The organism is Bacillus sp. BB081, assembly GCF_008368895.1.
GTDB classification, from domain to species: Bacteria; Bacillota; Bacilli; order Bacillales; family Bacillaceae_G; genus Bacillus_A; species Bacillus_A wiedmannii.
On record NZ_QOZX01000029.1, the window covers coordinates 1 to 57,671 of the forward strand.

Genomic DNA, 57,671 nt, shown 5'->3' on the forward strand with positions numbered 1-57,671 from the left:
ACCATCAGCAAGTATTGAGATTGACATTCCAGGCACACCTGACGTACGACAGGCATCATCTAGCAATGCTTGTATTGCCACAGATTTCGAATCTGACAACGCATAACCTTGTGTTACGAATCCTGAGAATAATATAAATATCGTTAATACAAAAACAATAGTTTTTTTCATATACTCTCCTTTTTGAAGAATTATAAGGGGAAAAATAACTTATTTTTATAACTATAAACTAAACTCTAATTTATCTTTCTATTTACCTATATAATATCAAATGATTGTGAAGAGTTACACTTAAACTAACGGGGGCGTTAGTTCAATAAGAAGTAAACAACTTTATTATTCATTTTTTAAGCATTACATAAGCAGATGGATATAATTTGAAACAACTTTAAAGAGCCTTGCTGCATATAGAATGTAGTAAGGCTCTTATCTTTTTTAATCAAAATTCAATAACTTTATTATCACTATACACCTGTCTAAAATGGGCGTTCTAGCGTGGACATTATGAATCTCGTACAAAATTGGATGAATAAGATATTCATGTAAGGTTAACATAACGTCCTATTATCGGTAGCAAAGAAAACACACAAACCTTTGATACAATTGGGTTTCTGCGTTTTCTTTTTGTATTATTCTATACATTCCTATCCTGGCGTGAGTTTCAGGGTTCTTGTTTGTTACTGGATTAGCCGAAAAACTGTATAAAATCTTGCATACTCTTAGCATGGGGGTTTTCAAAAATACTGGCATCCCCCAATATGTGCTTTCTTATGGGTATTTCTTGAACCCTCATTCCCCCCTCCCATCCTTTGTCTATCTTTAAGAGTAACTCAGCTTGTTTATTTACAGTTCTTGCAACGAGGCATTGTACTCCTCCTATAGCCAAACAAATGATTCAAATTACACATCCATATTTTATTGATCAAACTACAAATGCAATCTTTTTTCATTTCATTCATTATGTAAATAAAACAGGATAATCCGCCATCATAATGGACTAATTATCCTATAAATCTTTATCTAAGTTTATTGAACTACTCACCACTTAACGTCCTTACGGACTGTTTGAAGTGGGAGATTCCTAAGTACAGAAGCCTAATGGCTTCTAATTCATTAGGCTATCCCCGTAGTTCCTACGGTTAGAAGCCTTAAAGCTTCATTTTTAAGATTGATACTTGCGTTAATATCTCTGTCGTGATGACTATTGCACTCAGGACAATCCCATTCACGAAGATTTAGATTCTTAACGTCTTTATTTTGATACCCACAACAAGAACATAATTGGCTTGAAGCAAATGTTTTGGATACCAGAATGACTTGTTTTCCATACCATTTTGCCTTGTATTCTAGCAACGTTCTAAATTGTGACCAAGATACTTCACTAATCGCTTTTGCTAACTTATGATTTTTTAACATATTCGATACTTGCAAATCTTCTATACTGATAACATCGTGGTTTTTGATGATTTCAGTTGAGATTTTGTCCAAGTAATCTTTTCTAGCATTAGCTATGTATTCATGAATTCTAGCTACCCTTACTCGTTGTTTATTCCAGCGAGAAGATCCTTTCATTCTTCTAGAAAGAACACGCTGTGCTTTTGCCAACTTCTCTTCCAATGAGCGAAAAAATTTAGGGTTTTTATAGGTTGTTCCATCTGACAAAATGGTGAAATCTTTTAATCCTACATCCATTCCAATATAAGAATGTGTTTTCGGAAGTTCTTGCACTTCTGTTTCAACTAACAATGACACAAAGTATCTGCCAGAAGGGTTCCGTCTAACCGTAGCATTTAAAATACGTCCCTTTACTTCACGACTTTTGGCAAATCGAACAAGACCTAGTTTCGGCAATTTCATTTTGTTTCCCACAACAGCAATGTTTTCATTTGTTTGTTTTGTGGTATAAGATTGTACGTTGTTCTTTTTAGATTTGAAACGCGGGGCACTGTTTTGTTTTTTAAAAAAGCGTGTATAAGCATCCGCAAGGTTGCGAACAGACGATTGAATAGCAATACTATCCACTTCTTTTAGCCAAACAAACTCTTTCTTCATGGCAGGAAGTTTGGCAGAGCATGTACCATATGTCAAACCTTTTCCTGTTTCTTTGTATGCATTATCCCATAGAGATAGGAAGTGATTGAATACAAAACGAGAACAACCAATCGTTTTATTGATCAGGATCGCTTGTGCTTTATTTGGATAGATACGAAATTTATACGCTTTATTGATCATCCTTCGTTTCACCTCCATTTCGATATATTTCTATTATATAACAAACATACATTCGATTGATAGTGAAGTGATTATGACAAATTATCCGGTAACACTTTACATATGTCGAACAATTAAGATGACTTCCTGCCATCTCTTGTTCGAAGCCAATTCATCTCCCACCTACTCGCTGGGATACGCCCTTCACGCTCCTTGAGGAAGGAGTCTTCTTGGCTAAATTGATAAAACTAGAACTTCTTTCCCTATGTATATTTACTTCGTTATCTCACCAAACTGTGCTCTCGTCACTTTCGCCAAGTCATCCACTTTCAGCTCAATTTGGATACCAATTTTCCCGCCGCTTACTATGATCGTTTCAAGTGATTGAGCACTCTCATCAATACATGTAGATAATAACTTCTTCATTCCAACTGGTGAACAACCGCCGCGAATATATCCTGATACTTTTGTAATATCTTTTACAGGAATCATTTCAATCTTCTTTTCACTTACCGCTTTTGCGGCAGCTTTTAAATTTAGTTCCTCATCTACTGGGATGATAAACACATGATAATTTTTACTATTTCCTTGAGCGATTAACGTTTTATATACTTCTCTCACTTCTCGTCCAATTTTCTCAGCTACTGATACGCCATCAATTTTCCCATCGTCTGGATCATATGACATCATCGAATATTCAATTTTCTCTTTATCTAATATTCGCATTACATTTGTTTTATCTTTTTTCATGGGTTTCTCCTTAAAAAGTTATTTCATAACATTAATTTTGCTTTTATTATACACCCTTTTCCATTTCTCCTACATAACTTCACGTATATTTCAAAACTAAAAATATTGATAATTCAAAAATCATCTGATATAATTTGGAAAAACTTATGTTAAGGAGAGATTTCTAATGCAAAATTTTAATACGTCTTTCCAACTTCATCATCATACGTAACGCCGTGTATCCGAAGAAAAATTTTTCTTCGTGGGTACAGGGCTTTTCCTGTTGACCCACGAAGCGTTCATAAAGCTATGTGGGTATTTTTATACCCGCATAGCTTTTTTTAATTTAAAAAGGAGTGATTACTATGGAAATGAAAAATGTAAAAGGAACGAAAGACTATTTACCAGAGGAACAAGTGCTGCGAAATAAAATTAAAAGAGCTTGTGAAGACACATTTGAACGATACGGATGTAAACCGTTAGAAACACCAACGTTAAATATGTATGAACTTATGTCTTACAAATACGGCGGTGGCGATGAAATATTAAAGGAAATATATACGCTTCAAGATCAAGGAAAACGTGACCTTTCCTTACGCTACGATTTAACAATTCCATTCGCAAAAGTCGTGGCAATGAATCCGAACATCCGCCTCCCTTTTAAACGGTATGAAATTGGAAAAGTATTTCGAGATGGGCCAATTAAACAAGGAAGATTTCGTGAGTTCATACAATGCGACGTTGATATAGTCGGTGTAGAATCTGTCATGGCAGAAGCGGAACTTATGAGTATGGCGTTTGAACTGTTCCGAACGTTAAACTTAGAAGTAACGATCCAATATAATAACCGAAAATTATTAAACGGTATACTCGAGTCCATTAACATCCCTACTGAACGAACGAGTGACGTCATTTTATCATTAGATAAAATCGAAAAGATTGGGATTGATGGTGTACGAAAAGATGTATTAGAGCGCGGAATTTCTGAAGAAATGGCTGATACGATATGTAATACCGTTTTATCTTGTCTAGAGCTTACAATTGCTGACTTTAAAGAAGCTTTCAATACTCCACTCGTTGCCGATGGAGTAAACGAATTACAACAATTACAACAATATTTAATCGCCCTTGGAATAAATGAGAATGCTATATTCAATCCATTTTTAGCACGAGGACTTACAATGTACACAGGCACCGTATATGAAATCTTTCTAAAAGACGGCTCAATTACATCCAGCATCGGTAGCGGCGGTCGATACGATAATATTATTGGGGCATTCCGTGGTGATAATATGAGCTATCCAACAGTCGGTATTTCATTCGGTTTAGACGTTATTTATACAGCACTCTCACAGAAAGAAACGATATCATCTACAGCGGATGTATTTATCATCCCACTCGGGACAGAATTACAATGCTTACAAATTGCCCAGCAATTACGTTCTACCACTTCCTTAAAAGTTGAACTTGAACTAGCAGGCCGCAAATTAAAACGTGCCCTTAATTATGCCAATAAAGTGAATATCCCTTATGTGCTTATTATTGGAGAAGAAGAACTTAATACAGAAACCGTTATGCTGCGGAATATGAAGGAAGGTAGTGAGGTGAAAGTCTCCCTTTCTTCTTTAAGTAGTTATTTATAATACGAACCACCCTCGTTTGGGTGGTTTTTCTATCTTATAGATAACGAAACAATTAGTTTACATAAAATAATTACATTCTACTAAAAATCACAAGTATTCAATATCTAATTATCTGTTATTTTTGGTAATATGTAGATATGAATGATTTTAGGAGGATTTACTTTGAAAACTTACATACAAGCACTAAAGTGGGCCACAGGGATCTATCATCTTTTATTGATTCCTTTTTGTTATTTATTTCTAAATCATGCTAACCTATATGGTATACCTTTACTAGTGATTGCTTTACATATCACTACTATTTTATTATCTAAAAAAGCAGCCATGAATACGTACCCTCATTATATCGGTATTATCGTTACTCTAGTTGCCTTCTTTCCTTATATAGAAATCGTTCTACATATTATAGCAGCCGTTTTCCTTTTATTAGATGCAATTTCCACTACTAAAAAGAAAGTTTTTGATTCATAGCAAAATCAATAGCACATCCCAAGAATAGATTCACATGCATTTTAATGACAACCAAAATTTTAGAAAGTAAAAAATAAAAGGTGTCTTCACCTATGGAAAACACCTTTTATTTCTCCAACTCTTAACTATTATTTTTCGTATTCCTACTCTCCAAAACTTTCTCCATATTATGAGTGGCCCACTCCATCATTAATAGAATCATTGGACGTAGTGATTCACCGAGCTCAGTTAATGAATATTCTACTTTTGGCGGCACTTCACGGTATACTTCACGATGTATGATGCCATCTGCTTCAAGTTCTCTAAGCTGAAGCGTTAACATTCTTTGTGTGATATTAGGTTTTAATCTTTTTAATTCATTAAACCGCTTCGTACCATCTAATAAATGATACAAAATAACCCCTTTCCATTTCCCTCCAATGACCTCAACCATCGCTTCCACTGGACAAGAATATTTATTTAGAAATGGGTAATTTATATTATTTTCTTTTGAACAATCCATAATAAATCCCTTCCCTTAACATTAGTATCTTTTTTGATACTATACCACATAAATGTGCGTACTTGTTTCTATGTTACTTTAAAAATATAATTTACTTACAAAATAAATAAATGAAAAGAGGAACTTTTATGACAAATACAAATCAAATTACAAAAGAAAAAATTATGGAGGCTTTTCATTTCAGACATGCATGTAAAGCGTTCGATCCTATGCAAAAAATTTCAGAAGAAGATTTTAATTTCATTTTAGAAACAGGCAGATTATCCCCTTCTTCTTTCGGATATGAACCTTGGAAATTTGTTGTCGTACAAAATAAAGAAGTAAGAGAAAAACTACAACCGTATTCATGGGGCGCTGGTGGGCAACTTGCAACAGCAAGTCACTTTGTCATAGTTCTTTCAAGAAACATTAAAGATATGCATTATGATGCAGAGTATATTAAATATATGATGAACGATATTATTGGATTACCTGAAGACACTCAAAAAATTAGATATGAATTCTTCAAAAAGTTCCAAGAATCCGATTTTAACTTGTTACAATCGGATCGTGCTGTATTTGATTGGGCATCTAAGCAATCTTATATTGCTTTAGGTAATATGATGACGAGCGCAGCTCAAATCGGGATTGATTCTTGTCCAATAGAAGGATTTGATAAAGAGAAAGTAGATTCTTTACTTCGTCAAGAAGGTATTATAAAAGACGATAATCTTGAAATATCAGTTATGGTTGCCTTTGGTTACCGTAAAGAAGAGCCAAAGCGTGATAAAACAAGACAGACTATGGATACAATTGTCGAATGGATTTAGTAATATAGCACTCGCTCCTTATCGCTGGATACTCATACTAAAGAAGTAGAATTTGATTTTTCTTATGTATGAAATTGATTTTTCATGGAAAGATATGTTAGTATGTATAAAGTTTGAGCGCTCTATTTTTTAGAGTCGAACAGGAGGAGAATGGATATGTCTGATATTGAAGTTGGCGAAGTGTTTACTCTCAGTGATGAGAATAATGAGGATCAGGAAGTAGAAGTACTCGGAGCGATGGATGTCGAAGGCGCAGAATATATTGCAGTTGCCTTCGTAGAAGACATTCAAACAGAATCTGAGGAAGACATTGATATTTTCTTTTTAAAAGTAGAAGAAGATAATGAGTTTTCATACATTGAAAATGATGAAGAGTTTGATAAAGTATCTGCTGCTTTTGATAAAATTTTGGATGAGCAAGAGCAAGAATAATATGAATGAAAAACACGAGGGTGGATGCATATCCGCCCTCTTTTTATTTATCACTCATCCAAAGACTTATGCAACAATTCCAATACATCTTTCATCACAAAAGGCCCGTCTTTTTTCACATGTTCAGCGAATTCAGAAACGAGACGTAATGTTTTTACACTTTCAATCGGATGCTCGCCGGATGCACTTTCAGCAGAAAGCATAACTGCATTCGTTCCGTCCAGTACAGCTTGAAACACATCAGTTACCTCAGCCCTTGTTGGAATAGAATGATCTACCATAGATTGCAGCATTTGTGTCGCTGTAATAACATATGTATTCGTTCGATTACATTCCTGAATCATCATTTTCTGCAAGAGCGGAATAAATTGATACGGCAACTCTACTCCTAAATCACCCCTTGCAATCATAATTCCGTCTGCTTCTTTACATATATCTTGAAAATTCTCGATTGCTTCCAGCGTTTCTATTTTTGCAATTAAATTAGGTGATGTTTCTTTATACTGTTGTATATAATCACGTATTTCTTTTATATGACTAGGTTTCCGTACGAAAGAACATGCGATAAAATCAACATTTTCTTCTAAAAGAAACTGAATGTCATTTTTATCTTTCTCTGTAATAGCTGGTAAACTAACGATTGCCCCTGGTAAGTTCACCCCTTTATGAGATGAGATATTACCACCTGTTTTGACCTTTGTTTCTATTTTATCCGCACTTACCTTTTCAACGATTAACTCAACTTCGCCATCATTAATTAAAATTCTACTTCCAACTTTCACATCATTTGCGATTCCTTCATAATCAACACTTGCTTCCCTATTACTCCCTGTAACTGGTTGCGTATGTAAAATAAAAGAATCTTCCGCCTGAAGTTTAATTTGTTCTCCTTTTATTTCACCTAACCTTATTTTAGGACCTTGTACATCGCCTAAGATTTTAATAGAATCGTCTAACGATTTGACTAAACGAATGATGTCTTTATGACTTTCATGTGTGCCATGTGATAAATTCAACCGTACTATTTTCATACCATTGTTTATTAACTGCGCTAACGTTTCTTTATTATTACTTGCTGGCCCAATTGTACAAACACGATCGATTGTCATTTTTATCACCCTCCTTTTTCGTTAGGATTCCCATAAACTTTACTTACACTCTCAACACAAAAAAGCCTACTCACACAAGTAGGCTTTTCAAACTACGAAAGTTTCGTTAATAACTGATTTAAATCTTTTTTCGTTTTTGTCGTTAATGACTTCATTTTATTAATATCGATCTTTTCTTTCTCCGCTCCTACAATTAACGGATACATACTTTGCCCGATTGTTTTATATTCAGCTGGATGTGATGCTTCTAACTCTTTCTCGATTACATCCCACTTTTCATTAATTTGTTTTCCAAGTTTATTTACTGTATCTAATTTCGGATTAGCAGCTAATTGCTTGTCTAAGCTATCAACTAATGCAGCAACTTCTTTAACACTCGTTTTCACAGCTACGCTTTTCTTCGGATCTTTCGTTGTTTTTCCGTTTGAGTTTGTACTTGTACTTTGATCTGTTGTTTTTCCGCTAGCCGTTTCGTCATTCGTTTTTCCTGTCGTCTCTTTTTCTTTTGTTTTCACATCCTCATTTTGAGATGATGTTTTACCGTTACTTTCTGTTCCTGATGATTCTTTCGTATTTTTTGCATCTTTATCTGTTTTTTCATTTGAAGAAGTATTTGTATCTTTTTCAGTATCTTTCGTTGTTTTTGACGTCTCATCTGCACTTGTCGTTTTTGCTTCTCCTTCATTTTGCGCTGTTACTTGTTCTTTCTTTTCTGTCTCTTTCTCTGCTGAAGGACTACAAGCTGCCATAGTAAGCATTGTACCAATTGTTATCGATGCGATAGCGACCTTTTTCATTTTCATATAAATCCCCCTATGTTTACTTTATTTATCCTCCCCTTTACGATTCGATTTCCCCTTAAAAAATCCCTTTTCACATGAATTACCATCTTTCCGACAGTAATCTTCATAATAATACGTACAAAAACTGATAAACCCATTTGAATATTCGAGTTTCTTCTACTTCATTTTTCTTCTCTGTAGTAAAAGAAAAAGAGTATATTGTCACATGGGGAATCACTATCTTTATATGACGATATACTCTCCTATCAAATTTTTATCTTTCTTGACATTTTATTTATACAAAAAAATAAAATTTTCTTTTATTTTTTTGTTTCTCAACATTTGTTAACATAATATATTTATGAGTAACCACCGTTCGAATGAATGACTTGCCCCGTAATCCATTTTGCTTCTTCACTTACTAAGAAAGAAATTAAGCGCGCTGCATCCGCTGGTTCTCCTACTTTACCTTGTGGGAACTTCCATACTAAATGATGCTTCAGCTCCTCTGTTATCCACCCTGTATTCGTCGGCCCTGGATCAACAGCATTTACTGTAATCCCCTTCTCCATCGCAACTGGTGCTACTGATTTTGTAAATGCTTCAATTGCTCCTTTTGTCGCTACGTACGCTAATTCATCTGGCATCGGACCTAATGACTGTCCTGAAGTAAGATTAATAATACTGCCACTCGTTTTCAGTGCATAGTGTTCTATAAATAATGAACTTAATAACATAGTAGCCCGAACATTTACCGTATAATGTTTATCTAACTGTTCTACATTTAATTCTTCAATTCTCGTATGAGTAGCATACGCTGCATTATTAATTAAAATAGATGGATCACCTAAACGTTCTGAGACCATATAAAACAAACGATTTGGTGAATACGACTGCGATAAATTGATTTCTGCCATTTCACATCGAACACCTAAACTTTCAATCTCCTCTTTCAACAAAAAGGGCTCTTTGTCATGCATTCCCCACGGCATCGCTTTATCATACTGAGACCAGTACGTGAAAAAAATGTCTATCCCTTTTTGAGCAAGCACCTTGCATACAGCTGCACCAATTCCATTCAGACGAGTGGCCCCTGTTACAATTGCTATTTTCTTCACCTTTTCTCCTCCATCTATGGATAAATCCCCTGCACGAATACAGAGGATCTATCTTTTTATTCAATATTTGACAATATACGTTCTGCACCTAATTTCAAAATTTTAATGAAGATATAATTTACGATCGTAAACATTACAAATAAAACAATAAACATAACCCACAGTCCTACTTGAAGGAAGAAGTATAATAGACTTACTCCCGCTACAATAACTAAAGCTATAAAAATATTAGCTAAAAAATTCCACAATGTTGTATAGCGGCTCTTAAATAATTTCTGTTCTGTATCCCAATGTATATCTGCAGTTTGTGCATCCCAACGTGTACCGATTAAATTAATTAACAATAACCCGTTCGCACTTAGTAAAAACCACAGTAACATAAACACAGGAGAAATCCCTGCTACAACTGCCATCGTAATACCGAATACCGCTAAAATAATTACATTAATTAACCAAGCAGTTATCGCTTTCGCAAAAAAGATATCTGAAGCTTTTACTGGTAAATAACGATTCACAAACCATGAACTTCCATCTCGTGAAAATGATGTTGTTGCGATGACGTTACTTCCCATTAAAAATAGCGATGCACAAAGCCCTACACCAATCGCCAATCCTGCTGATTTTGGGTTATCAATATACCCTGTGATCCACTTTAAATTTCCATCTTGCACGAATAAAACAAAGAATAACATAATCGGCATAACGAAAGTTTGTACGATACAATTTAAGAAAAATTGTGGTGTACGGAATAACGTTTTAAATTCTTTTTTCACATACGCTTTCAAATGTGAACTTTGTACCGTTGATTTCTGTAAGCCTTCTGCTGAAATGACTTCTTTTTTTGCTGTACTCGTTGAAAGTCCAATTACCCCTTTTAAATATGTACGCTCTGCAATGTAATAAAACAACACAAAGAATACAAATGAAATAAGTGCAAAGATGATTACGTATAAAGGACCCTTCCAATTTGCATTTTCTACTAATGCCACTGCTCCAAAATATGTAGTTGGAAAATAATTTGTCATTTGTACTAGAAGAGAAGATTCGTTGTTCGCAAGATAATTCGTAAGTGCATCTTCAGAAAACGAACTTTTATTTTTCCACTGTAAAAATACATTAATTCCTACAATAAATAGTATACTTACGATTCCAATAAATATATTGCCTCGATCTTTATTTTTCGCTATATTCGTATACCTCATAATAACTGTCATCAGTAACGAAGCTAACACTAACGGCACAATCGGGAAAAGTAAGTAAATAAAAATCATGTATATGTAATATGTAATAAATGCGCCACTTTTTAACCCGTACGTAATAAAGATTGGTAGTAAAATAAATGAACTCATTACGTATTGTGTAATTAATACCGTTAAAAATTTTGCCGAAATAATCTGCGCTGGTTTCAATGGTAACGGCAATAACATTTCAATGTCATTACTGTAGTAAAATACAGTTAAAATGTTCGTTATACTCATTAAAAATACCCATATACTCGCAATCGCAAGTCCCATTGCGATAATCATTCCTGGATCTTGCCCTAAATGTTTCATACCTTCATACATTCCGTGCGTCATCGAACCAAATATTAAAAAGCCGACAAATAAAATGGCTGCAAATGAAAATACATACGCCCATCGCTTCTTCTTATCTGTTATGAAATCTGCATAATTTAATTTCAATAATACCTTCGTTAACGTCCAAATTTTACTCATTGCCCGTCATCTCCAAGAACATTTTTTCAAGTGATTCATTGGATTTAAAATGATCTCTCATTTCACCTAAATTCCCTTTAAACTGCAAATTCCCCTTATTAATAATCGCAACACGGTCACATATTTTTTCCGCCACTTCTAATACGTGTGTCGAGAAAAATACAATCTTTCCTTTATCCGCATGTTCTCTCATCATTTCTTTTAAAATATATGCGGATTTCGGATCAAGCCCCGTTAACGGTTCATCTAAAATCCATACATCTGGCTCATGCACGAGCACACCAATAATAACGATTTTCTGTCTCATTCCGTGCGAGTAACTTTGAATTTGATCCGATAACGCATTGTAAAGATCAAATTTCTTCGCTAAAGACTCAATTCGCTCTTGTCGTACTTCTTTCGGCACTTCATACATATCTGCCATAAAGTTTAAATATTCAATTCCCTTTAATCGTAAAAACATATCTGGGCTATCTGGAACATAACCAAACGTCTTTTTCGCTTCCATCGGATTTTTCATAATATCTTTACCGTTAATCGTAATCGTTCCTTTGTCCACCCCATGAATACCAGTAATCATCTTAATTGTCGTTGATTTACCCGCACCATTCGGTCCTAAAAATCCAAAAATTTCTCCGCTAGGCACAGATAAACTTAAATCTTTTACTGCATAAGTAGACCCATTATAACTTTTTGACACATTCGTAATTTCAATCATTCCATCCAATCCTTTCCTTAATTACCAAATAACTATATCAATATTATAGCATACTTCTATTTTTAGATTTTTATATTTTTTCAGTTTTTTAACCTTTAAAATAAATATAAACGCCTAATCCAACGATTAAAACGACAGCTAATATAATATAAATCATCGTCAGCCGTTTAATATTCCCTTTTGTCGCTTTACTATAATTCGCATCACCATTTCGCCCAATTAACACCGTCGCCACTACAGTAATCACTACAAGTAATACAACGATCATGATCCAAGTTAACATTCCTTCCTCCCCCTCCTTACAACCATTTTACAATATTATCCTCTTTATTTCGCAGTATATTTCCTCTTTTTACTATTATTATGAAAAGGATTGGAAAACTATTATTACTATACATTTTCATATGTGATATATTTATAACATAACGTGAATTATTTCTAACATTGTAAGGAGGACCTATTATGAAAACAACTTGGATAAAATATTTAGGATTTCTCGGTTTCTTCGGTTTCCTCGGCTTTTTTTATGAAAAAGGGTTGTTTACTATGTTTTGTTTCTTCTCCTTTTTCACATCGTATAGAACAGTTCAACACGATGAACTGTTTGAACAAATCGTCAATAAATCGTGCCGTAATGCCTTTATCGTTACATTACTAACTACCGCTATCATTATGTTTATTGAAATGTTATTTCCAAACCCGGTGCTACAAGAGATTGATATTGCTCTTATTTTCAGCACACTCATTCTTACGTTCGGCTTCTCTATGTTCTTTTACGATAAACCAGTTGATGAAATGGAAGATGCGCCATGGCGTTCGTAACGAAAATAAAAGAATACCGTGCTAAATTGAATATGACACAAGAAGATTTAGCGAAAAGTGTTGGTGTACGTCGTGAAACGATAAGCCATCTCGAAAAAGGAAAATACAATCCTTCCTTGCAACTTGCTCACGATATTGCGAAGGCACTTCATAGTACAATTGATGAGATTTTTATTTTCGAGGATTAATTGAAGACAAAAAATCATATAAAAATACCGGCATTCTTTCCATAAAGAATACCGGTACTTCTCATTTATCACCCATACAAAACAGCATGAAATACGCCTAACAGTAAATATTGATCTTCTATATAGCCCTCATCATACACATTCATCCCGATGTGATACATATCTTCCTCAAGACGAATATTCCAATCTGCGATTACATAGCCGTTCCGTAATAACTTTCCAAGCCCAATTGAAGTTTTGTGAACAACATATTCTTCTTTCTTATATGTAAAGGTAAATAAGAAATTTGCATCTAATAGCTTTCCGTCACATACAAGTATTTCATGCTCTGCATCATTATTATCGATGTACGTTACTAAAATCCTTCTTTGGCGCTGCCTACTTACATCCTTTGCAATGACGCGAATATTGTCCTTACTATCCTTTATTTCATAAATGATATTACTACCGACTTTCGGAATGAAGTCTAGCACTTTCATCAACGTATTTTTATAATAGCCTCGTACTACGCCTACTCTTTCGCTTTCATTGTAAACTTCTATCGACGTCGTATCCGCTTTACTATCACACAGTCGTTTGTAAGAAAGCTGCATCATTCGCTCTCCTCTTAAGTACTGATCAAACGTCACAGGATATTCTATCGCGCGCAGTTCTTTATTTAGCTCATATAAATAACGTTGAACGCTCTCTACTAATGCTGTAGTGGATATACGCTCTTGAAGTTCAAATTGTTGCCAACTGGAAGAAATTTTCCACTGATCTTCCTCTTCATAGAAGAATCTGAGAATTACTTCCTCACGGTCACTCGTTTCATAATTCAATTGTTCTTTCTGCCCATGTTGCACTTGTTCCATCCACTGTCCTAAATAAATGCCAAGCTCTGCAACCTTCATGCATGACTTCTGAAAAAGTACGCGGTCACTCGCACGAATCGTTAAATCCCCTTCAATAAAGCCATTTGCATAAGCGGCATACCGTGGCTCATCCTTCTGCGGAATAGCCTTGTCTAACTCAAATAAAAACGTTAACATTCTTCACTCACCTCTAGTTATTACACCGATCGTACCTATAAATTGAACGCAACTCAAATTATATTGACGATTTTTCCAATATATCTACCGTAACTCAAAATATATCAACGATTTTTTCGATATATCAACTATTCGACAAATAATATCGACTTATCGAAAAATATCAACACGATTAAAATGAAACTACCTTTTCTTCCGCCACTTCCACAATTTCTAAAATTTGTAGCAGGCTCTCCACTTCATAAGTCGGCTTAACATCTGTCTTATTTTCTTTCAAACTCGGATTATACCAACACGTATTAATGCCGTAATCTTCTCCGCCTTTCATATCAGAAGTTAGCGAATCTCCAACGATTAATACACTTGATTTATCAGTAATCCCAAACTTCTCAAATGCATAATCAAAAATCTCACGTGCTGGTTTTTGATGACCAACCTCTTCTGAAATAATAATATGATCAAAGAAATTACATAAAGGCGAATTTCCAATTCTAGATTGTTGCACCTTCGTATATCCATTCGTAATAATACCTAACTTGCAATCTTGTAGATTTTCACATAATTGCACTGCACCTTCTATAAGATGTACTTCTTTCCCTAAGTTTTCAAGGTATACATCACTAAATTGCTGCGCATCTACTTCTATATTATGAAGGGTAAATAATTGTCTAAATCGATCTACCGCTAATTCACTTAGCGTAATCATTTTATTTTCTAAATCTCTCCATAATCCATTACTAATCTTTTTATAACTTGCAAGATAATCATTATATCCTGTAGGCATCCTAAACTGTACAAACGCGTTATGTAATGCGTTTCTTTCTGTTTCAGGAAAATCTAATAATGTATCATCTACGTCGAATAATATAACTTTATATTTCATTACTCTCTCCTCAGCTAGTACGTTATTTACAACTTGTATTTTCTCATTAATCGTCTCTTAAGTCGAACTTTTTCCCTTTACGAATCGTAGATATACAGCAATCTTAAAGTTGTTTAAGGTACACGAGTCATGTTATTCAAAAATAATTAATTGTGAAAATACTATAAATTTGAGATAATTTGGATAATGAATCCAATTTTTCAAAAAGGGAATACAGGAATAGAAAGGGGCGGAAAGACATAGTAAATTCATGGGGAAGGCCTAAAATACAAATCCCAAAAACAAAAAGTGAATGGGTTGGAGATATCATTGGATATTCATTGTTCTTTGGATCAATCATTTTTTTGATCACCATTTGGGGAAGATTACCCGAGGAAGTGCCAGCACATTATAACGCATATGGGGCTGTAGATCGCTGGGGATCAAAGTGGGAAATTTTACTTTTGCCAGGAATAGGGCTATTCATACTCCTTTTGATGCAAACTTTAGAAAAGTTTCCAGAAGTTCATAACTACCCACAAAGACTGAATGAATCGAATGCTAAGCAGTTTTATTTGAATAGTAGAAAAATGCTAAATCAATTAAAAAATGTCTGTTTACTTATTTTTGCTTTCATCCAATTTGAAACAATTTCAATCGCTTTAAATTGGAGTGGCGGTTTTGGAAAATTATTTTTACCGATATTGTTAATTGGTACAGTTATTCCAATTATAATAGGAATAATAAGGCAACGAAAAATTTCATAATAGAAACAGGAGGCTAATCCAATTAGCCTCCCTCCTCATTATTTATCTTCTAGCAATAACACTTTCATTTCCTCTAACAACTCTTTCGTAAAGCCAAGTGCTTTTTCAGCATACGCTTCAACTGAACCGTATTGCTTTTTCACTTCATCAATCGCAGCTTGTAAATACTCAGCACGCGCTTCAAACATCGCACCTAATATCGCTCTACTTTCATCGTTTTGTAGTTTTGCACCTAAAAAGGCCATCATTTTTTCATTTAACTTTTCACGGAAACCGTTACTTAGTAAATAGTCTTCCATTACTGTTTTTTCCGGTACACCTAGTAAAAGTAATAATAGTGCTGATCCGAATCCAGTACGGTCTTTTCCAGCTGTACAGTGGTTTACTAACGGTAAGTTTTCTGGGTTTTGCGCTAAGTTTAAGAAGCTCACGAATGCTTCATTACCACTTACGAAATCTTGATTCATTTTCACAAGATACTCGCCTGGTTTCCCTAACATAGAAAGGTCACCAACCTGGAAAAATTCATTTATGTTCAAGTCTTTCGCCAAGTCTTGCATAACTGGTAAGCATACTTGACGAGCACCCGTAATCTCTGGATTCGGCTTATGCTTCACTTCAAAGTCTGTACGGTAGTCACAAATTAACTTTAAGCCAGACTTTTGTAAATAGTCTATATCCCACTCTGTTAGTCCTGCTAATTCTTCAGAACGGTACAACTTGCCCCATTTTACTTTACGGCCTTCAGTCGTTTCATATCCTCCCATATCACGGAAGTTAAACGCGCCTTGTAATGGCAATCTACGCTCAGCTACTGTCACTGCTTGTCCATTACTTCCTACTAGTCTAAAATATGGACGCTCATTTTCACTCGGGTTTTGAACTGTACATGATGATTCTCCATTTACAGTTGTAAGTAATTCTCCCGTTTCTTCAATATGATCTGGTGAAGTACTCCAGTAAATGCGAACTTCTTCTATATTATTTTCCCACTTTATATATAACGTATTGTCTTCATTTCTTTCTACAGTTGCTTGTAACCAATTTCTTTGCTGCTCCATTCTTTCACCAACGCTTTCTTATATAATCGGATCTTTCTTTATTGTATTATAGAAATATCTATTTTGTCGTTCTCATTTTTCTTTTTATCTTACAAATAGGCAAAAAGTTCTTTTACTTGTTCAAAATTTGTACACGGATTCCCGTTAAACAAGTTCAAGGACCTTTTTCCTCCTTCTAAACCTTCCTCACATATCGCTCAGTACAACTAAGCAGCTGACATCCATTTTTTTCAAAAACATCCTTCATCCACTCATTTTGTACATTTGTCTCGCCAATATAATAAGATGCGCCTATTTCTTTTAAGACAAACATTGCCCCTGTAAAGAACGCTGCTTCATACCCTTTATTTCGCATATTTGGAGCAACTGCGAAATACATTAGTTTTCCCTCTTCTAACGTACCTCTTTCAATATGCGGGATTACAATTCCTATCGGCTCTTCCTCGACACTCGCTGTTAAACAATGTTCTTTCCATTGCCCACCAATTTCTTGTAACATCATATGTACAAATTGATCATAATCGATTTGTTCTCCTGTCACTTCATTCCAAAGAGAATAAAAAACCTCTTCTCCAACTTCTTCAATCAACTTAAAATCAATGTCACTTTCTACATCTTCTACTTCGTATATATCTTTAAACACAATCATGTTTTCAGTAGCATATTCAAATGAATACGTTTCGAAACATTTCTTATACACATCATAATTTGGGCTTTTTGAAGAAATTTCAAAATGTAAGTTTTCTATTCCCTCTTTTTCAGCCTCAGCAACGCAATATTGCATTATTCCCTTTAATTTCTCTTCTGTAAAAACTTCTGCATTATTTTCTTTTATCATGATAGAAGAAGCATTTCTTCTTATTTTAAAATGTTTTTCTAACTGTTCTATAGTCATCATATACTTCCCTCATCTATGTCATTCTCGAATTTCTAATCGTTCTCCTTGCATGAGCAGGATTGTCCTTGAATATATAGAATACTAGAAAACATTGCATCTTTAAAGTGCGGAGGAGGTTCTCCATTGGATATTACAGCATTGCAACAACAGTTAGAGCTTATACAACAAAATGACTATACGCAACTGCATCATATAAATGTAAATGAGTTAACTTTGAACATGCTTCAGTATATCGGAACGACTGATAGTTACGTTCGTTACCAACTTATATATAAATGTTTTGCGCATTTCATTCATCATGAATTCCTTATGGATGATCAGCTAAAATTACTTCTACAAACTTGTTTAAGTGATGAGTATTTATATTGTGACATTTACACACCGCATACAGATGGGGTTTTCACACGTTCTTACACGGTTTCGTTACTTGCGTTAATACTACAATTCGCTAACTCGCACTACTTTTTTGCAGAAGAGGATATCGAAGAAATAAAAAACAAACTCATTACATACACAAACTTAGAAACGGATTTTCGAGGCTATATTGAAAATAAAGGATGGGCCCATTGTCTTGCCCACGTATCTGATGCCTTTACTGAAATTGTTCACAATTCCTATACGACTTTTGAGTGGTATGAAGAATTAATTCATTGTTTATTAAATAAAATTTTTATCCCATCGGATCTATTTCATAATAATGAAGATGAACGAATTGTTACACCGTTACTATCGATGCTATATCATGATTTTCCGCAAGATGAGTTAATTTCAATTATTTATAAAAAAATAAAAAGGCTTCCTCAAATTAGAAAACGCCTTTCGCTTAATGAGTATTGTATATTATGTGCCAACATTAAAACCTTTTTACGCACATTATTTTTCAGAACGAAAGATGATCATAACTTAGCCTATACAGCACGTAAAACAGAAAGAATGTTAAAAGAACTTCCTAACTATTATTAAAAGCAAGGAGAAATAACATGGGTTATATTGAAGATATGAGAAATTTAGTAGGAAATCATCCACTTATTTTAATAGGGTCACACGCTATTATATTAAATGAAAAAAATGAAATATTATTGCAGCTTCGTACAGATTTTAACCGCTGGGGCATTATTGGCGGCGCCTTAGAATATAACGAAGCGTTAGAAGACGCTTTAAAGCGAGAAGTATATGAGGAAACTGGACTTTTCATCAAAAATCCAGAACTATTCCGTACATACTCAGGACCAGATTTCTTTCAAATCTATCCAAATGGCGATCAAGTACACGGTGTACTCGTTGTTTATATTTGCCGAGAATTCCATGGTGAACTTGTGTGCGACCAAACGGAATCGAAAGAATTACGCTTCTTTCCGCTAGATGAGTTACCTAGTACTTTTCATCCAGTTATTGAGGGAATTCTTCGCGATTTTCATCACTCCAATTAAAAATACAAATAAGCAATATATACAGAAAATAAAAATTGACTCACTCAGTGGTATGTCCCCATATCCATCAAGCTCAGATTCTTAATTACCCCCATAATGATAATTTTATAATGATACTAGAATAAAAGCCAAACGCTATGCATATTATGCAAAGTGTTTGGCCTTATTTACTCAAAGAAATATCCAACTGTATAGATAATCCATAAATGAACCGGATAGAAAATATAAAACATATATTTTGTAAATGCATTATTTAAACCACGTTCCCCGTTATATATGAAGAAGAATGGCAACGCAAATACCATCATCCATTGATTACCGTAACCAAATAGACCCATATCTGTAAAGAGTTCTCCAATCATAAGTAACGTCGGAACTTCTGATAATGAGAGCAATACATATGTGATAATTAACCACATTTTCTTCTCTCTAAAGAAATAGAAAATTAAAGTCATTGTCACTCCAAAAATACTTGCCTCTGTAAACATTCCTAATATAGCGACAATAATGGTAGTTGGAATTCCTAGTAGATAGTTTTTTGTACGCTTTGTATAATCAATCGCACATAATAACACGATTCCAAACCCAAGCGACAAGAAAATATTGTTGTGAAGTCCACTTCCCCTTGGGAATATGTACTGAATTAGCGCTGAACCTGCAAACATAATTGCTGCCCACATAAATACACGTGTAGCATACTTTGTACGATTTCGTGTATAGAAGAATCCTTCCACTACAAAATAGAAGAAAATGGGTGCTACAATACGCCCTGGATGATGCATCCACATTGGCATACCTGGAATGTAAGTATATACATGGTCAATGACCATAAGGATCATTGCAAAAACTTTTAATTGAAAAGCATTTAACCTCATAAAACCTAAACCTCCACCTTACATGATACTTAGATACTATTAATCTTCTGGAAACACTCTTTTATTTTCATAAAAAGTATTAATTTTTTGTCTAGGAGGTTCTTTTGTAAAAATAGAACCTCCTAAATAGTGAAACTTACTATAATATATTTAGGTTAAGTAACTAGATCCTTAAACCCATGTCTTGTTAATTCATTAGTTTTTTCAAATAACTTCGTCGAATAATGAAAAAGCTTATAACAAATAGTAATAAAAATATACCTACCCCTATTGCTGTGACCCCATAAAGCGCGGATGAAAACTGGTTACGCAATCCAAACATAATTCCACATAGAAGAATAGATGCAAGTACAAACGGGATAAAAATTAATGTCGCTAACTCCTTGGTCACAACAGAAGCTAATTCTTTTATAGAAAAGCCAAGTTTTCGTATTCCTGCATATTTTTCTTTTTCTCCTTCAAGTGCCATTTGCAGGTAAAAATAAAGTATACTCATTGCTGCGCTCAAAAAGATAAGACTCATCATAAAACCGATAAAGAATAAGAGACTTACCGTGAACTTCTCTGTATTGTATAAATTAATTTTCGAATGAATTTGGCGCTCATACTGTATTGGGGTAATTTTAGAGAAAATGGTTTCAGCTAATTCGTTTTTTTCAGTCCAATGCTCAACCTCATAAGAAAATACTTTGAATATAGGATAATCAATGGTTTCGTAAACCGCATCTGGGACGATGTAGTATACCCTTTGAACACCTGACATTAAAATATTTCGTTTCTCAATTCCTGCATATTTAAGTTCTCCAAACGGATAGTCATGGATTAATTCCGCACTTGGAAGAATATTTTGGTATCCTGCTACAACATAGTACTCATCATCTTTTAAGAAAAGAGTTTTATGAATGCTAAATGCATTATAATTTGAAACCGACATAAAACCGATATTCTGATTTTTATCTGTTTTAAATGCAGAATAATATGCCTCGTATTTACCTTGTTTTGCTAATGTATGTTCAATGAATGATACGTCTTCCTGCTCACTTTCCGGCTTATTTCCTGGAAGTGAGATATACTGAAAACTGTACGGTTCTAATGACTCCACTCTCTTATCTATATTGTAATAAGAACTGTACAGTACGTTTGTACATAAAAATACACCTAACAATAAGATAGTTAATAAGTAGATAAGATGGGCATGTGAGCGCCCTTTGGCTTTAAGGTTCGAAACATAAAGCATATTTGTTTTTTTGTAGTATGATGGATGCTTTTGTAATACACGAATCGATAGCAACATTCCCTGCGTGATTATAAAATAAATGGCTAATAGGGAACTGACAAATAGTAAAAGGTAATAGACCATTCCAGGTGATTCAATCCAATTCAGTTCTAAAATAAGTGATAGTGCTAAAAATCCACTCGTTATTACAGATAATAACAACTTCCATGGTGCAGGTGTTATTAACTTTTCCTGTGTTACATCTGTTTTTAACAGAAGAACAGCTTCTTCCTTGTTAATAAAACGTGTTATAAATTTAGAAACGATACAGAATAAAATTGTAAATAAAATAGTCGTTAATGCGATAGCTTGTACTGGTATATACATACCAAAGCTACTCGCTTGTAACACCCTTTTGGTGATCATTAAAAACAAAGGGGCGATTACAAGCCCAAGCACAATCGCTGTTAGGATTGCTATACCAGCAATAAACATATTTTCTCTGAACAACATCTTACGCACTTGCTGCATAGATGCCCCAGTAATCATAAAAATGCCAAGATTTTTTGTTTTCTTTTTCAAGAATGAAAACATCGAATAAATGATGAAAACGAATGAAAAAATATACACAATAAAGCTCGTAAGCATCATTACAAGGCTAAGTGTACTTCCTATTTGAATGGTCGCCACCATTGGATGAAATGCTATAATCGAAAATAAGAAAAATATTAAAATGGAAAATACACTGCTTAAAAAATAGGAAATATAGGTCCATTTATCGCGCAAAATGTTTTGAAGGACTATATGATTAAAACTCACGCTGACCACCACCTAAAAATGTAAGTGTATCCATGATTTCCTGATAAAACTCCTTTTTATTATTACCTTGATACACTTCATTAAAAAGAATGCCATCTTTTATAAAAATTACACGATGTGCAAAACTAGCAACATAAGCATCATGTGTCACCATTAAAATAGCAGTGTTAAAGGTCTTGTTAATTGACTCAAACAATGTCATAACATCATTTACCGCTTTAGAATCTAGGTTTCCAGTTGGTTCATCGGCTAATAATAACCCCGGTTCATGAATAACAGCTCGTGCAATTGCCACACGTTGTTTCTGTCCTCCTGAAATTTCAAATGTTCTCTTTTTTAAAATCCCTTGAATCCCTAAAAAGATTGCAACTTTCTCTAGACGTTTATTCATTTCTGTAGCCTTTACAGAGTCGAGTGTTAAAGGTAATAAAATATTTTCCTCGACTGTTAAAGTATGAACGAGATTAAAGTCTTGGAATACAAATCCTAATTCTGTGCGACGAAACTTCGCTAGTTCCTCGTCATTTAATTCATAAGGATTTTTTGAATTAATTGTAACGGAGCCATTAGTTGGGCGATCGATTGTTGAGATGCAATTAAGGAACGTTGTTTTCCCACTGCCAGAAGGACCCATTACTGCAACGAACTCATTTTTGTCTAAATGAAAATCAATGCCCTTTAACGCTTTGTAGGTAATTTCTCCTGTATATTCCTTTTGAAGCCCTTTTACATTTAAAATGGTGTTTGACATCAGTACTTCACTCCTTTGTATCTTTCAGTATTTTAGTATAAATATGCTTGTTGCTTCTTAACATCTCTCAATGTGACAGGAAGATGACAAAATTGTCACATTCAAAACGGCTACCTTATTTGGTAGCCGTTTCTATACTTCTTGAGAGATCTATTGTAAATGTTGTTTCATTATCTTTAGAATGTAGGTGGTATGGATGATTTAATGTAGTAAGGATACTTTTTACTAAATAAAGACCGATACCAGTTGCTTCTCCTTTTATACGTCCTTTCGTTCCTGTGTAAAATAATTCAAAAACACGTTTTATTTCACTTTCAGGTATCGTTTCTCCTTTATTTTTAATGAACAACTGTCCATTTTCATAATGGATCATAATAGCAGAGTGTTTTTCGCCATATTTAACTGCGTTACTTAATAACTGGTAAACCACAACCTTTAGCCATTTACGATCTGAATAAAGCAATATATGCTCCGGTATAGTGCTTTTAGGAAAGATTTCTTCTTCAATAAAATAATCCCTTAAATCGTTAATAACTTCCTGTACAATAAGTTTTAACTGGATTGGTTCTATTTTTAAATCTGCTAATAATTTAGTAGAGCGACTATACGTTAGTAACTGATTTAAAGAGAAGTTCAGTTTATCACATTCAACTTTTACTTTTTGCCATTCTGCAAGGGAATTGGGTTCCTTAAACTGATTAGACTGTATAAGCAACTGAATGACAGAAAGTGGAGTCTTCATTTGATGAACTGCATGAGAAATCATTAATTGCTGATTATGTAAAGAACTCTTATATTCCTCTTCTTTTGATAAAAATAAGGATTGAATATATTGCAACTGAGTTGCGTATGATTTCTCGTATGGAGCAATTGGCTGATGAATCATAAAATTTTCCGTATGGATGTTCTTGTTCCCAATATGTGTATACATTTTTTTACGACGTAAATAACGACAAAAAAGTAGTACGATCAATAGAGAGAAGGCTAGAAATATAAAATAAGTATAATGATTTTCAAAACCATCTAATCTATGAATCACAATTGGTAAGCTAATAAATGTAATGATATACAAAATAATAAAGCTCATATGGTCTTTTAAAAATAACTTCATGTGAGTTTCTCCGTTAATTGATAGCCAATTCCTCGAATAGTTGTAATTTCTAAAGTAGAATGAATGGCTTCTAATTTCTTGCGTACTCTTGCTATATTTACTGTTAAGGTATTTTCCTCAACAAATTCTTCCTCATCCCAAATTGCGGTAAGTAGTTGCTGTCGTGTTACAACATTCGGATACGCTTCAAAGAACATTGTACATAGCTGGAGTTCTTTTATCGTTAATAGCTCCTCCTGATTAGGTGTGCATAATCGTACAGTGTCCAGGTTTAAAGCTGTATTTCCTATTTTTATAATTTTCTCCTGTACATTTCTTGCATATTCGCCATATATACGACGAATTTGTCCATTAATTTTTGCAAGTACCACTCCTAATAAAAAAGGTTTAGTAATGAAATCATCAGCCCCATTTTCAATGCCATACACTTGATCCGCCTCACTCATACGAGCAGAGAGAATCACAATAGGACAATTCGATATTTGTCTTATTTTACGCGACCAATAATAACCATCAAAGGCAGGAAGGGTAATATCCATAATGACAAGGTGGGGTTGAAAATCTCGAAAAATTTCTAATACCTTTTGAAAATCTTCTACAATGAGGCAATGATAGCCATATTTTTCAAGATGTTTTTTTAGTGTATATGCAATATTCATTTCATCTTCAACAATCAATAATTTATACATTTCATCCTCCGATTTATTTATTAACTTTGTCTCATACCTTAATTTTAAACCATTATTGCTTTTGCTCAAAATGAGACCATTCTTATACTATATGGGGTGGCACCATATGCCCATCAACTTAAAGGTTTTATAACACCCAAAAATGAAAAAATGGACTTTTTTAATACAAGTTAGCACAAAATTTCGTTTTGGGGGTAGTTGTATTTTCTTAGCTTGATGATGATGTGGCGGTACCCCTAATAGGATCTTCCGGTTTATCTTCATTCTTTTCTACGTTCCTTAATGAAAAGCATAATTATTAATCCTAAAATCGTTGCACCTGCAATAGACACCATAATTACAATCGTTTTCGAAAAAGATGCAATATTCTCGATTGGACCAATCATCTGTTTATAAACGTTATCTTGTGCATCTAATTCATAGGACGCTGGTAACCCCAATTTTTTTGCTTCTTCTTTAAATGCATCAATATCCTTAGGATCCTTTAATGAATAGATTGTATTTTCCAGTGAATTCATAACAGAATTTCGTTGAATTCCAGACCAACAATGTAGTAAAAATTGTATGCCCCACAAATAAACCAATTCCTTAAGGTACAAGGAATTGGTTTATTTGTGCTCATTACTCTTGCTAAAATAATTTGCAAATTATATGTTGTTTTTATTCGATTTTTCCTATGCTAAGGAACTATTGGCAGAAGCTATGATAAATATTTAATTTATAACTAACCTTGTTTTAACTCAGATTTTTGCTCTTGTCTAAAATTATTCAAGATTTTTATTGAGACAATAGCTATTAAAGTGAATGACATGAATGTATATATCACGAACACGTCGCTAGAAGAAGTACCGACGAACTACGTGCATCCATTATATTCACTTCGTTGGCAGATTGAAATTCTGTTTAAAACGTGGAAGTCACTCTTTGAAATTGATGAATGTCAAAATATAAAAAGAGAACGCCTAGAGTGCCATTTATATGGACAACTCATCGGCATTCTCCTCTGTTCTCCTACGATGATTCAAATGCGTCAGTTTCTGCTTGAAAAGAAAAAACAGGATCTGAGTGAATACAAAGCGATGTATACGATTAAAGATTACTTTCCATTACTGTTTCAAGCGATAGCCGTTGGCACAGAAAAACTTTTAAAAATTCTGCATCGCCTTTATCAGCTGCTCAAAAAGAACAGTCGTAAATGTCATCGGTATAAGAAGATGACCGTCTTTGATGTTCTAGGGATTGTGTATAAAACGACGGTGAAGAATAGACAAGTTGCCTAGCAAAAAATCACGTTTTAATAGGCTTCTTTAGCATGCCTACCTTTCTATAAATTACTAGTTATGAAACAAGAATCGTTTCATAACTAGTAATTTACTTGATTAGCTTGATGGGTATGTGGTATGTCCCCCTTTCTGAAGAAATAATTAGTTTCTTGCAAACATCATGGGGAACAACAAAGTTTTATAGTTTTATTCGTTATTAGTAAATAAAATGTTAGATCGTTATCTCAATCTGATTTCCTTCAGGATCACTTACTACACTTTCATAGTAACCATCCCCTGTAGTACGCGGGCCATTTAACAGAGGGTATCCAGCTTCTCTTAATGTATTAGTTATTTCGTTCACTTTTTCTTTACTACCTACAGAAAAAGCAATATGCGCATATCCAATTGTTTGTGTTTGTACTTTCTCGTCTATCCCTACCTGCTTCATAAGTTCTAGGCGCGCACCGCCTTCAAAAGTTATAAAATAAGATTCAAACTGCTTTTTCGGATTGTGATATAAATTATTTTCTTCACCATTAAAGTACTGTTTATAGAAATCACGCATTCCTTCTAAATCCTTCACCCAAATTGCTACATGTTCAATTTTCATAAACGACACCTTTTCTTTTATGTTATTCAACTGACAATCGGATGCTTCATTGCCAGTACATTTAATTTCCTTTATTTGTTCTCGTGATCATAAGATCAAGTCCAAGACTTTTTAATCCATATAAATAATCTTCTTTCCAATTACTCACTGTTATTTTCGGAATATGTTCTACCGGAATGTACTGCGGACAAGTTTTTACAATTTGCTCTATTACAAATTGATTCATTTCATCATCACAGAAGATAAAGGCATGAGGGTTAATAATAGCTATACATGTAGCTATTAAACGAGTAATAGCATCTATATTATATTCCTCTGGATTATTCGAATCTTCACTTCTCAAAGCTTGCAAGAAATTTTTATTATCATATTGCGGAACAAAAGATATCTCTCCTGAGAAAAACGTACTTCCGCGTACGACATCTCCATTTACCATAATCCCCGCACCTGGGCCATTTTGACCTGAATACAAATATACAAGAGAGGAATTATCATTATTCCCCGTGTTTTTATGATAGCCGAGCACTGCAGCATTCATATCGTTTTCTATTACTACCGGTATAGAAAACTGTTCCTCCAAATGACTTTTCAAATTAAAATTTTGGAACTTTTCATATCCAGGAATATAGAAAATACGCCCATTATCAACCGAACCAGGCACACCAATTGATATAGAGCTTATTTTTGGGAATGTAGCGATAAGGCTTTCAATATGTTTAGATAATAAACTTATGCCAGTATCAATTAATACACTTGAAGTACTTCCTTGTTCTTTTACTTCCCCTAAACAGTTAAAAATTGTATAGTTTGTCTCATTTTTTTCTAAAAATATTGCTAAACCTAACATATATTCTGGATTATATTCATATCGTTTCGCTCTTCTTCCGCCACTTGAATCATCTAAACCAGCTAAAGTGACTTCACCGTCTTGTTTCATTTTTTCTATAAATTTACTTATCGTTGGAAAACTAATTTCTAATGTATTACTAAGTTCAACTTTCGTTGCACTACCTCGCTCTAGAAGAGCTGTACGAATGCCGCGAAGGATTGTCTCTTTAATCGATTTTTGAGTAACAAATTGTTCACTCAAATCGCTCACCACCTTAATCAACATACTTATTAAACACTTTTAATAAGTTGCGTTGACAATATATCACACATCATTTTCTAAAGCAATAAAGATGATATATTTCCCATGCATGCACTCTCTGTTTCGCTTCATGTATTCATACAATTCCAGATAAGGGAACAAATAATGAAACAGCTAAGCAAAGCATTACGTATTCCGAATGATTCCCCCTAGTATACCAGCCGACTAAAATAGCTGTATAACCGATGATAGAAACTTACAGCAAACGCGACACCAATTTATTCATGTACCCGTAAAAAAGGATTTCTATAAGTTTATCGTTTTAATAACTTTAGCTAGATTACCACCAACTACTACATTGCTGGGTACATCTTTTATCACAACTGCCCCTGAAGCAATTACAGCGTTGTCCCCAATTGAAACACCAGGGTTAATTATAGCTCCCCCGCCAACCCAAACATTGTTACCAATCTTTACAGGCTTCCCGTATTCTTTGCCAGAATTCCGCTCTACCGGGTGTAAAGGATGCGTAGCAGTATAAATGTGAACACCAGGTGCAAACATACAATTATCACCGATTCGCACTTCACAAACGTCCAAAATCACACAATTGAAATTTGCGAAAAAGCTCTTTCCAACATGGATATTGTAGCCGTAATCACAACGAAAATCAGGATTAATTTGGGATTTCCCATCAGTTGAAGAACCTAAAAGCTGATTTAACAAAGTAAAACGTTGTTCATCTCCTGTCTCCATCGCCTCGTTATAAAGGCGTGTTAAACGTTTTGCCTCCACCCTATCAGCCACCAATTCTTCGTCATCCGCAATATACATTTCTCCTGCCACCATCTTTTCTTTCTCCGTTTTCATACAATCCTCTCCTTTTTTATTATATGGGATGCACTTATTAAACATCTTTAATAAGTGACTTTAATTAAACTTATTAAACGCGTTTAATAAGCAACCCTATATTAGCATACTTTTTCATATATGCAACTAATAAGTTTGAAAAAGAAATGCGAACTCCTTACTTCACCTAATGATATTACTTGGTGGCATTTTACTAATATAATGCATTATACATTGTTTTTCATTAAAACCGTTGAGACTCATCATCACATAAAATCCCCTCCTTTAGGTGCTAATGAGCACACCAATATGCAAATCAATTGTTAATAAAAAGAGATTGACCCAAAAGTAGCTGAATAGCAACTTGGGTTAACCTCTTTTATTTATTATCTTTATTTAACTCTTCTACAATGTCCCTTTTCCCTATTATATTAGCAAAAGGTATAAAAATAATAAGGACTATTCCGAACATCCCCGCTATTACCGTTACGATCAGTTTGAAATCAAAAAATAAAGGTGTACGATCCATTATACTTACCATATAGGTTAATAATACTCCTATAACAACCCCTAGTACGATTCCAATAAGTACATATAAATTAACTTGTGTCAAAATAACTTGTACAATCCCCTTTTTCTTAACTGTTATTGCTCGTAAAATAGCAAACTCTTTTCTTTTAGATTGAATATTATTTATAAGTGTATTACATACCCCTAATGTTACACTAAACAAAATTACTACAATAACAACGATGAAAATGGACCACCTTTGCTGAAACATTAAATTAGATTGTTTTAACGATTGAGTATAACTACTTATTTTTAATTGTGGATATTGACCTTTCACTTTCTTTAAGTGCTCCAACGTCTCTCTCTCATTATTTGAACTAATAAATGCACGCTCAAAAACTGTATAATCTTGTTTATATGTTACATTACTCCAATCCATGAGTACCGAAGGAGAATTCGGTAGCTCGTTAACAATTAATCCAACTTCTACCTTACTAGACGGTCTAACTTTTTGTTCCTGTTCTGAAAATAGACCCAATTGAACGATATCACCTACATGAAGTTTATACCGCTCCGCTAACTCTTTTGTAACAATTATACTATTCTCCAAATTGGCAGGTACTTCTGGCAGTAACCCTTGCTTTTCCATTTCTTTCAAATCACCTAAATTATAGTCAAAAGTAATATAATTTTCACCTTGCTTTAATTCTGCCAGTGAGTTCGTACTAATTGTACTAGCTCCTTTTACACTACTTATTTCTTTAAATATATTTTGTATATGAGGTAAGGTAATGGTTGAATCATTAGTCAAACGATTTTCCACAACAATATGTGTTGGAAATTCTCGTTTTAAATACCTTTCATTATTTTTTTGCATCGTTTTAAATATAGTGGAGCCGAAGACAACTATCACCATCATTGTACTTATCATTAATATAACAAATGTATTTTTCCTTACTTGCGGAATTACATTTTTAATAGCAACAAATGTATTCCTTCCAAATATTTTTTTCATCATAGGTAGACATACTATTAATATCGAAGAAAGATAAATAGGAAATAAAACATACACTCCTAAAACAAGAAATATAGATCCTATTAATATCACTATTGCCTGCGTATCCCCCGTATTTACTACAAAGCCACCTAAAACAGTTAAAAATATGCTGCTAATTAAAAGGAATTTCCCCATAATACTGCGTGTATTTTTATTAGAAAAATCGGATTCTTCATTTTCACGCATAAGCTTGACTGGCAATATTTTCGAACTTCTGTATGAAGGATATAACATAAACAGTTCAATAAAAAAGATACTACAAATCATTGTTACAATTGCTATTTTATAGTCGAAACCCATTGAATTCATTTGAAAAGCAAATACATGCTCTAGCCAACTTTGTAAAAAACGGTTACTTATTACAGCTAGTAACAAACCGAATATTCCACCAAAGAAATTAATTACACTACATTGAATAAATATAACTGTAAACATTTGTTTCGTTGTTGCTCCCATTGATCGCATAATAGCAAATTGACTTTTATATTTATATAAAAACACTTCAAAATTAGACATCAATAGTAACGAAGTAATAATAAGGATTAATACAGATACAATAACTATAAAAATATGTAATGACGCTAAGTTACTTTTTAAAAACTCGTCTTCCTCCGCAATATCGATTCTTAATTCTTTGTCTATTTTATGAATTTGATTAGATAATGCTAGTACATCAGCGTTCGCTTTTGCTTTTATCAACACATAAGTAGCTTCAGTGTGTTTACCCGTTTTTTCGTATACGTGCTGTTTCACTGCACCTTCCAATAAAATGAGCATATCTGGAGCTGAACCTCCAGCTTCTATATCAGGTAACACTTCTTTTACTACATATGATTTATTTTCTATTTCAATCTTTTCCCCAACTTTTACTTGTAAAGTTTCCGCTAATCCATCATTTAATGTTACTTCCTCATTTGATAGATTTTTAGAGAAGTGATATCGACTTTTAGATAACGAATCATTTTGAACACCTACCGTATAAATAGCTGTATTCAATTTATTCACTTGCAAATGATTTACTAACACTTTTGACATGTATTCAATATTTTTTTGTTCCTTAATATTTTGTAGTAAAGATTTATCCATCAATTTATTTTGATCAGGGGTATATCCAACAGATAAATCCATATCTCCATATACATTTTTCACTTCATTTATTACAGACTGCTTCGCATGACTCGAAAATACAATCATCGTAACAATTAGACAAACAGCCAACATAACACTAATGATAGAGGAAATAGCAGTAAATTTATTCGTCTTAAAAAAGCGTAAACCTAATCCTCGTACTGATTTTATCATTTTGATTTCTCCATTAATTTTTTAAATTTATCTAAAATAATATTCATATCATTTACTCCATGAGAACACGTATAATCATCAACAACTTCTCCATCATGAAAGAAGAGAACCCGATCTGCATACGTAGCAATGTGAGGATCATGAGTAACAAGAATCATACTTTGATTGAATCTTTGTTTCATATCGACTAGTACCCGTAAAATATCATTAGACGTATTGAAATCTAAATTTCCAGTAGGCTCATCTGCAAGAACAATTGGCGGAGATGTTATTAACGCCCTACCAATTGCAACACGTTGTTGTTGTCCCCCAGAAAGCTGAGTTGGTCGATGATTTCTCCAATTTACTAAACCAAGAACATCTAATATTTTATTTACTTTTTCTCGTATCTCCTCTTCTGAATCAGCTGATAATATGAGGGGTAACGCAACATTTTCTTCTACAGATAAATCCTTTAATAAATGAAATGACTGGAATATAAATCCTATGCTATCCCTTCTATACTCTGTCGCATATGGTTCAATAAACATATTTTCAGGTACTTCACCATTTACATATATAACCCCCTCATCAGGCTTATCTAGAGCACCAAGAATGTTAAGTAATGTACTCTTCCCAGATCCACTCGTTCCCATTATGGCAAGAAGTTCTCCTTTATTTAACTCCAAAGATACATTTTGTAAGGCTCTAACATTTGTATCTACACTCTCATAAGTCTTACTTAAACCTTGAACTGCTAACACAATTTCACTCATCTTTATTCACCTCAACATGATTAAATGTTACTTCCTCCATCAGATTAACTTGAATTAAAATTTTTTCTTTTAAATTACTAGGTGGCACAATTTCTGTTCCCATTTGAACTAGCAACATTTTTAATTCGAGAATTGTAACCATTTCTATCCCTCCTCACTCTATATTGGTAACAAGTTGAAATTTCGTTCGATTTTTTTATAAAAAAATAAGGGAACGCTCAGCGTCCCCTCTCAAATCCAATCCGTTTTTTAATTTCTGCTAAATTTACCTTCGCGATTTCTCTTGCCCGCTCAGCACCTTTTTCTAATGCTTCATATAATAAATTTGGCTCATTCATATACATAGCGTATTTCTCCCGAGGTCCTGCTAATTCGCGGTCTACAACGCGAAACAACTCTTTTTTCATATCGCCCCATCCGATTCCAGTTTCATACTTTTCTCGCATCGACTGTATTTCATCTTCCTTCGCAAATTCTTTATATATCATAAATAATGTTTCTAGTTCTTTCGGTTCATTTGGAAGTGAAGAATCTGTTTTGATTTTAAATATTAATTTTCGTAGTTTTTCTTGCTCTGCAAATAACGGGATCACATTTCCATAACTTTTACTCATCTTCCTTCCATCAAGACCAGGTAAAATGGCACCTTCTTCTTGTATGACATACTCCGGAAGCGTAAATGTCATACCAAATGTATGATTAAAATACGTCGCAATATCACGCGCAATTTCAATATGCTGAATTTGATCTTTTCCAACTGGTACATGAGTAGCTTGAAATAGTAATATGTCAGCTGCCATTAAAATCGGATACGTATATAATCCCATATTCACGCCTGCATCTACCTCTAAACCCGCTTCTTTATTTTGCTCCACCTTCGCCTTATATGCATGGGCACGGTTCATAAGCCCTTTTGGAGTTAGGCAAGCTAATATCCAAGCTAATTCTAGAATCTCCGGCACTTCTGTTTGTCGGTAAAAAATAACATCTTCTCCAAGTCCAAGTGATAACCAAGTAGCTGCTACCTCTTTCGTATAACTACTGAACTTTTCTGGATCATGTACAGCATTTAATGCATGATAATCCGCTATAAAATACAATGCTTTTCCTTCATTCTTTTTTGACATTTGTAATGCAGGTTTAATCGCACCAATATAATTTCCTAAATGAGGATAACCTGTCGGCTTAATTCCTGTTAACATTATTTTTTCGCTCACCTTAACTCCTCCTTCCTTAAAATAAAAAGAGCCCCTCATCCTATAAAAAGGACGAGAGACTCCCGCGGTACCACCTTAATTAGCTATCATTATAGCTCACTTCAACTTCTTAACGTGAAGTAACCGTCTTTGCCTACTCATTTCAGCTAGAAGCTCCGGAGCCCATTCCATATTCATCCCTTACTGATTTCCACCACACATCAGCTCTCTACAAAGTTTCGAATATGTACTCTTCTCTTTCATTGCTTTTCGTTATTTTTTACAGTTTATCACATTTCCCGTTCTCTCAAAACTGAATTTTCTATTTTTATTAGGTTTTAACAATAGTCATTACCAATTTATTCCGAACGATATATAATCAATATATATAGAAGCGATTTGTAATACAAAAACGAGGTGATGTCATGGGTTGGTTTACTAAAAAGAATGATACGTTTAAGATTGATGTATTTAAGAACGATGATAATAGTCACGATGATACTTTAGGGGTAATTATACATTTCACACCTATCGCTATATATTTATACACCTGCGATGAGTACATAGAAACATTTGACGGTGCGCTCACTTTTGAAAATGAGAACGGAAATCAAGTAGAAATCGGGGGTACCTTCATTTCTCTTGAAGTAGATGCTAATTTTCGCATGGACGATTTAATATTTGATTACAAACTAAAGGAAAGCAATCTACCTATCATTGAATTAAAAGCCTACGCATAAGGTTTATTTGTTTACTTCAACAAGAGTATAAATAAAAAAAGAGCTAAAACAGTTTTATCTGTTTTAGCTCTTTTTTTACATATTCAACTTAACAAATCTATAACTATGCGTTACTAACACTTTTAATATCGCATATCCTGGAATTGCTAAAATAATCCCCATAATTCCAAATAAATTTCCGGCAGTTAAAATAATAAAAATGATAGTAATCGGGTGAATATCTAGCTTTTTCCCCATGACTTGCGGAGAAATAAATTTACCTTCTGCTAATTGTACGACCATCATTACAATAATTACTTTTAACACCATTGATGGCGAGTCAATAAATGCGATAATTAATGCTGGTGTAATTGCAATGATTGGTCCTACGTATGGAACGATATTTACAATCATTGCTAAAATAGCAAGTAGTACCGCATATTTAATACCAATAATAAGGTAACCGATTAATAGCATAATACCGATAAACAAGCTAACGATAATTTGCCCTCTAATATACGAGCTAATCGCATAATGCATATCATCTAGTATTCTCATCGTTGCTGGTTGTCTTTGCTCTGAAATAAACTTTAAAAAGTGGTTCGGTAATTGTTCACCATCTTTTAAAAGATAGAACAATATAAACGGAACCATTACAAACGTTAAAACGACCTCTGTAACAGTACTTAAAAATCCAGTTACATTTCCAGTTACTGATGATAGCGACTTCGTAAAATCAACTGTATAGTCTTTTACCATACTCGCTACATCAATATTTAAATTCTCTTGAATTTTGCCTAGTAAATTACTTTCCCCGAATCTACGTGCTGCTCGTTCAACTTCATGACCGAAATACGGTAAGTTATCTATTAATGCATCAATTTGATCTTTAATAATCGGGATTACTGTTACAACTAAAAATACAAATAATCCTAGTACTATTATATATATGGAAGCTATTGATACGATTCTTGAAACACCTTTCTTTTCTAAAAGCGAAACGAATGGATGCAATATATAAAATAGCACACCCGCTAATAATACAGGGAAGAAAATTGTTTTTAAAAAGACGATAAACGGAGTAAACACAAAAGAAATTTTCGTTAGCAGTAATATGTTAATAAACAATAACGCAAAGCCGAGTAACACCGCTAAATAATTTTGTTCTCTAAAAAACTTTTTCAACTTATCTCTTTTTCTAATATTTAATTTCTCCAATGAAACCACCTCTTCGAATGATGAAAAGCCCTTATTCAGGGCTTTTCATCATGATCTATATCTTTATTTTCTTGCAGCTTTCACTACAAATGATACAATAAGAATTAATACGATTGCACCTAATAATGCTGGCACGACATGAATCCCACCAAATGATGGCCCAAAAGATCCAAATAATCTACCACCTAATGAAGCACCTAACAAACCTGCGATAATATTTCCAAACATACCACCCGGAAAATTTTTACCCGTTATAGAACCTGCAATTGCACCTATAATAGCACCAACTATTAATGTGATAATCCATCCCATCTTTAGTCCTCCATTTCTATTATAGTGTATTTCTTTTTGATACTAAATTGTTATGTAACTATTATAATTATTATATCCAATAAAGAAAAATCTTGTCAAATCTATGAAAATAAAGTCTATAAGGAGGTTTTACCCTATGATTCAAAAATTAGTAACAACTTCTCACAACACCGCTACTTCTATTTTAAACATTCAAATACCCGCTTATGAAATTGAAGCAAAATATATAAATAGTACGGCTATTCCTCGTCTTTATGATACTGTAGCCGATATTCAATTATGTGATGAAATTTTTTACGGCTATTTTTATGAAGATACACTTGCTGGGTTTATTTCTTTTAAAATGGATGAAGAGGAAGTTGATATTCATCGTTTAGTAGTATCCCCCGATCATTTTCATAAAGGAATCGCCACAAAACTACTACTTTATGTATTTGACATGTTCTCCCCTTCACAAACATATATTGTACAAACAGGGAAAGAAAATACACCTGCTCTGTCTTTATATAAAAAACATGGATTTATTAAAATAAATGATATTATATTACCCGATGGAGTGGTTTTAACCTCGCTCAAAAAATCAGAAAACATAAAATAGTTTGACTCATCAATTTATTTATGTTATCCTTTACTTTATAAATCCTTTTGCTGAGTCCAAATTTTGGAGCGGGGGAACCATTTTTGTAGCCATGCTACTTGGGGCGAATCTTATTTAAGTAGGGAAACTCTCACTTCCCGAGTCCGACAGCTAACCTCGTAAGCGTAATGGGAGAGGAAGGTGCTTTTTGCCTATGTTACACAGTGTACCTCCTTAATTATAAATATGGGATCGATACCAATAGACACCTATATTTATAGAAAAGGAGACATGTATAATGTTACGTTTATCTGATCACGCAATAAAAATGATGGAGCAAAGACTTCGACTCGAACAACACCGCACATATCAAGCTAATAAAGTTGTAGATAACTTACATCACAAATACTTCTTTCAACATATTTTTCAACCGAAAAGATAAAGAAAAAAACACAAGGTGTGTCTATACAGACATTCCTTGTGTTTTTTATATTCCTTATAGTATTCTCACTACATTTAAACTTGCCGTAATCGCACCTGCTATAGTCGTCACATGCCCTACACCTAACGGGCCATTTTGTAATATTAATGTTGAATTAGCACTCGTTACATTCACAAGAAGCGTATTTGAAATGGCAGGTTCGATTACTACCGTTGATGTCGTCACATTTTGTATGAAACTCCCTGTTACTTGTGTTCCATTTAATAGCAACCTAACAGATACTGTCTCATTCCCACCAGTCGCGTCCCCTTGGAAATAGTAGCTTACTAAATATATTCCTGGTGTGGATACTGTGACAGTTGTAGCACTAGTTAAAGATACACCAGTTCCATATACAGTGGATCCAGAATTAATTGGGATGTTGGCATTTGCTGCAATTGTACTTGTTGAGGTAGAGAAGAAATAGCCGCCACCTGTTGATATAGCAGACGATCCAGTTGCTCCGGTTAAGCCGGTTGGGCCCGTAGCACCTGTTGGGCCTGTTATTCCCGTTCCCCCTGTTGCTCCTGTTATTCCTTGGATTCCTTGGATTCCTGTCGGTCCTGTCGCACCAGTCACTCCCGTCGCTCCCGTTGCACCCGTTGGACCGGTTATCCCTTGTGGACCTTGGATTCCTTGTACTCCTTGTGGACCTGTTACTCCCGTCGCTCCCGTTGCACCCGTTGGACCGGTTATCCCTTGTGGACCTTGGATTCCTTGCACGCCTTGTGGACCGGTTGCTCCAGTCGGTCCCGTTGCTCCGGTTGCTCCGGTTTCTCCTTGTGGGCCTTGGATTCCTTGAGGACCTTGAGGGCCCGTTACTCCCGTCGGACCGGTTGCTCCTGTTACTCCGGTTGGACCCGTCGAGCCAGTTATACCTTGTATGCCTTGAGGTCCAGTCGGGCCTGTTGGACCAATCGGACCTTGAATTCCTTGAATTCCTTGAATGCCCTGTGGTCCTGTTGGGCCTTGTATCCCTTGTATTCCCTGAATTCCTTGCGGGCCTGTTGCACCTGTTGGACCAGTTGGACCCTTTGGACCTTGCACTCCTTGTATTCCAGTCGCTCCTGTTGGACCTATATCTCCTTGTGGACCTTGAATTCCTTGGATTCCTTGAGGACCAGTTGGACCTGTTATACCACTTATCCCTTGTACTCCTTGTAAACCTTGAGGACCGGTTGGACCGAGTGGACCTTGGATTCCTTGCAGACCTTGTAAGCCTGTTGGTCCAGTTGCTCCCATTACTCCTTGCTCACCTTGGATTCCTTGTATTCCTTGCGGGCCTGCCTGCCCAATTGGACCTTGTGCCCCTTGCACTCCTTGTTGACCGGTTGGGCCGGTTGCTCCTATCGGCCCTTGTACTCCTTGTAAACCCTGTAATCCGGTTGGACCTGTTGCTCCCATTACACCTTGTGGACCTTGGATGCCTTGGTCACCCGTTGGACCGGTTGCTCCCATTGGTCCCTGCACTCCTTGCAAACCTGTTAAACCAGTTACCCCTGTCGGTCCCTGTATTCCTTGCACTCCTTGGATTCCAGTCGCTCCTGTTGCTCCGGTCGCCCCTGTTGCACCTGTTGCTCCGGTCGGACCGGTTGGACCTCCCGGTGATCCTGCTGGACCCGTCGGACCAGTTGGGCCTCCTGGTGGCCCTGTTGGACCCGTTGCTCCGGTTGGACCCGTTGCAGATCCAGTTGGGCCGGTTACCCCCGCCTGACCGGTCGAGCCTGTTGAACCTGGATCCCCTTGCAAGCCAGTTGCCCCTGTTGGACCTATTACACCTTGCACTCCTTGAATTCCTTGAGAGCCAGTTGGACCTGTCGGCCCCATATCACCTTGTGGACCTTGTAAACCTTGAACGCCAGTTGTCCCTGTTGGTCCCATCGGCCCTTGTTCCCCTTGTATCCCTTGAGAGCCAGTTGGACCAGTCGGTCCCATCGGCCCCTGAATGCCTTGTATTCCTGTTACACCTTGTAAACCACTACTTCCTAAATTCCCTTGAACACCTTGTATACCCGTATTTCCTGTTGGGCCGGTCGGACCATTTTCACCTTGCACTCCTTGTATACCTTGTATTCCTGTTGGACCAGTCGGGCCGATTTCACTTTGTATTCCTTGTATGCCTTGTATTCCTGTTGGACCTGTTTCTCCCATTGGTCCAGGTATTCCTTGTATCCCTTGAATACCTGTTGGACCTGTCGGACCCCTTTCGCCTTGAATACCTTGAACACCTTGAATTCCCTGTGGACCTTGTTCCCCCATCGGACCTTGACTACCTTGAGCACCTTGTGGTCCTGTTAAGCCAGTTGGACCAGTTGGGCCAATTTCTCCCTGCACCCCTTGCACTCCTTGAATTCCTGTCGGACCTGTTGGACCAATTGGTCCTTGTACGCCTTGTATTCCTTGCGGGCCAGTCGGTCCACCTAAAGAACCTGTCGGACCCGTTGGACCAGTTGGCCCCGTAATACCTGACGCCGGAAAAGGAATAGGTGCTTGAAACTTACTACACTTATCTTGATCCCTCACAAGCATCTCCCCCGTTATAACTAACGTGTCAAACTATTTTTAATACATTTAAACTAGCTGTTATCACTCCAGATAATGTCGTTACATGCCCAATAGCTAATGGACCATTTTGCAAAGATAAAGTAGCATTTGAAGAAGCAACATTAATGACCATCGTATTAGAAATCGCTGGTTCTAATACAAAGGTACCTCCTGTAACATAAAAAATAAGACTCCCTGCGACTTGCGTTCCATTTAAAGTAAGACTCACAGAAATCGTTTCATTCCCCCCATTTGGATCACCTTGAAAATAATAGCTGACTAAATATATTCCCGGCGTACTTAACGTTACAGTTGTTGCATTTGTTAAACTGACACCGGAACCAAAAGTTGTAGATCCAGAATTGATTGGTATTAACGCATTCGCTGCAATTGCACTCGTTGAAGTAGAAAAGAAATAACCGCCACCGCTAGGTAAGCCAGTCGCCCCTATTGCACCTACTATTCCTAAGAAACCTATAGCCCCTATACTACCAGTGGCTCCGGTAGGTCCCACAGCTCCAATCGGCCCTTGACTACCTTGCGCTCCGGCTAGCCCTTGACTACCACTAACCCCTGTCATTCCACTTACTCCAGTTGGGCCTTGCAAACCTTGAATACCTTGAGCACCTTGTATTCCAGTTACTCCAGTTGCTCCGGTCGCTCCTGTACTTCCTGTACTTCCTTGTATACCTATAATCCCTTGAACGCCTTGTATACCTTGTGCCCCGGTCGCCCCTGTTTCTCCTGTCGCCCCTGTTTCTCCAGTTACACCTGTTATCCCAACATTCCCTTGTGGTCCCTCAGGTCCTTGACTACCTTGCGCACCTTGCACTCCTTGTAGACCTGTTATCCCGTTTTCTCCTAAATCCCCTTGGGGACCTCTAATTCCTTGCGAACCTGTCGGACCTGTTATTCCTTGTATTCCTTGCATACCTTGAGAGCCTTGCGCTCCTGTTGGTCCTACTATACCTTGTATTCCTTGAGGTCCCTGCAAACCGATAGCACCAGTTGGACCTATTATTCCTTGAATTCCTTGAAGACCTTGGGCACCTTGAGCACCAGTCAATCCAATTTCCCCTTGTATTCCTTGCACTCCTTGTATCCCTTGAACGCCAGCTGCTCCTGTTTCCCCTCGTATCCCTTGAGGGCCTTGTATACCTTGTGCTCCAGCTGCTCCTGTTTCTCCTCGTATTCCTTGTGGGCCTTGGACTCCTGCCGCTCCTGTTGTGCCTGTAGGACCTATTATTCCTTGTAACCCTTGTATTCCTTGTGCCCCTGTTGGACCTGTTACCCCTTGTATACCTTGCACACCTTTAGGACCTTCTGCACCAGTTGGACCAATTTCTCCCTGCGGGCCTTGAGTTCCTTGGGGGCCTTCTACACCAGTTGCTCCTGTTATTCCTTGGTTACCTTGAGAACCTTGTGCACCTTGCATTCCAACTACACCAACTACCCCTTGGGAACCTTGTGCTCCCCTTACACCTTGAGCTCCAGTAGGACCAGTTATGCCTTGTGACCCTTGTATTCCTATTGCACCTGTTCCTCCGGTTATACCCCGCGCACCTGTTCCACCCGTTGGACCTGTTGGACCCCCAGGTGGACCGGGTGGGCCAGATGGACCTGTCACTCCACTAGATGGACCAATTGGACCGGTTGTTCCCGTCGGGCCACCCGGTGGTCCTTCTGGGCCTTGCATACCAAAACTCCCTGTTGCTCCTGTTATCCCTCGTACTCCTTTTGCTCCTTGAAAACCTGTGGATCCGCTTACTCCTTGTATCCCTTGAATACCTTGTGGACCTTGAGGGCCTATTACACCTGTTATCCCCTTTATTCCGCTTATGCCTTGAGGGCCTTGTATTCCAGTAGAACCAGTTGGGCCAGTTACACCTTGTATCCCTTGATCACCTTGGTGTCCTTGCTCTCCAGTAATTCCTTGTATTCCTTGTGGACCTTCTTCTCCTTGTATACCTGTAGTTCCGTCCTCTCCTTGTATTCCTTGCGCTCCTTGGAGACCTTGAGGACCTGTTACACCTGTAATTCCAACTTCACCTATCACTCCTTGCATTCCTTGTGCTCCTGTTGGTCCTCGCTCACCTATTTCTCCTTGTATCCCTTGGGCGCCTTGTATACCTTGACTACCAGCAGGGCCAATCGTTCCTTGTATCCCTTCTGGACCTTGTACTCCAATATCCCCGGTTGGACCTTGGTTTCCAATTAATCCTTGAGGACCTTGCAAGCCTACTGGACCAGTTACACCTTGCTCTCCAGTCTCACCAATGGCACCTTGTATTCCTTGAGCTCCCGTTGTTCCTCGCGAACCTTGTATGCCTTGAATACCTTGAGGGCCTTGTGGACCCGTTGTTCCTATAGGTCCAGTGATTCCCGGAGGTCCGACAGGACCTTCATGCCCTCCAGTTGGACCAGTTGGACCACTATTACCAGTAGGACCCGTTGCTCCTATAAGTGGAAGAGGCAGTGCCACTCCAAATTTTTTGCACTTTCTATGATGACGCACAACAATCCCCCTTCCCCAAAATAATTACACCTTTTATATGAAATGCATTTTTATAAGAAAAGTACACCTCTGACCTCATTTTTCAAAAAATAAAGAAGCCTATCATTTCATTTATTTGAAATGATAGGCTTCTTTTTATAAAGCACTTTACTTTCTCGCCTTAATAATAAAAGTCGTTGGCACCATTCTAGCTTTATATAAAGAATAATATTTCGTAGACGGCTCAGCTAGTTCTTCATCAAATGAGCTAGATGGTTCAGGCTCTTCTATTCTCTCAATTGTAAATCCCGCTCTATTTAACTCATTTATGTATGTACTTATTTTTCTCTTATATAATGTCGCTTGTACATTTTCTCCTTTAAATGTTTCAAACGTAATAGGTGTTTCCTCATGGTATGAAGACTTTAAAACAATTTCTTCTGTACCATACTGTAAGTTTGAATATACTGGGTGCTCCCAGCTAAAAATAAAACTTCCGCCTGGCTTTACATACGAATAAATTAGTTCCAACGTTTTTCTTAAATTCGAAGTCCAACCTAATGCATAAATGGAATATACAATATCAAAATACCCTTTCGGAATATCCCCTTCCTCTTCCATTGCTCCGCATATTAACTTTGAATTCCAACACTTTAACGTTTCATTTGCTGTTTTAATTTGTTCACTTGAAAGATCAAGACCCCATACTTCCTCTGCCCCGTGTTCTGCCATATATTGCAACGAATGCCCACTTCCACATCCAATATCAAGAACCTTTTTATTTCTAATTGAATCGAACAAATGAATCTCATCTTCAGACGCTGTATACGGACCATATTTCGGTAAACAATCCACTTGAAAGAAATATGGTGCAACTGTATCCCAACACTTTTTATTTAAAGCTAACATTTGTGTACCTTTCATATTCTACATTCCCCCATCCAATTTTCTTCCCCTAATATAAATTACACATTATAACCCGATCTCCCTTTTCTCTTCGCCCGGTAATTTTTCACTTTCGCAATCGTACCGCACGCTCTTCCTCCTGCTTCTCCAGCATACATACCGCACCATCTTTTACTTCCATTTCGCGAATGATCATAAAATACCCAGCGACAATCTGGGCATGCTTTTAACCTTCCCCACAAATTTTCTTGAATCGCCATTAAAACAACGCTTAATACTTTTGTATATACATTCTCTTCGTGCACAGGCTCATATGTAATACCTTTCATATCTTCTTTTACATGTACATGAAATGGGTATTTCTCTAACCACTTTTGCAATGATCCTTCGCCTTCAACGGTTAACCGAATATCTTCTCGAAAACTTTTTAATTCCTCTATCGTATGAAATGGAACCTCTTCATGAAAATATTTTTTCATAAAGAGCTTTATATCCTCTTCTGTTTGCAGCATATCAATTGGCTCTCTCGTATCGTTTGGTATTTTCCATGTATTTAAAAATTCCCGAATATATTCTAATTCATTTGGTGCATTTTGATTCAATTCCATCCACCTTCTTCTTAAAATTTACTTTTTTCTGACTTTATGTATAATTATAATATAAAATAGTTAACCATTAAATAATTTTACTGGTTACAATATTAGGAGGAGTTCTATGAAAAGTTTCTCAATACCGATACGTTTCATGCTTATTTCTTCATTTTTTATGTCTTTTGGGTATTTTGCAGTATACGCATTTTTAGCTATTTATCTATTAAGCTTTCTTCATTTTTCTGCTGTTCAAGTAGGAACAGTGTTGACGGTTATGACAATCACATCACGAGTTGTCCCATTATTCTCAGGATTAATTGCTGACAAAATAGGCTATATCATTATGATGATAGCCGGATTATTTTTAAGAGGAATCGGATTTATCGCTTTAGGAATATGCTCTGATTTCTATACAATTTCTATTTCTTCTGCACTTATTGGCTTCGGAACCGCATTTTACGAACCTGCTGCGCGCGCCATATTCGGCTCACAACCAGCTCATATGAGAAAAAATTTATTTACATATTTAAACCTTAGTTTTAATTGCGGTGCAATAATTGGACCAATTGCAGGAGGGTTCTTACTCTTACTCGATCCAATCTATGCTTTTTCTCTAACAGGATCTCTTATGCTGTTATTTGCTTTTATCTTTTACTTACTTAAAAATCACTTCCAAGTCACTACTGAAAATACGTCTATTACATTAGGGCTACAGGCTATTTTACAAAACAAATCTTTCCTTTTGTTTTCATTTATTATGATTTTCTTCTATATTATGTTTACTCAGCTTACTGTCGCACTTCCACTTCATATGAAAAACATTAGTAATAGCAACCAGCTTGCTACACTAGTTATTACGATAAATGCAATAACAGGCGTCGTATTTATGGTATTATTTCGAAAACTATTTCATAAATACAATACACTTTCAATTATTAAATACGGTGTTTTATTAATGAGTATTTCCTTTTTACTCATTCCTTTATTTCAACACCCGTATTGGCTATTTATTTGTGTAATTTTATTTACAATTGGCGAAACACTCGTATTACCTAACGCTGATATTGCTATTGCAAATTACAGTAACGAATCATATACAGCTACTTACTTCGGATTTTATCAACTATCACTCGCATTTGGTTTTATCATCGGTAATTATACCGGTACATCTTTTACAGCCAACTTAAGCGGAATGTATACACCATGGCTTATTTTCGGTGGAATAGGACTTATCGGTTTTATTTCACTACATATTTTAAATATAAAAAAAGGATTCCCTAAAGAAGATATATACCTATGTAATAATACGAAACACCTTTAACACATTACAATTGAAATGGTACCTTTAGACAACCAGCCTATAAAAAAAAAATTCGACCATCATATGTGACAGTCGAATTTTTTTATTCTTCATATTCAAGATGATTATGTCTTTTACAACCAAATAAATAGCAAGCCCCTAAATGATAAGTTTCAAATTCTAACTCTGGAACATATCCAGATTTGATACGTTCTATCATTGTTTTATAACAATTATTCTCTTCTGTATATTCCTCAATTAACTCTGTCTTATCTTTTTCTGTCCAGTTTTCTTCTACTTCTTCATTTTGAACATCTTCTATTTCTGCTGTTTTCGCTTCGATAGATTCCCGTATAACTTCATTTATACGCGTGAAATTATTAGCTTTATATAAAGCATAAACAAATCTACCAATCCAATTGGGGCTTTTCCAAACTTCTTTGTATCCCTTTTCGAACCATTCAATTGCTTCTTTATAACAATTCAACTCAACATATAAATCTGCTACACGAATTTCTCCTACAAAATCATCAGCTTTCCTGTTAAAAGTATCTAACTTCTCTTTCGCTTCTGTCGTTCGCCCTAAATCAATTAAACATTTTACATAGCTATACATTATATAGTCCGAATCCCTTGCAACTCGCAAGAAAAATTCCGAAGCTTTTTCTAACTCTCCAAGGTTATAATGCGCTACAGCTACATTGTGAAATGCTTCACCCGATGGTTGCATCGAAATAGACTTTTGTAATACTTCTTTCGCTTCTTCCCACTTTTCTTGTTTCGTGTAAATTCCCCCTAAGATGTTATAAGGAAAGTATGAGGAAGGATTCAACTTAATAACTTCTCTTATTAATTCAAGAGCTTTATCATCATCCTCTTCCTCATAAAAGTACATCCAAGCAAGATTATTGAGAGATTGTACACCTCTAGATTCATGTACTGCTTGATGAAACAGTTCCATTGCTTCCACATATTTATTTTGTTCAAACATTTCAATTGCCTTCTCGTTAATGTTCAAGTAACTACCCCCGAAGTGAATGAATTCATCTATTCCACATCGTTATTTTAATATGAAAAAATTGTAATTTCCATAAAAATAAGTCCTTTCGCCTGTCTACATGTCATCATATAGTTGGATAGCCAATTCATAATGATTTTGACAACACTGCTTTCTACAGAAAATATATACCTACTGGAAAGATACTGATTTAAAACAATAAGTAAACTTTTCAAACCCCTTAAATTGGATATACAGCCTGTTTAATTTTACATATTATGGTACAATCAAAAAGAGTGCTAGCTAAACAGTTACGTTCCACACTAGCAGTCTAGCAATGCCAAAATCAAAAATCACTTGAAATTGGAGGATGTTATGAGAAAGAAATTAAGTGCTCTTCTATTCATTGGAATCATATTATCCGGATGTTCAACTATAGCAGAAAATTCTTTAGAAACTGGAAAAGGCAGTATTGAATTATTAACACCGACGATTACAACAAAAGATAACGAATTAGAATTTAAGACTGAAGGCATTGATGAAAATAAAGTGACGTTTATTTATGTCGCCAATAAAAAGGTATTGGAACAAAAAATTAATAATGGCGAATCCTACAAAGTTAACATTAAAGATATCGAGCACGCTCATAGGACAGATTACAAACCAAAAGTTCAACTTTTGCAAACGCAAGATGATCATAAAGATGGAGAGATGGTAACGTTTAAACAAGTTAGATATACAGTTAAAAAAAATTAATTTTATAGATATTTCATTATAAATGTAACGAACGAAAATGCACTTTTAACAGAGGGTAAATGTAAGGGGTGCCAACATGAAAAGACGATGGATTTATTGGTGGATTGGTAACATATTTTGGATTATAACTTTCGGGATATTGACAGCTATCATTTGGCTAAGAGAGGTTGATGGGACTGGTGTTACTCAAACACCTGAGCTGAAATTAATAGCCTTTATCGTTTTATTAATTGCATTTATATTACCACTAATTATTCAAGTTGTATGGTTACTTGTTAATCTGAGAAAAAGTAGAAAAAAATAACGCAGAAAAAAGAGAGGAATCTTTTTCAATATAGATTCCTCTCTTTTTTATATGGGGACTATGCCGTGCTTTTAAAGCTGCACAACTCCCTTTTCTTTACGATACATGTTCATCTTTCTTCTTCATTAATGCTCTTTTCTTCATCGCCTTCGTTAAATATCCGCCTTTAAATGAACGGATTTCATAAGAAGACATAAACGCTTTTGGTGCAATTTCATTAATAATTTCTAACAGTTCTTTTTCTCTAGAACGCTTTGCAACGATATCTAAGCGATAACGTATTGAATTAATTCCTTCGCCTTCAAATACTGTAACACCAAATCCAGAGTGACGTAGTTCATCTACTAATTCATTACAACGGTCTAGCAAACTAACTTGATACGTAATATATCCAATTGCTAATTTATTCTCTATATAACCGCCTAATAATAGTCCCGTACTAAAGCCAATAACATAGGCAATGATGTTCATCCAATTTGATAAATCTTGAAACACAATACCTAAACTGACAATGTAAATAGCTCCTTCTAACAATCCAACACCAGCAGCGGATCTTGTTTGATTCTTTACAAGCAAAATCGTACGGATTGTTAAAATTGGAACGTAAATAATTTGAAGCACAAAAATAAGTAACGCTTGTAACATTGGTATCCACCTCTTTCAAAAAGTCTTTTGTCATAATAACATACATAACCTTTAGAAATCGATGGGTTTTTTAATTTTTTTACATTATTTTTCATACTATTGAAAAACGTAAAAAAGAAGCGTATTATATTTGTCGTAAATTTGATTCTCTTCATTAGCTCGCTTAAACTCAAAAAAGGAACCCCACTAGGTCCCTTTCATCATAGCTCTATGTTTTTCGAAGCATGTTCCCTTTGCTTCTCTTCTTCTTTCACTAACTGCATATTTGCATAAGCTAAATTTGCAATCATTAAAAAGTGACCACCTAAAATGCCTGTACCGAATGCCCACATTTCCATTTCATGCTCAATTTCATACATAATAATAGCCCCTAAAATGGCTGCTGCAAATCGGTTTAGAACTCCTAATCCAGGAGCCTTTTCTTTCATGACGATACTTTTCCCAAGTTTCTCCACTCTGCGAGCTAATAACCAAAGGCAATATGCACTTACAGCTAATCCGATACCAAACCCTGTTACTTGTTTTCCAAACGGAGTAATCGTCCACATAAGTAGTAAACCACTAAAGATCACATACAATTGTAATCGATATACACGTAAGGCTGCTTGAATCAAAATATCCGCTCCTAATTTCACATTTTTTATACTTTAGAAGAAAAGCAGCAACTTACACAGTTGCTGCTTTCTCTTCTTCTTGTTCTTGCTCCATCTTACGAATTTCAACACGTTTAATTTGGTAAGCGTCTTTTTCTAACACTTTAAATTCATAACCTTCCGCCTCAACATGTTGTCCTTCTTCAATTTCATGATTTTGCATCATAATCCAGCCACCGATTGTATCCACATCATCTTCTTCAATGTGTAATCCAAATAAATCTTTCACTTCGGAGATAAGCACTTTTCCATCAACGATTTTATGGTGCTCATTCACATGCTGAATTGGTGGTGCTTCATCTTCATCATATTCGTCACGAATTTCGCCGACGATTTCCTCCAAGATATCTTCAAGCGTTACAATTCCGGCTGTTCCTCCGTACTCATCATATAAAACAGCCATCGGAATTCGCTTCTTCTGCATTTGAAGTAATAAATCGTGAATTGGAGTTGTTTCCATCACTTCAATAATCGGACGCATATACGTGCGAATCGATGATAAATCTTCTTTATCGTTGTTCATATATCGAATAAAGAAATCTTTTACATTGACCATACCGATAATATCATCTTTATCTTCTCCAAAAATCGGATAACGTGTGTATCGTTCATTTTGGATTACTTTCATGTGTTCTTCTACTGAATCTTCCAGGTAGAAACCAATGATTTCTGTTCGCGGTACCATAATCTCTTTTGCAATACGATTATCAAATTCAAAAATGTTATTTACATACTTGTATTCAGCCTGATTAATTTCGCCACTTTCATAACTATCTGAAAGGATAAGGCGTAATTCTTCCTCTGTATGAGCTACTTCATGTTCTGAAGCTGGTTTTAAACCGAATAAGCCAGTTACAACACGAGCTGAACCGTTTAATACCCAAATAAATGGATACATGACTTTATAAAACATCATTAACGGACCTGCCAATAACAACGTTACTTGTTCAGCCTTTTGAATTGCCATCGTTTTCGGAGCTAATTCCCCTACTACAACGTGTAAATACGTCATTAGCATAAAAGCAAGACCAAATGTTAATACTGATGAGATAGAAGGATTTATGTTCCATTTCTCAAATAACGGGTGTAATAACTTTTCAATTGTCGGTTCACCTAACCAACCTAATCCCATAGCTGTAACTGTAATACCTAATTGACAAGCAGATAAATATTCATCTAAATTTGTTGTTACCTTTTTCGCTGCTAAAGCACCGCGTTTCCCTTCCGCAACAAGCTGATCAATACGACTTGAACGTACCTTTACAATCGCAAACTCTGCTGCTACGAAAAATCCAGTAAATGCGATTAAAATCGCAACCATGACTAAATTAAATATTTCCAATGAATCCCCTTAGTTTAAAAAACTAAGGTGTCCACCTCCTGTATACTATAATGTTTTCTTATTTGTTCATTAGAAAACATAGCCCGATACAAAAATTAAAGAGGTCGGATTTCACTTTTTTCTATAATAATAGAACAAGTGTCTGTATTAAAGCTGTCGTTTGACCAGATAAAGATTTCGATATTTTTTCACGTTGTGAATCAGTCAATCCATCTAAAAGCGGCTTTAACTCCGTTAACTCTGCTTCTAATCGATGAATATGGTCTGTCACTTCATTCACTTGTTTCGAAACGTGTTCATTGATACCGAGCAGCTTCTTCTTCTCCTCGATTTTCTCTTTAATCTCACAAAGCGGCATATGCATTTCTTTGCACTTCTCAATAAATTGTAATGTCTCAAATGCTGTTTCATCGTAATAGCGATAATTAGATTGAGATCGCTCCGCTTTTAAGATTCCTAGATTCGTATAATAATCAATCGTGCGTTTCGACACGTGAGCCATGAGAGCCAACTGTCCGATTCGATACACCTTCCCAACGATCTTCCCCCCTTGTTTATATTACTAACATCATACAATACATAAACTGTACAGTCAAACGTGACGGTTTATTATTCATAATTTATACAAAATTTCACATGCCATCTAAGTATGTAGTATATTCACACTCTATAACTCTATCCATATAGTTAGATTACTGTTTTTTCGATATGCCGATACCAAAATGTAAAAATGGAATCACACATTCCTTTCAACCTTCCTTAATTTAAAACATATGATAATAATATTGAAATAAAATCATTATTTATGCAACTGGAGGAGATTAAAATCACTAGGACAATTATCTCTCACTTTTATAACGAGGAGTATTTATTACCATGGTGGCTTATGCATCATACAAAAATATTTGATCACGGCATATTAATTAATAGAGGTTCTACAGATCGTTCTGTTGAAATTTGTAAATTATTCGCTCCCAACTGGGAAGTACGAAATTCAAGATTCCTTGATTTCGATCCCACTAATACTGATATTGAGGTGATGGAAATTGAAAGAGAGGTTTCAGGTTGGAAAATGGTATTAAATACTACGGAATTTCTTTGTTGTAACAATGTAGAAGAGTTTTTCTCATCACTTCATACGTTAGGCCAAAATATGTATGCGATTAGAATGATTGTCATGATTGATAAGCATAATTACAATTATTCAAAACTAAGATACTCTATTCCGTTAGTAGAGCAACGATATCACGGGCTCTTTCCTTATAAACCAGAAATCGGCTGTGCCTGGCGATTTATACACAACCATCTTGACGGCGCATATTTACCTGGTAGACATTTTACGCAGCACCAACCTATCATTTATAACTCCCCTTCATTCATTTTTAAATTTTATTTTAGCCCTTGGAACGAACATACAAAGGCAAGAAAATTACAAATTACACCTACCCTCTCAAAAGAGGCCGTTCAAATGGGACTTCAAACACAATATGGTCAGTCCTCTGAAGAACTCGAAGTTCGATTTTTACTGTTAACTAAGACGACACAAGATCTACGTAATCACCCTGAGTATCAACAATTATTCCCTAAATTCAAACCTTAATATTTCTCATCCTATCATGTTCCACATATTTTTACGCACTTAGCTAAAAACCATACCATTTGTATTTCATATGAATACTGTATATATTATAAATTTTTATTTTAGGAGGAAAAAATGAAAGCTGTTATTCTTGCAGGTGGATACGGAACAAGGATTGGGGAAGAAACTCATTTAAAACCAAAACCTATGATTGAAATTGGAACAAAACCTATTCTATGGCACATTATGAGTTTGTATAGCCATTACGGGATTACTGAATTTATTATTTGCTTAGGCTATAAAGGATATGCAATTAAAGAATTTTTTCTAAATTACAACTTACACATGTCCGATTTCACGATACATTTAAACGACAATACGATTACTAACCATTCTCATCGTATAGAACCATGGAAAGTTACACTGATTAATACCGGTCTAAATACCGAAACAGGTGGACGAGTTAAAAAAATACAAAATTACATCGGGGACGAACCTTTCTGCCTCACTTATGGCGATGGATTAAGTAATGTAAATATAAAAGAACTCATTGCATTTCATAAAAAACACGGCAAAATAGCTACTGTTACAGCCGTACAACCTCCTGGTAGATTCGGTTCTCTCGTCTTAGATAAACAATCTGTAACATCCTTTCAAGAGAAGCCACTAGGTGATGGCGGATGGGTTAACGGTGGATTTTTCGTTTTAAATCCTGATGTTTTCAATTACATTAGTGGAGATAAGTCTGTTTTTGAAACAGACACTTTAGTTCAGTTAGTAAACAAAAACGAATTGGCAGCATATCAACATACTGGTTTTTGGCATCCGATGGATACATTGCGAGATAAAAATAAATTAGTCGAGCTATGGGAAAATAATAACGCTCCGTGGAAGGTTTGGTAATATGGCTTCATCATCTTTTTGGAATAAGAAAAAAGTATTTATTACGGGACATACTGGCTTTAAAGGCTCATGGCTCACCCTTTTTTTAACTTCATTAGGAGCAGAAGTAGTCGGTTACTCTTCTCATCCCCCATCCATCCCTAACCTTTTTGAACAAGGTAACGTAGCAAAAGAATGCACATCAATTAAAGGCGATATTACAGATTACGATTCTTTATTCCATGCCCTGAAACAACATAACCCTGACGTACTATTTCATTTAGCCGCCCAGCCAATCGTCACCACTTCATACAAAAATCCTATCGAAACATTTAAGACGAATGTTTTAGGTACTGTTCACGTATTAGAAGCGGCAAAACATATAGAAAGTATACGCGGCATCATTAATGTTACAAGTGATAAATGTTATGAAAATGACGGGAGCGGTAACCGGGCATTCGTGGAAACTGACCGGCTAGGAGGTTTCGACCCTTATAGTGCTAGTAAAGCTTGTGCTGAACTAGTTGCAACATCATATCAAAAATCATTCTTTCACACTAACACTCTGCATCTTGCCTCAGTAAGAGCAGGTAACGTCATCGGCGGTGGTGATTGGGCAGAAGACCGATTATTCCCGGATATCATTCGTGCATATTTACAAGATGCTACGTTAAATATTAGAAACAAACACGCTATTCGCCCGTGGCAACACGTATTAGATCCTTTACATGGGTATATTCTTTTAGCTGAGAAGCTTTGGAAGGATGCCGAATATGCAGCAGCGTGGAATTTCGGCCCGATAAATGAACCTAACAAAACCGTTCATGATGTCATTCAATCTATAATGAAATTATGGAATCAACCACTAACAATCCTTTCTCCTTATACAAACACTCCTTATGAGTCACCTATTTTAACACTCGATAGTACAAAAGCAGTAAATAAACTCGGTTGGACTCCTAAATTATCAACAGATCATTCTATCGCTTGGACTGTTGATTGGTACAAAAAATATGCATCTGGTGAAAATATGGAATCTTTCACGCGACAACAAATCAATGCATTCAAAAATTTATAAGGGGGCTATAAAATGGAACAGAAAAAATGCCGTTTTTGCCACTCATTACTAACAAATACTTTTTTAGATTTAGGAGTTTCCCCTCTCGCTAACTCATTTGTCGCTCCTGAAAACTCATATAAAATGGAACCATTTTATCCGCTATACACATTTGTTTGTACCTCTTGTTTACTTGTACAATTAGATGAATTTGAATCTCCGCACAACATTTTTCATGACTATTTATACTTCAGTTCTTACTCATCAAGTTGGCTACTACACGCTAAGCAATATGTAGAAATGGCGATTAATCGTTTTAACTTAACAAACCATTCGAAAGTGATTGAAATCGCAAGTAACGACGGGTACTTATTACAATACTTTCAAAAAGAAAATATCGAAACGTTAGGAATTGAACCAGCAAAAAATGTAGCAGAAATCGCTATCCAAAAAGGAATTCCTACACAAGTGAATTTTTTCAGCAATGACTTAGCAAAAAAATTACCGCAAGCAGATTTAATCATCGCAAATAACGTATTAGCACACGTTCCGAACTTGCATGATTTTGTCGCCGGTTTAAAAACGTTATTAAAACAAGATGGCACGATAACAATTGAATTCCCGCATTTATTAAACCTAATTTCCTTTCAACAGTTTGATACAATCTATCATGAGCATTTCTCCTATTTCTCACTTATAAGCCTTCAAAAAGTTTTAGCTTATCATCATTTACAAATTGTCGATGTAGAAGAACTTTCGACGCACGGTGGTTCATTGCGTATTTTTGTAAACCATCACAGTGACTCATCCACTATCCATGCCAGTGTTACAAATGTAATCCGAAAAGAAATAGATCACGGGCTAGATACATTAGATTGCTATCTCCTTTTTTCTAAACGCATCGAACAATTGAAAATAAACATTTTAAAGTTTTTTATTGAAGCAAAAGCTTTAAACAAACAAATTATCGGTTACGGCGCTCCTGCTAAAGGAAACACCCTTTTAAATTATTGCGGGATAGGAAAAGAGTTTCTAAATTATACAGTAGATAAAAACCCTCACAAACAAAATCTCCTTCTACCAGGTACCCGCATTCCAATAAAATCTCCGGAAGAAATTAAACGTACAAAACCTGATTACATTCTTATAATTCCTTGGAATTTGAAAGATGAAATTATGAAAGAATGCTCTTTCATTCGTGAATGGGGTGGCAAATTTTTAGTAACGATTCCAGAAGTTGAGGTGATCGAGCCATGAAAAAAATCCTTGTAACAGGCGGTAGTGGATGGATTGGTAAATACGTTGTAAATTCTCTTATACAAAAGGGCTATGAATTGCACGCCACCTACAATACAAATAAGCCTTCTCACCTTTCTTGCCATTGGCATAAAGTAAACTTACTTTGCGATGAAGAAGTAAAAAAACTTATTTATGACATTAAGCCTAGTCATCTCATTCATTTAGCTTGGGAAGCAGTGCCGCCAGCGTGTTATGTATCTATTAATAATTACTATTGGCTTACATCCAGTATCTCATTAATTCAACACTTCACAACATGCGGCGGAAAGCAAGTCGTCGTTGCCGGTACTGGCGCAGAATATGAATGGTTTAACGGCGTACTATTTGAAGACTCACCACTTCTTTCCTATAAAACCCCTTATTCATTATGTAAAAACACACTACACTCCTGGCTACAAACGTACGCACAACAAACCGGCCTCAGCATGTGTTGGGGACGCATTTTTCATATGTATGGCCCTCACGAACAAGGGAATCGGCTCGTTTCTAACATTATCACTTCCTTATTTAAAAATGAGGAAGCACTATGTACACATGGAAAACAATCAAGAGATTTCCTCCATGTGAGCGACGTCGCTGATGCTCTCGTAACAGTATTAGAACATGGCGTTACAGGCACAATCAACATCGCTTCTGGTCAATCTGTACAAATTAAAGAATTAGCTTCTATCATTGCTAAAAAGATTGGAAAAGAACATTTAATTAAACTAGGTGCGATCCCTTTCTCTAAAGATGAACCTTTATTCGTCGGCGTTAATGTAGAGCGTTTAAAAACTGAAGTAAATTGGAAACCAACATACGATCTAAATACTGGGATCGAAGAAACAATTTTATGGTGGGAATCATTTATAAAAAAGCATAACGATACGCACCACTAAAACGTAAATCCTTCGTCCCTCTCGCTAAATCCTTATACCATTCTTCTAATTTTTCAGGTGTAATAATATGATGTGTTCCCATTCCCCCATGCTTACTAGCTTCAGAAAGAGTCGGGCCAATTTGTAATTTCCTCTTTCTCATCGCATCGTTCCAAGGACTGAAACCAAACCATGCAATACACGCAAGTGGCGGATAAATCATAGATTCATGTGCAGATAAATGTCTCCCAACCGTATAACTTCCGTGTTCATGATTATGAATAAATCTACCTCTTCTCCATAACGCCCAATCTTCTGGTAAATAACCATGAAATCGCTGTTTCATTAAAGGTATTCCAAAATTAAGGTCCGGATAATTATAGTTAAGATCATCGACCATAATAAGCCCTTCCAGCCAATACATCCTCCCTCCCAATTCATTCAGTGATTTCCAAAACTGATTTTTATCTTGCACACAAAGAAACTCGGTCGTATTTAAAATCATTTTCCATCCTTTTACTTCTTGTTCTATCCTCATCACTTCATGATCTGTCGCTAGTGCATCAAATTCTGGATTTGCAGAATCTCGTACTTCCCAGTGCGGTGCGAATTTTTTACAAATTTCAACAGAACGATCTGTTGAACCTTTATTAATTAAAATGCCATGATCAAACAGTTTCGTATGATGAGCAAGCCACCACGGTAATAAATACTCTTCATTGTAAAAATGAGAAATAACGGTCGTAGTTATAACAATCTCCTCCTCTTTCTCTATTAATCTACTTTTTTCACCCTACTCTTAATATACTTATCCGTTATGTAATTGGTTTCTTTTATTTTAAAAATATGTGTTTCTACCATATACTATGCGTTCTTAGACAACCTCCATTTTCTAGAGAATCAACTCATACAATAAACATCCCAATAAACTGAAAATTAAGTTATAATATCTTTATAAAATATGAAGGAGGAATGCACTCATGTACTACAACACTTCATTCGAAAACGATCAACCTGTAGGCCGTCTATAAACTAAGGCGGGCATTCATATAACACGTGTACTATGCCTCGTCTTAGGGAACTCATAAAACCCTAAAAATAGACGGAGGTACTTTTCATGAAACAAACAATTTTAGGAGCTATATGTTTATCACTAGCAGCTAGTATATGGGGCGGTATGTACGTTGTTAGCAAATATGTACTCAACTTTATCCCACCACTGACACTCGTTTGGCTACGCTTTATTATCGCTTTCGTTGTTTTATATTTCATTTTGAAAATAGCTGAGAAAAAGCAAAAGAAAAAAGTAACCATTCACAAAAAAGATTGGCTACTCTTCGCCTGGATTGGATTTATCGGCTATTTCATTTCGATTACTTGTCAATTCATCGGAACAAAATTATCCGACGCTCATACAGGCTCTTTAGTAACATCAGCTACACCTGCATTTATGGTTATATTTGCAGCGCTTATTTTAAAAGAAAAGCTAACCGCTCGTAGATTGTTATCTACTATAATAGCGACAATCGGTGTCATTATTGTCATTGGATGGGATATTGAAATTGGCTCCTATTTTATCGGTACAATCATATTAGTCGGGGCCGCTATTACGTGGGCTTTACTATCCATTTTTGTGAAGATTGCTTCAGCCCAATTTTCATCTTTAGTTATTACAACGTACGCCATATTCTTTTCACTCTTTTTCATTACACCTTTTATGATATGGGAACTACAATCAACCTCTATCGAAACAATAAACACGTACGTAATATTAGGCGTACTTTATTTAGGAATCGTCTCAACGGCAGGTGCATTTTTCCTTTGGAATAAAGGATTAGAGTTAATGGACGCAAGCATCGGTTCATTATTTTTCTTCTTCCAACCTATCGTCGGATCATTGCTTGGTTGGTTGCTCTTAAATGAAACATTAAATATCAACTTTTTTATTGGTGGTATTCTTATTATATGTAGTGTTCTCATTACTACTTTTGAAAAGAAATGAAAAACAGGCAGAGATTCTTAATCTCTGCCTGTTCGTATACACGCTTTACGCACTCCAATGCGATGGACGGGACAACACTTTCGGCAATTTCGTATGTGTATCCCCTTTCGCTGCGTTAATTTGAACTTGCGTCAGAAAAATACTATTTGTGAAATCCGCCCCGCGAATATCTGCATCTCGTAAATCTGCTCCAATGAGATCTGCTCCACGTAAGTCTGCACCATTTAAATTAGCCGCAATTAAATACGCTCCTCTTAAATTCGCGCCTTGTAAATTTTTCTTTTTCAGGTTTGCTCCCATAAGATCTGCTCCGCGGTGAATAATCCGTTTCTTACGCACTGCATTCATTTCCTTCCAAACTAGCTCACTCGTTTCTAAAAGTAAAACATTTACTTCTGCACGGTGTAATGGAATATTTACTTTCATTAACTCGTCCGCATTTAAATTTGAAAGGCGCTCTGTCTCTTCAATTGCTTCCTTTAATTCTTTATGAATTGACTGCGTCTCCTTTAACAGAATAGCCTCATTCAAATACCAAAGCATTTCATGAAGCTGATGCATAACTGGAAAAGCATCATACATTTTCCTCGCATGCCCGGCATCTTTCCGCCAATCAATCCCTTTAAACGTAACTTGAGAAATCTTCTGCCCAGCACCAAAACATTCAAATACTGTACAGCCTTTATAGCCATTTCCTCTAAGATTTTTATGTATACTACATTTAAAATCTGATTGTAAATTGGCACATGGTTTACCACCATCTT

Annotated in this window: 59 protein-coding genes, 3 pseudogenes, 1 riboswitch and 1 other annotated feature (1 of these 64 running past the window's edge); of the genes and pseudogenes, 22 read left to right on the forward strand and 40 right to left on the reverse strand. The window is 35.6% G+C overall.

Translation table 11 applies throughout. The features are described from left to right. The 3 genes and pseudogenes from DN394_RS14725 to ybaK form a co-directional block, all read right to left on the reverse strand. Positions 1–171 (reverse strand): annotated as a pseudogene (locus tag DN394_RS14725) (serine hydrolase domain-containing protein); the annotation flags it as partial. 942 nt (positions 172–1,113) lie between these two features. Further along, positions 1,114–2,232 carry an IS200/IS605 family element RNA-guided endonuclease TnpB gene (gene tnpB, locus DN394_RS14735; RefSeq protein ID WP_149293903.1) on the reverse strand — a complete coding sequence of 373 codons (1,119 nt, stop codon included), beginning with the start codon at positions 2,230–2,232 and terminating at the stop codon, positions 1,114–1,116. A 252-nt stretch (positions 2,233–2,484) separates the two neighbouring features. Further along, on the reverse strand, positions 2,485–2,961 hold the full coding sequence (gene ybaK, locus DN394_RS14745; RefSeq protein WP_149293904.1) for a Cys-tRNA(Pro) deacylase: 477 nt from the start codon (positions 2,959–2,961) through the stop codon (positions 2,485–2,487). Positions 2,962–3,305: 344 nt separating this feature from the next. On the opposite strand from ybaK, the gene DN394_RS14750 reads away from it, so the two are divergent. Together DN394_RS14750 and DN394_RS14755 are read left to right on the forward strand one after the other, a co-directional pair. Next, entirely contained in the window at positions 3,306–4,583 is a 1,278-nt protein-coding gene (locus tag DN394_RS14750; RefSeq protein ID WP_149293905.1) for a histidine--tRNA ligase, read from the forward strand. A 162-nt stretch (positions 4,584–4,745) separates the two neighbouring features. Then, positions 4,746–5,054, forward strand: a complete 309-nt coding sequence (locus DN394_RS14755) for a hypothetical protein (RefSeq protein ID WP_087981261.1) — start codon at positions 4,746–4,748, stop codon at positions 5,052–5,054. Positions 5,055–5,175: 121 nt separating this feature from the next. Here the strand turns inward: DN394_RS14755 and DN394_RS14760 are convergent, their stop codons facing one another. After that, the gene (locus tag DN394_RS14760) at positions 5,176–5,556 is read right to left on the reverse strand and encodes a winged helix-turn-helix transcriptional regulator (RefSeq protein WP_000340640.1); all 381 of its coding nucleotides are present in this window, start codon (positions 5,554–5,556) and stop codon (positions 5,176–5,178) included. Positions 5,557–5,684: 128 nt separating this feature from the next. Between DN394_RS14760 and DN394_RS14765 the strand changes: the two genes are divergently transcribed. Then, a complete protein-coding gene (locus DN394_RS14765) occupies positions 5,685–6,365 on the forward strand; it encodes an NAD(P)H-dependent oxidoreductase (protein WP_149293906.1) in 681 nt (226 codons plus the stop codon). A gap of 150 nt (positions 6,366–6,515) precedes the next feature. Next, the gene (locus DN394_RS14770; protein WP_002008111.1) at positions 6,516–6,797 is read left to right on the forward strand and encodes a DUF1292 domain-containing protein; all 282 of its coding nucleotides are present in this window, start codon (positions 6,516–6,518) and stop codon (positions 6,795–6,797) included. A gap of 50 nt (positions 6,798–6,847) precedes the next feature. Here the strand turns inward: DN394_RS14770 and DN394_RS14775 are convergent, their stop codons facing one another. The 6 genes from DN394_RS14775 to DN394_RS14800 form a co-directional block, all read right to left on the reverse strand. Beyond that, complete coding sequence (locus tag DN394_RS14775) at positions 6,848–7,906, reverse strand: pyruvate kinase (protein ID WP_149293907.1); 1,059 nt, start codon at positions 7,904–7,906, stop codon at positions 6,848–6,850. Between the two features lie 92 nt (positions 7,907–7,998). Next, on the reverse strand, positions 7,999–8,709 hold the full coding sequence (locus DN394_RS14780) for a hypothetical protein (RefSeq protein ID WP_149293908.1): 711 nt from the start codon (positions 8,707–8,709) through the stop codon (positions 7,999–8,001). A 338-nt stretch (positions 8,710–9,047) separates the two neighbouring features. Then, positions 9,048–9,806: an SDR family oxidoreductase gene (locus tag DN394_RS14785; RefSeq protein WP_149293909.1), complete on the reverse strand. Its 759-nt coding sequence runs from the start codon at positions 9,804–9,806 to the stop codon at positions 9,048–9,050. Between the two features lie 56 nt (positions 9,807–9,862). Continuing rightward, a complete protein-coding gene (locus DN394_RS14790; protein ID WP_098705075.1) occupies positions 9,863–11,521 on the reverse strand; it encodes a putative ABC transporter permease subunit in 1,659 nt (552 codons plus the stop codon). Continuing rightward, entirely contained in the window at positions 11,514–12,239 is a 726-nt protein-coding gene (locus tag DN394_RS14795; protein ID WP_046957932.1) for an ABC transporter ATP-binding protein, read from the reverse strand. Before DN394_RS14795 ends, DN394_RS14790 begins: the two co-directional genes overlap by 8 nt. Before the next feature lie 88 nt (positions 12,240–12,327). Next, positions 12,328–12,522 carry a hypothetical protein gene (locus DN394_RS14800; protein WP_000958865.1) on the reverse strand — a complete coding sequence of 65 codons (195 nt, stop codon included), beginning with the start codon at positions 12,520–12,522 and terminating at the stop codon, positions 12,328–12,330. Positions 12,523–12,701: 179 nt separating this feature from the next. Between DN394_RS14800 and DN394_RS14805 the strand changes: the two genes are divergently transcribed. Together DN394_RS14805 and DN394_RS14810 are read left to right on the forward strand one after the other, a co-directional pair. Beyond that, positions 12,702–13,061, forward strand: a complete 360-nt coding sequence (locus tag DN394_RS14805; RefSeq protein WP_149293910.1) for a DUF3796 domain-containing protein — start codon at positions 12,702–12,704, stop codon at positions 13,059–13,061. Then, on the forward strand, positions 13,049–13,249 hold the full coding sequence (locus DN394_RS14810) for a helix-turn-helix transcriptional regulator (protein WP_000896301.1): 201 nt from the start codon (positions 13,049–13,051) through the stop codon (positions 13,247–13,249). Before DN394_RS14805 ends, DN394_RS14810 begins: the two co-directional genes overlap by 13 nt. A 68-nt stretch (positions 13,250–13,317) precedes the next feature. Here DN394_RS14810 and DN394_RS14815 read toward each other — a convergent pair whose 3' ends face one another. Together DN394_RS14815 and DN394_RS14820 are read right to left on the reverse strand one after the other, a co-directional pair. Beyond that, entirely contained in the window at positions 13,318–14,280 is a 963-nt protein-coding gene (locus DN394_RS14815; RefSeq protein ID WP_149293911.1) for a tubby C-terminal domain-like protein, read from the reverse strand. A gap of 172 nt (positions 14,281–14,452) precedes the next feature. After that, on the reverse strand, positions 14,453–15,163 hold the full coding sequence (locus tag DN394_RS14820; RefSeq protein ID WP_149293912.1) for a YjjG family noncanonical pyrimidine nucleotidase: 711 nt from the start codon (positions 15,161–15,163) through the stop codon (positions 14,453–14,455). A gap of 320 nt (positions 15,164–15,483) precedes the next feature. On the opposite strand from DN394_RS14820, the gene DN394_RS14825 reads away from it, so the two are divergent. Next, positions 15,484–15,909 (forward strand): DUF1648 domain-containing protein, encoded by a 426-nt coding sequence (locus DN394_RS14825; protein WP_098209265.1) that lies wholly within the window; start codon positions 15,484–15,486, stop codon positions 15,907–15,909. 38 nt (positions 15,910–15,947) lie between these two features. Here DN394_RS14825 and DN394_RS14830 read toward each other — a convergent pair whose 3' ends face one another. Next, positions 15,948–16,970 (reverse strand): tyrosine-protein phosphatase, encoded by a 1,023-nt coding sequence (locus DN394_RS14830; protein ID WP_098209266.1) that lies wholly within the window; start codon positions 16,968–16,970, stop codon positions 15,948–15,950. A gap of 175 nt (positions 16,971–17,145) precedes the next feature. Further along, positions 17,146–17,868 carry a GNAT family N-acetyltransferase gene (locus tag DN394_RS14835; protein ID WP_098209267.1) on the reverse strand — a complete coding sequence of 241 codons (723 nt, stop codon included), beginning with the start codon at positions 17,866–17,868 and terminating at the stop codon, positions 17,146–17,148. A gap of 123 nt (positions 17,869–17,991) precedes the next feature. On the opposite strand from DN394_RS14835, the gene DN394_RS14840 reads away from it, so the two are divergent. Both DN394_RS14840 and DN394_RS14845 read left to right on the forward strand, forming a co-directional pair. Continuing rightward, the gene (locus DN394_RS14840; RefSeq protein WP_097914922.1) at positions 17,992–18,831 is read left to right on the forward strand and encodes a DUF2785 domain-containing protein; all 840 of its coding nucleotides are present in this window, start codon (positions 17,992–17,994) and stop codon (positions 18,829–18,831) included. A 17-nt stretch (positions 18,832–18,848) separates the two neighbouring features. Beyond that, on the forward strand, positions 18,849–19,298 hold the full coding sequence (locus tag DN394_RS14845; RefSeq protein WP_098705078.1) for an NUDIX hydrolase: 450 nt from the start codon (positions 18,849–18,851) through the stop codon (positions 19,296–19,298). A 167-nt stretch (positions 19,299–19,465) separates the two neighbouring features. On the opposite strand, the gene DN394_RS14850 is transcribed toward DN394_RS14845, so the two are convergent. The 6 genes and pseudogenes from DN394_RS14850 to DN394_RS14875 all read right to left on the reverse strand — a co-directional run. Next, positions 19,466–20,173 carry a TraX family protein gene (locus DN394_RS14850; RefSeq protein ID WP_098705079.1) on the reverse strand — a complete coding sequence of 236 codons (708 nt, stop codon included), beginning with the start codon at positions 20,171–20,173 and terminating at the stop codon, positions 19,466–19,468. Positions 20,174–20,360: 187 nt separating this feature from the next. Then, a complete protein-coding gene (locus DN394_RS14855; protein ID WP_098705080.1) occupies positions 20,361–22,208 on the reverse strand; it encodes an FtsX-like permease family protein in 1,848 nt (615 codons plus the stop codon). After that, positions 22,198–22,959, reverse strand: coding sequence for an ABC transporter ATP-binding protein (locus DN394_RS14860; RefSeq protein ID WP_060631606.1), 762 nt, complete (start codon positions 22,957–22,959; stop codon positions 22,198–22,200). Before DN394_RS14860 ends, DN394_RS14855 begins: the two co-directional genes overlap by 11 nt. A gap of 115 nt (positions 22,960–23,074) precedes the next feature. Next, complete coding sequence (locus tag DN394_RS14865; protein ID WP_098705081.1) at positions 23,075–24,070, reverse strand: sensor histidine kinase; 996 nt, start codon at positions 24,068–24,070, stop codon at positions 23,075–23,077. After that, the gene (locus DN394_RS14870; RefSeq protein WP_098705082.1) at positions 24,067–24,759 is read right to left on the reverse strand and encodes a response regulator transcription factor; all 693 of its coding nucleotides are present in this window, start codon (positions 24,757–24,759) and stop codon (positions 24,067–24,069) included. The genes DN394_RS14865 and DN394_RS14870 overlap by 4 nt, the downstream gene beginning before the upstream one ends. A 263-nt stretch (positions 24,760–25,022) precedes the next feature. Then, positions 25,023–25,283, reverse strand: a pseudogene (locus tag DN394_RS14875) (ABC transporter permease); the annotation flags it as partial. 285 nt (positions 25,284–25,568) lie between these two features. On the opposite strand from DN394_RS14875, the pseudogene DN394_RS14880 reads away from it, so the two are divergent. After that, positions 25,569–26,039, forward strand: a pseudogene (locus tag DN394_RS14880) (transposase); the annotation flags it as partial. A 214-nt stretch (positions 26,040–26,253) separates the two neighbouring features. On the opposite strand, the gene DN394_RS14885 reads toward DN394_RS14880, so the two are convergent. The 7 genes from DN394_RS14885 to DN394_RS14910 all read right to left on the reverse strand — a co-directional run bounded on the left by DN394_RS14885 (position 26,254) and on the right by DN394_RS14910 (position 33,453). After that, positions 26,254–26,634: a VOC family protein gene (locus tag DN394_RS14885; RefSeq protein WP_098705083.1), complete on the reverse strand. Its 381-nt coding sequence runs from the start codon at positions 26,632–26,634 to the stop codon at positions 26,254–26,256. A gap of 61 nt (positions 26,635–26,695) precedes the next feature. Beyond that, positions 26,696–27,724: an ROK family transcriptional regulator gene (locus DN394_RS14890; RefSeq protein ID WP_149293913.1), complete on the reverse strand. Its 1,029-nt coding sequence runs from the start codon at positions 27,722–27,724 to the stop codon at positions 26,696–26,698. A 306-nt stretch (positions 27,725–28,030) separates the two neighbouring features. Then, positions 28,031–28,594 (reverse strand): maltose O-acetyltransferase, encoded by a 564-nt coding sequence (locus DN394_RS14895; RefSeq protein ID WP_098705085.1) that lies wholly within the window; start codon positions 28,592–28,594, stop codon positions 28,031–28,033. A 358-nt stretch (positions 28,595–28,952) separates the two neighbouring features. Further along, on the reverse strand, positions 28,953–31,442 hold the full coding sequence (locus DN394_RS14900; protein ID WP_149293914.1) for an FtsX-like permease family protein: 2,490 nt from the start codon (positions 31,440–31,442) through the stop codon (positions 28,953–28,955). Continuing rightward, a complete protein-coding gene (locus DN394_RS14905) occupies positions 31,439–32,197 on the reverse strand; it encodes an ABC transporter ATP-binding protein (RefSeq protein WP_098705087.1) in 759 nt (252 codons plus the stop codon). Before DN394_RS14905 ends, DN394_RS14900 begins: the two co-directional genes overlap by 4 nt. After that, positions 32,190–32,339 carry a hypothetical protein gene (locus tag DN394_RS28980; RefSeq protein ID WP_098705088.1) on the reverse strand — a complete coding sequence of 50 codons (150 nt, stop codon included), beginning with the start codon at positions 32,337–32,339 and terminating at the stop codon, positions 32,190–32,192. Before DN394_RS28980 ends, DN394_RS14905 begins: the two co-directional genes overlap by 8 nt. Before the next feature lie 76 nt (positions 32,340–32,415). Continuing rightward, entirely contained in the window at positions 32,416–33,453 is a 1,038-nt protein-coding gene (locus tag DN394_RS14910) for a tryptophan--tRNA ligase (protein ID WP_149293915.1), read from the reverse strand. A 5-nt stretch (positions 33,454–33,458) separates the two neighbouring features. After that, positions 33,459–33,666 (reverse strand) — a binding site (T-box leader). A 152-nt stretch (positions 33,667–33,818) separates the two neighbouring features. Between DN394_RS14910 and DN394_RS14915 the strand changes: the two genes are divergently transcribed. Further along, the gene (locus tag DN394_RS14915) at positions 33,819–34,133 is read left to right on the forward strand and encodes a hypothetical protein (protein WP_088064057.1); all 315 of its coding nucleotides are present in this window, start codon (positions 33,819–33,821) and stop codon (positions 34,131–34,133) included. A gap of 75 nt (positions 34,134–34,208) precedes the next feature. Here DN394_RS14915 and DN394_RS14920 read toward each other — a convergent pair whose 3' ends face one another. Next, on the reverse strand, positions 34,209–35,330 hold the full coding sequence (locus tag DN394_RS14920) for an AI-2E family transporter (protein WP_149293916.1): 1,122 nt from the start codon (positions 35,328–35,330) through the stop codon (positions 34,209–34,211). A gap of 63 nt (positions 35,331–35,393) precedes the next feature. Beyond that, positions 35,394–35,642, reverse strand: coding sequence for a GlsB/YeaQ/YmgE family stress response membrane protein (locus tag DN394_RS14925; protein WP_000539721.1), 249 nt, complete (start codon positions 35,640–35,642; stop codon positions 35,394–35,396). Between the two features lie 136 nt (positions 35,643–35,778). On the opposite strand from DN394_RS14925, the gene DN394_RS14930 reads away from it, so the two are divergent. After that, on the forward strand, positions 35,779–36,240 hold the full coding sequence (locus DN394_RS14930) for a GNAT family N-acetyltransferase (RefSeq protein ID WP_060487765.1): 462 nt from the start codon (positions 35,779–35,781) through the stop codon (positions 36,238–36,240). 38 nt (positions 36,241–36,278) lie between these two features. Continuing rightward, positions 36,279–36,421: riboswitch (cyclic di-AMP (ydaO/yuaA leader) on the forward strand. A 96-nt stretch (positions 36,422–36,517) separates the two neighbouring features. Then, positions 36,518–36,661, forward strand: a complete 144-nt coding sequence (locus tag DN394_RS28985) for a hypothetical protein (protein WP_000945246.1) — start codon at positions 36,518–36,520, stop codon at positions 36,659–36,661. A 54-nt stretch (positions 36,662–36,715) separates the two neighbouring features. Here DN394_RS28985 and DN394_RS14935 read toward each other — a convergent pair whose 3' ends face one another. The 4 genes from DN394_RS14935 to DN394_RS14950 form a co-directional block, all read right to left on the reverse strand. Next, positions 36,716–39,229 (reverse strand): BC_3345 family exosporium-associated protein, encoded by a 2,514-nt coding sequence (locus tag DN394_RS14935; RefSeq protein ID WP_149293917.1) that lies wholly within the window; start codon positions 39,227–39,229, stop codon positions 36,716–36,718. Positions 39,230–39,251: 22 nt separating this feature from the next. Further along, a complete protein-coding gene (locus DN394_RS14940) occupies positions 39,252–41,759 on the reverse strand; it encodes a collagen-like protein (protein WP_149293918.1) in 2,508 nt (835 codons plus the stop codon). A 147-nt stretch (positions 41,760–41,906) separates the two neighbouring features. Beyond that, a complete protein-coding gene (locus DN394_RS14945; protein WP_098085509.1) occupies positions 41,907–42,662 on the reverse strand; it encodes a class I SAM-dependent methyltransferase in 756 nt (251 codons plus the stop codon). 41 nt (positions 42,663–42,703) lie between these two features. After that, positions 42,704–43,246, reverse strand: coding sequence for a CGNR zinc finger domain-containing protein (locus tag DN394_RS14950; RefSeq protein WP_002108006.1), 543 nt, complete (start codon positions 43,244–43,246; stop codon positions 42,704–42,706). 112 nt (positions 43,247–43,358) lie between these two features. On the opposite strand from DN394_RS14950, the gene DN394_RS14955 reads away from it, so the two are divergent. Continuing rightward, the gene (locus tag DN394_RS14955) at positions 43,359–44,555 is read left to right on the forward strand and encodes an MDR family MFS transporter (protein WP_098209303.1); all 1,197 of its coding nucleotides are present in this window, start codon (positions 43,359–43,361) and stop codon (positions 44,553–44,555) included. Between the two features lie 82 nt (positions 44,556–44,637). Here the strand turns inward: DN394_RS14955 and DN394_RS14960 are convergent, their stop codons facing one another. Then, complete coding sequence (locus tag DN394_RS14960) at positions 44,638–45,552, reverse strand: tetratricopeptide repeat protein (RefSeq protein ID WP_149293919.1); 915 nt, start codon at positions 45,550–45,552, stop codon at positions 44,638–44,640. 354 nt (positions 45,553–45,906) lie between these two features. Here DN394_RS14960 and DN394_RS14965 point away from each other — a divergent pair, with 354 nt between their 5' ends. After that, positions 45,907–46,287 carry a hypothetical protein gene (locus tag DN394_RS14965; protein WP_141521018.1) on the forward strand — a complete coding sequence of 127 codons (381 nt, stop codon included), beginning with the start codon at positions 45,907–45,909 and terminating at the stop codon, positions 46,285–46,287. Between the two features lie 76 nt (positions 46,288–46,363). Next, a complete protein-coding gene (locus DN394_RS14970) occupies positions 46,364–46,591 on the forward strand; it encodes a DUF3923 family protein (protein WP_098085516.1) in 228 nt (75 codons plus the stop codon). A gap of 96 nt (positions 46,592–46,687) precedes the next feature. On the opposite strand, the gene DN394_RS14975 is transcribed toward DN394_RS14970, so the two are convergent. The 4 genes from DN394_RS14975 to DN394_RS14990 all read right to left on the reverse strand — a co-directional run bounded on the left by DN394_RS14975 (position 46,688) and on the right by DN394_RS14990 (position 49,760). Continuing rightward, positions 46,688–47,236: a DUF2179 domain-containing protein gene (locus tag DN394_RS14975; RefSeq protein ID WP_000938437.1), complete on the reverse strand. Its 549-nt coding sequence runs from the start codon at positions 47,234–47,236 to the stop codon at positions 46,688–46,690. Positions 47,237–47,436: 200 nt separating this feature from the next. Continuing rightward, positions 47,437–47,850, reverse strand: a complete 414-nt coding sequence (locus DN394_RS14980) for an ATP synthase subunit I (RefSeq protein WP_000613585.1) — start codon at positions 47,848–47,850, stop codon at positions 47,437–47,439. A gap of 52 nt (positions 47,851–47,902) precedes the next feature. Continuing rightward, positions 47,903–49,231, reverse strand: a complete 1,329-nt coding sequence (locus DN394_RS14985; protein ID WP_046957914.1) for a hemolysin family protein — start codon at positions 49,229–49,231, stop codon at positions 47,903–47,905. A 121-nt stretch (positions 49,232–49,352) separates the two neighbouring features. Next, positions 49,353–49,760, reverse strand: coding sequence for a MerR family transcriptional regulator (locus DN394_RS14990; protein WP_000285638.1), 408 nt, complete (start codon positions 49,758–49,760; stop codon positions 49,353–49,355). A 276-nt stretch (positions 49,761–50,036) separates the two neighbouring features. On the opposite strand from DN394_RS14990, the gene DN394_RS14995 reads away from it, so the two are divergent. The 5 genes from DN394_RS14995 (at position 50,037) to DN394_RS15015 (ending at position 54,926) form a co-directional block, all read left to right on the forward strand. Further along, on the forward strand, positions 50,037–50,831 hold the full coding sequence (locus tag DN394_RS14995) for a glycosyltransferase family 2 protein (RefSeq protein WP_046957913.1): 795 nt from the start codon (positions 50,037–50,039) through the stop codon (positions 50,829–50,831). 114 nt (positions 50,832–50,945) lie between these two features. Next, positions 50,946–51,713, forward strand: a complete 768-nt coding sequence (gene rfbF / locus DN394_RS15000; RefSeq protein ID WP_149293920.1) for a glucose-1-phosphate cytidylyltransferase — start codon at positions 50,946–50,948, stop codon at positions 51,711–51,713. 1 nt (position 51,714) lies between these two features. Then, positions 51,715–52,770 carry a CDP-glucose 4,6-dehydratase gene (gene rfbG / locus DN394_RS15005; RefSeq protein ID WP_149293921.1) on the forward strand — a complete coding sequence of 352 codons (1,056 nt, stop codon included), beginning with the start codon at positions 51,715–51,717 and terminating at the stop codon, positions 52,768–52,770. A 12-nt stretch (positions 52,771–52,782) separates the two neighbouring features. Next, on the forward strand, positions 52,783–54,006 hold the full coding sequence (locus DN394_RS15010) for a class I SAM-dependent methyltransferase (RefSeq protein WP_149293922.1): 1,224 nt from the start codon (positions 52,783–52,785) through the stop codon (positions 54,004–54,006). After that, a complete protein-coding gene (locus tag DN394_RS15015) occupies positions 54,003–54,926 on the forward strand; it encodes an NAD-dependent epimerase/dehydratase family protein (protein WP_149293923.1) in 924 nt (307 codons plus the stop codon). Before DN394_RS15010 ends, DN394_RS15015 begins: the two co-directional genes overlap by 4 nt. Here DN394_RS15015 and DN394_RS15020 read toward each other — a convergent pair. Further along, complete coding sequence (locus DN394_RS15020; RefSeq protein WP_149293924.1) at positions 54,895–55,680, reverse strand: glycosyltransferase family 2 protein; 786 nt, start codon at positions 55,678–55,680, stop codon at positions 54,895–54,897. The genes DN394_RS15015 and DN394_RS15020 overlap by 32 nt on opposite strands. A gap of 342 nt (positions 55,681–56,022) precedes the next feature. Here DN394_RS15020 and DN394_RS15025 point away from each other — a divergent pair, with 342 nt between their 5' ends. After that, on the forward strand, positions 56,023–56,907 hold the full coding sequence (locus DN394_RS15025) for a DMT family transporter (RefSeq protein WP_149293925.1): 885 nt from the start codon (positions 56,023–56,025) through the stop codon (positions 56,905–56,907). Positions 56,908–56,952: 45 nt separating this feature from the next. On the opposite strand, the gene DN394_RS15030 is transcribed toward DN394_RS15025, so the two are convergent. Continuing rightward, positions 56,953–57,671, reverse strand: partial view of a pentapeptide repeat-containing protein gene (locus tag DN394_RS15030; protein WP_149293926.1) — the 3' portion only. The gene runs 103 nt beyond the window's last position; only the last 719 of its 822 coding nucleotides appear in the window; its start codon lies off the right edge, out of view — the gene reads right to left on this strand; it ends in the stop codon at positions 56,953–56,955.

Excerpts from the sequence above, each read along its gene's own strand:
- DN394_RS14970 (WP_098085516.1), top strand. The coding sequence starts at position 46,364 with ATGAAAAGACGATGGATTTATTGGTGGATTGGTAACATATTTTGGATT.
- DN394_RS14750 (WP_149293905.1), top strand. The coding sequence starts at position 3,306 with ATGGAAATGAAAAATGTAAAAGGAACGAAAGACTATTTACCAGAGGAA.
- DN394_RS14975 (WP_000938437.1), bottom strand. The coding sequence starts at position 47,236 with ATGTTACAAGCGTTACTTATTTTTGTGCTTCAAATTATTTACGTTCCA.
- DN394_RS14850 (WP_098705079.1), bottom strand. The coding sequence starts at position 20,173 with ATGAGGTTAAATGCTTTTCAATTAAAAGTTTTTGCAATGATCCTTATG.
- DN394_RS14885 (WP_098705083.1), bottom strand. The coding sequence starts at position 26,634 with ATGAAAATTGAACATGTAGCAATTTGGGTGAAGGATTTAGAAGGAATG.
- DN394_RS15025 (WP_149293925.1), top strand. The coding sequence starts at position 56,023 with ATGAAACAAACAATTTTAGGAGCTATATGTTTATCACTAGCAGCTAGT.
- DN394_RS14820 (WP_149293912.1), bottom strand. The coding sequence starts at position 15,163 with ATGAAATATAAAGTTATATTATTCGACGTAGATGATACATTATTAGAT.
- DN394_RS14845 (WP_098705078.1), top strand. The coding sequence starts at position 18,849 with ATGGGTTATATTGAAGATATGAGAAATTTAGTAGGAAATCATCCACTT.
- DN394_RS14800 (WP_000958865.1), bottom strand. The coding sequence starts at position 12,522 with ATGTTAACTTGGATCATGATCGTTGTATTACTTGTAGTGATTACTGTA.
- DN394_RS28985 (WP_000945246.1), top strand. The coding sequence starts at position 36,518 with ATGTTACGTTTATCTGATCACGCAATAAAAATGATGGAGCAAAGACTT.
- DN394_RS14945 (WP_098085509.1), bottom strand. The coding sequence starts at position 42,662 with ATGAAAGGTACACAAATGTTAGCTTTAAATAAAAAGTGTTGGGATACA.
- DN394_RS14810 (WP_000896301.1), top strand. The coding sequence starts at position 13,049 with ATGGCGTTCGTAACGAAAATAAAAGAATACCGTGCTAAATTGAATATG.
- DN394_RS14965 (WP_141521018.1), top strand. The coding sequence starts at position 45,907 with ATGAGAAAGAAATTAAGTGCTCTTCTATTCATTGGAATCATATTATCC.
- DN394_RS14900 (WP_149293914.1), bottom strand. The coding sequence starts at position 31,442 with ATGATAAAATCAGTACGAGGATTAGGTTTACGCTTTTTTAAGACGAAT.
- DN394_RS14905 (WP_098705087.1), bottom strand. The coding sequence starts at position 32,197 with ATGAGTGAAATTGTGTTAGCAGTTCAAGGTTTAAGTAAGACTTATGAG.
- DN394_RS14765 (WP_149293906.1), top strand. The coding sequence starts at position 5,685 with ATGACAAATACAAATCAAATTACAAAAGAAAAAATTATGGAGGCTTTT.
- rfbG (WP_149293921.1), top strand. The coding sequence starts at position 51,715 with ATGGCTTCATCATCTTTTTGGAATAAGAAAAAAGTATTTATTACGGGA.
- DN394_RS14930 (WP_060487765.1), top strand. The coding sequence starts at position 35,779 with ATGATTCAAAAATTAGTAACAACTTCTCACAACACCGCTACTTCTATT.
- rfbF (WP_149293920.1), top strand. The coding sequence starts at position 50,946 with ATGAAAGCTGTTATTCTTGCAGGTGGATACGGAACAAGGATTGGGGAA.
- DN394_RS14795 (WP_046957932.1), bottom strand. The coding sequence starts at position 12,239 with ATGATTGAAATTACGAATGTGTCAAAAAGTTATAATGGGTCTACTTAT.
- DN394_RS14760 (WP_000340640.1), bottom strand. The coding sequence starts at position 5,556 with ATGGATTGTTCAAAAGAAAATAATATAAATTACCCATTTCTAAATAAA.
- tnpB (WP_149293903.1), bottom strand. The coding sequence starts at position 2,232 with ATGATCAATAAAGCGTATAAATTTCGTATCTATCCAAATAAAGCACAA.
- DN394_RS15010 (WP_149293922.1), top strand. The coding sequence starts at position 52,783 with ATGGAACAGAAAAAATGCCGTTTTTGCCACTCATTACTAACAAATACT.
- DN394_RS14895 (WP_098705085.1), bottom strand. The coding sequence starts at position 28,594 with ATGAAAACGGAGAAAGAAAAGATGGTGGCAGGAGAAATGTATATTGCG.
- DN394_RS14830 (WP_098209266.1), bottom strand. The coding sequence starts at position 16,970 with ATGGAGCAGCAAAGAAATTGGTTACAAGCAACTGTAGAAAGAAATGAA.
- DN394_RS15015 (WP_149293923.1), top strand. The coding sequence starts at position 54,003 with ATGAAAAAAATCCTTGTAACAGGCGGTAGTGGATGGATTGGTAAATAC.
- DN394_RS14915 (WP_088064057.1), top strand. The coding sequence starts at position 33,819 with ATGGGTTGGTTTACTAAAAAGAATGATACGTTTAAGATTGATGTATTT.
- DN394_RS14835 (WP_098209267.1), bottom strand. The coding sequence starts at position 17,868 with ATGATGACTATAGAACAGTTAGAAAAACATTTTAAAATAAGAAGAAAT.
- DN394_RS14870 (WP_098705082.1), bottom strand. The coding sequence starts at position 24,759 with ATGTATAAATTATTGATTGTTGAAGATGAAATGAATATTGCATATACA.
- DN394_RS14770 (WP_002008111.1), top strand. The coding sequence starts at position 6,516 with ATGGATATGTCTGATATTGAAGTTGGCGAAGTGTTTACTCTCAGTGAT.
- ybaK (WP_149293904.1), bottom strand. The coding sequence starts at position 2,961 with ATGAAAAAAGATAAAACAAATGTAATGCGAATATTAGATAAAGAGAAA.
- DN394_RS28980 (WP_098705088.1), bottom strand. The coding sequence starts at position 32,339 with ATGGTTACAATTCTCGAATTAAAAATGTTGCTAGTTCAAATGGGAACA.
- DN394_RS14935 (WP_149293917.1), bottom strand. The coding sequence starts at position 39,229 with ATGCTTGTGAGGGATCAAGATAAGTGTAGTAAGTTTCAAGCACCTATT.
- DN394_RS14910 (WP_149293915.1), bottom strand. The coding sequence starts at position 33,453 with ATGAGGGGCTCTTTTTATTTTAAGGAAGGAGGAGTTAAGGTGAGCGAA.
- DN394_RS14775 (WP_149293907.1), bottom strand. The coding sequence starts at position 7,906 with ATGACAATCGATCGTGTTTGTACAATTGGGCCAGCAAGTAATAATAAA.
- DN394_RS14805 (WP_149293910.1), top strand. The coding sequence starts at position 12,702 with ATGAAAACAACTTGGATAAAATATTTAGGATTTCTCGGTTTCTTCGGT.
- DN394_RS14955 (WP_098209303.1), top strand. The coding sequence starts at position 43,359 with ATGAAAAGTTTCTCAATACCGATACGTTTCATGCTTATTTCTTCATTT.
- DN394_RS14815 (WP_149293911.1), bottom strand. The coding sequence starts at position 14,280 with ATGTTAACGTTTTTATTTGAGTTAGACAAGGCTATTCCGCAGAAGGAT.
- DN394_RS14865 (WP_098705081.1), bottom strand. The coding sequence starts at position 24,070 with ATGAAGTTATTTTTAAAAGACCATATGAGCTTTATTATTTTGTATATC.
- DN394_RS14925 (WP_000539721.1), bottom strand. The coding sequence starts at position 35,642 with ATGGGATGGATTATCACATTAATAGTTGGTGCTATTATAGGTGCAATT.
- DN394_RS14780 (WP_149293908.1), bottom strand. The coding sequence starts at position 8,709 with ATGAAAATGAAAAAGGTCGCTATCGCATCGATAACAATTGGTACAATG.
- DN394_RS14790 (WP_098705075.1), bottom strand. The coding sequence starts at position 11,521 with ATGAGTAAAATTTGGACGTTAACGAAGGTATTATTGAAATTAAATTAT.
- DN394_RS14860 (WP_060631606.1), bottom strand. The coding sequence starts at position 22,959 with ATGTCAAACACCATTTTAAATGTAAAAGGGCTTCAAAAGGAATATACA.
- DN394_RS14995 (WP_046957913.1), top strand. The coding sequence starts at position 50,037 with ATGCAACTGGAGGAGATTAAAATCACTAGGACAATTATCTCTCACTTT.